The 57671-nt window shown below is 38.5% G+C and carries 48 protein-coding genes (1 of these 48 only partly in view); 5 read left to right on the top strand and 43 right to left on the bottom strand.

Annotation, left to right across the window (positions count from 1 at the left end; translation table 11 throughout):
* From H7U01_RS07040 to H7U01_RS07080, 9 genes are all read right to left on the bottom strand, one after another.
* Window positions 1-754 carry the start of a pullulanase gene (locus H7U01_RS07040; protein ID WP_201041343.1) on the bottom strand. It extends 2960 nt beyond the left edge of the window, so 754 of the gene's 3714 nt are visible here — the first part of the coding sequence; its start codon is at window positions 752-754; its stop codon lies off the left edge, out of view.
* Between the two features lie 117 nt (window positions 755-871).
* The gene (locus tag H7U01_RS07045; protein ID WP_201041344.1) at window positions 872-3802 is read right to left on the bottom strand and encodes a GBS Bsp-like repeat-containing protein; all 2931 of its coding nucleotides are present in this window, start codon (window positions 3800-3802) and stop codon (window positions 872-874) included.
* A 293-nt stretch (window positions 3803-4095) separates the two neighbouring features.
* Complete coding sequence (locus H7U01_RS07050) at window positions 4096-7647, bottom strand: GBS Bsp-like repeat-containing protein (protein ID WP_201041345.1); 3552 nt, start codon at window positions 7645-7647, stop codon at window positions 4096-4098.
* 322 nt (window positions 7648-7969) lie between these two features.
* A complete protein-coding gene (locus tag H7U01_RS07055) occupies window positions 7970-8695 on the bottom strand; it encodes a hypothetical protein (RefSeq protein ID WP_141760042.1) in 726 nt (241 codons plus the stop codon).
* A gap of 1 nt (window position 8696) precedes the next feature.
* The gene (locus H7U01_RS07060) at window positions 8697-9953 is read right to left on the bottom strand and encodes a GmrSD restriction endonuclease domain-containing protein (protein ID WP_070840091.1); all 1257 of its coding nucleotides are present in this window, start codon (window positions 9951-9953) and stop codon (window positions 8697-8699) included.
* 144 nt (window positions 9954-10097) lie between these two features.
* On the bottom strand, window positions 10098-11855 hold the full coding sequence (gene lpdA, locus H7U01_RS07065; RefSeq protein WP_155222348.1) for a dihydrolipoyl dehydrogenase: 1758 nt from the start codon (window positions 11853-11855) through the stop codon (window positions 10098-10100).
* Between the two features lie 171 nt (window positions 11856-12026).
* On the bottom strand, window positions 12027-13415 hold the full coding sequence (locus H7U01_RS07070) for a dihydrolipoamide acetyltransferase (protein WP_201041346.1): 1389 nt from the start codon (window positions 13413-13415) through the stop codon (window positions 12027-12029).
* A 229-nt stretch (window positions 13416-13644) separates the two neighbouring features.
* Complete coding sequence (locus H7U01_RS07075; RefSeq protein WP_013990622.1) at window positions 13645-14643, bottom strand: alpha-ketoacid dehydrogenase subunit beta; 999 nt, start codon at window positions 14641-14643, stop codon at window positions 13645-13647.
* A gap of 24 nt (window positions 14644-14667) precedes the next feature.
* The gene (locus tag H7U01_RS07080; protein ID WP_070840068.1) at window positions 14668-15639 is read right to left on the bottom strand and encodes a thiamine pyrophosphate-dependent dehydrogenase E1 component subunit alpha; all 972 of its coding nucleotides are present in this window, start codon (window positions 15637-15639) and stop codon (window positions 14668-14670) included.
* A 602-nt stretch (window positions 15640-16241) separates the two neighbouring features.
* Between H7U01_RS07080 and H7U01_RS07085 the strand changes: the two genes are divergently transcribed.
* Both H7U01_RS07085 and H7U01_RS07090 read left to right on the top strand, forming a co-directional pair.
* Entirely contained in the window at window positions 16242-17090 is an 849-nt protein-coding gene (locus H7U01_RS07085; RefSeq protein WP_225791435.1) for a hypothetical protein, read from the top strand.
* Complete coding sequence (locus H7U01_RS07090) at window positions 17080-18369, top strand: hypothetical protein (protein ID WP_070840063.1); 1290 nt, start codon at window positions 17080-17082, stop codon at window positions 18367-18369. Before H7U01_RS07085 ends, H7U01_RS07090 begins: the two co-directional genes overlap by 11 nt.
* A gap of 172 nt (window positions 18370-18541) precedes the next feature.
* On the opposite strand, the gene H7U01_RS07095 is transcribed toward H7U01_RS07090, so the two are convergent.
* From H7U01_RS07095 to H7U01_RS07105, 3 genes are all read right to left on the bottom strand, one after another.
* A complete protein-coding gene (locus H7U01_RS07095) occupies window positions 18542-20521 on the bottom strand; it encodes a DUF2207 domain-containing protein (protein WP_070840060.1) in 1980 nt (659 codons plus the stop codon).
* 77 nt (window positions 20522-20598) lie between these two features.
* On the bottom strand, window positions 20599-21867 hold the full coding sequence (locus tag H7U01_RS07100; protein ID WP_064524730.1) for a dihydroorotase: 1269 nt from the start codon (window positions 21865-21867) through the stop codon (window positions 20599-20601).
* Between the two features lie 19 nt (window positions 21868-21886).
* On the bottom strand, window positions 21887-22540 hold the full coding sequence (locus H7U01_RS07105) for a uracil-DNA glycosylase (RefSeq protein ID WP_201041347.1): 654 nt from the start codon (window positions 22538-22540) through the stop codon (window positions 21887-21889).
* Between the two features lie 213 nt (window positions 22541-22753).
* Here H7U01_RS07105 and H7U01_RS07110 point away from each other — a divergent pair, with 213 nt between their 5' ends.
* Window positions 22754-23950, top strand: a complete 1197-nt coding sequence (locus tag H7U01_RS07110; protein WP_064524734.1) for a cation diffusion facilitator family transporter — start codon at window positions 22754-22756, stop codon at window positions 23948-23950.
* Window positions 23951-24180: 230 nt separating this feature from the next.
* Window positions 24181-25527 carry a D-alanyl-D-alanine carboxypeptidase gene (locus tag H7U01_RS07115; protein WP_064524735.1) on the top strand — a complete coding sequence of 449 codons (1347 nt, stop codon included), beginning with the start codon at window positions 24181-24183 and terminating at the stop codon, window positions 25525-25527.
* 26 nt (window positions 25528-25553) lie between these two features.
* Here H7U01_RS07115 and H7U01_RS07120 read toward each other — a convergent pair whose 3' ends face one another.
* The 10 genes from H7U01_RS07120 to H7U01_RS07165 form a co-directional block, all read right to left on the bottom strand.
* Window positions 25554-26405 carry a patatin family protein gene (locus H7U01_RS07120; protein WP_201041348.1) on the bottom strand — a complete coding sequence of 284 codons (852 nt, stop codon included), beginning with the start codon at window positions 26403-26405 and terminating at the stop codon, window positions 25554-25556.
* Window positions 26402-27022 (bottom strand): SGNH/GDSL hydrolase family protein, encoded by a 621-nt coding sequence (locus H7U01_RS07125; protein WP_155123974.1) that lies wholly within the window; start codon window positions 27020-27022, stop codon window positions 26402-26404. Before H7U01_RS07125 ends, H7U01_RS07120 begins: the two co-directional genes overlap by 4 nt.
* Window positions 27023-27025: 3 nt before the next feature.
* A complete protein-coding gene (locus H7U01_RS07130; protein ID WP_201041349.1) occupies window positions 27026-28603 on the bottom strand; it encodes an ABC1 kinase family protein in 1578 nt (525 codons plus the stop codon).
* A 17-nt stretch (window positions 28604-28620) separates the two neighbouring features.
* Window positions 28621-28899, bottom strand: coding sequence for a phasin family protein (locus H7U01_RS07135; protein ID WP_004182567.1), 279 nt, complete (start codon window positions 28897-28899; stop codon window positions 28621-28623).
* 247 nt (window positions 28900-29146) lie between these two features.
* Window positions 29147-30583 (bottom strand): glycoside hydrolase family 1 protein, encoded by a 1437-nt coding sequence (locus H7U01_RS07140; protein WP_201041350.1) that lies wholly within the window; start codon window positions 30581-30583, stop codon window positions 29147-29149.
* A gap of 122 nt (window positions 30584-30705) precedes the next feature.
* Window positions 30706-31842: an AI-2E family transporter gene (locus tag H7U01_RS07145; RefSeq protein ID WP_201041351.1), complete on the bottom strand. Its 1137-nt coding sequence runs from the start codon at window positions 31840-31842 to the stop codon at window positions 30706-30708.
* Between the two features lie 77 nt (window positions 31843-31919).
* Window positions 31920-32516, bottom strand: a complete 597-nt coding sequence (locus H7U01_RS07150; protein WP_201041352.1) for a histidine phosphatase family protein — start codon at window positions 32514-32516, stop codon at window positions 31920-31922.
* Window positions 32513-33121 (bottom strand): histidine phosphatase family protein, encoded by a 609-nt coding sequence (locus tag H7U01_RS07155; RefSeq protein ID WP_201041353.1) that lies wholly within the window; start codon window positions 33119-33121, stop codon window positions 32513-32515. Before H7U01_RS07155 ends, H7U01_RS07150 begins: the two co-directional genes overlap by 4 nt.
* On the bottom strand, window positions 33118-33720 hold the full coding sequence (locus H7U01_RS07160) for a histidine phosphatase family protein (RefSeq protein ID WP_201041354.1): 603 nt from the start codon (window positions 33718-33720) through the stop codon (window positions 33118-33120). Before H7U01_RS07160 ends, H7U01_RS07155 begins: the two co-directional genes overlap by 4 nt.
* A 17-nt stretch (window positions 33721-33737) precedes the next feature.
* Window positions 33738-34559 (bottom strand): Cof-type HAD-IIB family hydrolase, encoded by an 822-nt coding sequence (locus H7U01_RS07165; RefSeq protein ID WP_201041355.1) that lies wholly within the window; start codon window positions 34557-34559, stop codon window positions 33738-33740.
* 145 nt (window positions 34560-34704) lie between these two features.
* Between H7U01_RS07165 and H7U01_RS07170 the strand changes: the two genes are divergently transcribed.
* On the top strand, window positions 34705-35724 hold the full coding sequence (locus tag H7U01_RS07170; protein ID WP_175063693.1) for a phosphodiester glycosidase family protein: 1020 nt from the start codon (window positions 34705-34707) through the stop codon (window positions 35722-35724).
* A 36-nt stretch (window positions 35725-35760) separates the two neighbouring features.
* On the opposite strand, the gene H7U01_RS07175 is transcribed toward H7U01_RS07170, so the two are convergent.
* The 21 genes from H7U01_RS07175 to H7U01_RS07275 form a co-directional block, all read right to left on the bottom strand.
* A complete protein-coding gene (locus tag H7U01_RS07175) occupies window positions 35761-36813 on the bottom strand; it encodes a sugar transferase (protein ID WP_201041356.1) in 1053 nt (350 codons plus the stop codon).
* A 10-nt stretch (window positions 36814-36823) separates the two neighbouring features.
* Window positions 36824-37816, bottom strand: a complete 993-nt coding sequence (locus tag H7U01_RS07180; protein WP_201041357.1) for a stealth family protein — start codon at window positions 37814-37816, stop codon at window positions 36824-36826.
* A complete protein-coding gene (gene glf, locus H7U01_RS07185; RefSeq protein WP_198463922.1) occupies window positions 37813-38913 on the bottom strand; it encodes a UDP-galactopyranose mutase in 1101 nt (366 codons plus the stop codon). Before glf ends, H7U01_RS07180 begins: the two co-directional genes overlap by 4 nt.
* A 10-nt stretch (window positions 38914-38923) precedes the next feature.
* On the bottom strand, window positions 38924-40339 hold the full coding sequence (locus tag H7U01_RS07190; RefSeq protein ID WP_201041358.1) for a flippase: 1416 nt from the start codon (window positions 40337-40339) through the stop codon (window positions 38924-38926).
* Window positions 40336-41484, bottom strand: a complete 1149-nt coding sequence (locus tag H7U01_RS07195) for a polysaccharide polymerase (RefSeq protein WP_080612042.1) — start codon at window positions 41482-41484, stop codon at window positions 40336-40338. The genes H7U01_RS07190 and H7U01_RS07195 overlap by 4 nt, the downstream gene beginning before the upstream one ends.
* Before the next feature lies 1 nt (window position 41485).
* Window positions 41486-42478 carry a glycosyltransferase family 2 protein gene (locus H7U01_RS07200; RefSeq protein ID WP_201041359.1) on the bottom strand — a complete coding sequence of 331 codons (993 nt, stop codon included), beginning with the start codon at window positions 42476-42478 and terminating at the stop codon, window positions 41486-41488.
* Window positions 42479-42497: 19 nt separating this feature from the next.
* Window positions 42498-43472, bottom strand: a complete 975-nt coding sequence (locus H7U01_RS07205; protein WP_201041360.1) for a glycosyltransferase — start codon at window positions 43470-43472, stop codon at window positions 42498-42500.
* 24 nt (window positions 43473-43496) lie between these two features.
* Window positions 43497-44135, bottom strand: coding sequence for a DUF1919 domain-containing protein (locus H7U01_RS07210; protein WP_201041361.1), 639 nt, complete (start codon window positions 44133-44135; stop codon window positions 43497-43499).
* A gap of 11 nt (window positions 44136-44146) precedes the next feature.
* Window positions 44147-45295 carry a glycosyltransferase family 4 protein gene (locus H7U01_RS07215; protein WP_073950425.1) on the bottom strand — a complete coding sequence of 383 codons (1149 nt, stop codon included), beginning with the start codon at window positions 45293-45295 and terminating at the stop codon, window positions 44147-44149.
* Window positions 45296-45297: 2 nt separating this feature from the next.
* The gene (gene cps2T / locus H7U01_RS07220; RefSeq protein ID WP_070577188.1) at window positions 45298-46470 is read right to left on the bottom strand and encodes a beta 1-4 rhamnosyltransferase Cps2T; all 1173 of its coding nucleotides are present in this window, start codon (window positions 46468-46470) and stop codon (window positions 45298-45300) included.
* A 32-nt stretch (window positions 46471-46502) separates the two neighbouring features.
* On the bottom strand, window positions 46503-47870 hold the full coding sequence (locus tag H7U01_RS07225) for a sugar transferase (protein ID WP_070577187.1): 1368 nt from the start codon (window positions 47868-47870) through the stop codon (window positions 46503-46505).
* 56 nt (window positions 47871-47926) lie between these two features.
* Window positions 47927-48667, bottom strand: coding sequence for a tyrosine-protein kinase (locus H7U01_RS07230; RefSeq protein WP_002890888.1), 741 nt, complete (start codon window positions 48665-48667; stop codon window positions 47927-47929).
* Between the two features lie 9 nt (window positions 48668-48676).
* Window positions 48677-49369: a capsular polysaccharide biosynthesis protein gene (locus H7U01_RS07235; protein WP_048790943.1), complete on the bottom strand. Its 693-nt coding sequence runs from the start codon at window positions 49367-49369 to the stop codon at window positions 48677-48679.
* An 8-nt stretch (window positions 49370-49377) separates the two neighbouring features.
* Complete coding sequence (gene cps4B / locus H7U01_RS07240; RefSeq protein WP_048790944.1) at window positions 49378-50109, bottom strand: capsular polysaccharide biosynthesis protein Cps4B; 732 nt, start codon at window positions 50107-50109, stop codon at window positions 49378-49380.
* Window positions 50110-51570 (bottom strand): LCP family protein, encoded by a 1461-nt coding sequence (locus tag H7U01_RS07245; RefSeq protein ID WP_201041362.1) that lies wholly within the window; start codon window positions 51568-51570, stop codon window positions 50110-50112.
* Window positions 51571-51911: 341 nt separating this feature from the next.
* A complete protein-coding gene (gene deoD, locus H7U01_RS07250) occupies window positions 51912-52622 on the bottom strand; it encodes a purine-nucleoside phosphorylase (protein WP_073950431.1) in 711 nt (236 codons plus the stop codon).
* 397 nt (window positions 52623-53019) lie between these two features.
* Entirely contained in the window at window positions 53020-53733 is a 714-nt protein-coding gene (locus tag H7U01_RS07255) for a type 1 glutamine amidotransferase (protein WP_073950450.1), read from the bottom strand.
* Window positions 53730-54977 (bottom strand): chloride channel protein, encoded by a 1248-nt coding sequence (locus H7U01_RS07260; protein WP_183135742.1) that lies wholly within the window; start codon window positions 54975-54977, stop codon window positions 53730-53732. The genes H7U01_RS07255 and H7U01_RS07260 overlap by 4 nt, the downstream gene beginning before the upstream one ends.
* Window positions 54978-54980: 3 nt before the next feature.
* Window positions 54981-55790: a purine-nucleoside phosphorylase gene (locus tag H7U01_RS07265; protein ID WP_080612051.1), complete on the bottom strand. Its 810-nt coding sequence runs from the start codon at window positions 55788-55790 to the stop codon at window positions 54981-54983.
* Between the two features lie 18 nt (window positions 55791-55808).
* Complete coding sequence (locus H7U01_RS07270) at window positions 55809-56354, bottom strand: DUF1697 domain-containing protein (protein ID WP_070656393.1); 546 nt, start codon at window positions 56352-56354, stop codon at window positions 55809-55811.
* Window position 56355: 1 nt separating this feature from the next.
* Window positions 56356-57567, bottom strand: a complete 1212-nt coding sequence (locus H7U01_RS07275; protein ID WP_070476840.1) for a phosphopentomutase — start codon at window positions 57565-57567, stop codon at window positions 56356-56358.
* Window positions 57568-57671: the final 104 nt, after the last annotated feature.

Below are 57671 nucleotides of genomic sequence, written 5' to 3' on the forward strand. Positions count from 1 at the left end.
TGATACGAACGTGATCTTGAGGGATAGGTTGATAACTGTAAACTTGAAAATCCTTGTCAATCCAGGCCTCATTCATTTGAGGACTAAGAATTTCGACTGCTTTATCACCTGAAAGGTTCGTTCCAGCGGCATTATTAATCAAGAAACTAAGCTTTTTAGGTGTCGAAGACAGCTTCACATCCAAGTAAACACCATAATTATCCTGTTTGGCTTCTGCAAATGAGGTTGCTCCTGTTGGCCAAGCACCTTTCTGAGATGATGGCGTCTCCACATCATCCCAAGTCCAAAGCCCAAGTGATGCCTTATCCTGACTTGGCAACTCTTGGAAATGCAAGCGAATAGTCCCCTCAGCAATAGGTTCCTCAGATGCATTAGTGAGAGCTTGACCATTATTAGTACTTACTGTTTTTGGCGTGTTTTCGCTAGTTTCAGTTAGCTTGGTAGGCTCAGTACGGCTAGTGTTTTCTTCTGAAAGAGAAACTGGCTCATTTTCCTTGGACACTGTGGCATTCTCAGCTGTTAGAGGAGCTGTTGGCGTTTCAGTTACTAGACCACTGGTGGTAAGACTAGAATCAGCTGATTCTACCTGTGTACTTGAGGCAGGTGTTGACACTACTTCTTCTGCCTTGACTCCATGAGTAGCAGCAAAGCTCAAAAAAACAGCTCCAATGGTTACAGAAGCCAACCCTAACTTGTACTTGCGAAGACTATAACGAAGGACTTTTTCGTCATTAGTTTGAGTATTCCTTTTCATACTAACTCCTTTTTGTTAACGTTTTCATGTTTTTTAATATACCATTTAGATTAGATTTATGCAAGCGTTTTCGCTCTTTAAAAATAAAAAAGAGAACCATAAGATTCTCTCAATCTATTAATTATAAATAGAATAGTAACGCTTAATCCCTGCCACAATTGCGTTAGCTAAAGTCTCTTGATAAGCAGCGGTATTCAAGCGAGCAGCTTCTTGTGGATTTGACAAGAAACCAAGTTCAAGGAGAACTGCTGGCGCTGTCGTTTCACGCAAGACTGCAAAGGTTTGACGTTTCACGCCCTGATTCTGAGCGCCAGTCGCATTAATAAGGCTGGACTGGATGGCATTGGCCAAAGTGTCACTCATGCTCAATCGCGTCGGATTAGCATGGTAGGTCGCATTAATGCGTGATGGGTATTCTGCATAAGGTTGGTAATAATAAGTTTCGATTCCCTGTGCTGCTGAACTTCCTGAAGCATTGATGTGGATACTTACGAAGATATCCGATTCAGAGGCGTTGGCTGCACGAGAGCGATCTGTCAAATCGACATAGGTATCGCTGGTACGTGTGGTCACGACTTGATAGCCTTCTGCTTCTAATTTGGCCTTAACTCGGCTTTGGATAGCCAAGGTCAAGCTCTTTTCAGAAATACCAAAGTACGAAGCTCCTGGATCATAGCCACCATGGCCAGCATCTAGATAGACAACCTTATTTAAAACATCGTAGTTTCCTTTTGATGCCGAACCGATTTTCTTAGGGGCTACCACATCAGCTGAAGTTGCTCCAAAGCCAATATTCTTACCAGAAGCATCAACAATATAGCCATGAACGATATACTTGCCTGAATTCCATTTGTGCTGACTGGCTGAAATAGTCACCTTGTAGGAACCATCATCCTGTTTTGTGGCATTATGCCAAACAAGATCATCCTGACCATTTTGCTCAGACCAGACAGGGATAAGGACACCTGAAATACCACTTGGATTCGTCAGATTAGTGATAAGAACGTCAAAAGTTCCACGATTTTTATCATTATTGGTAATAGTCAATGTTCCTTGAGTCTTAGTGATATCAAGTGTCACTTGTTTGCCACCTAGACCAATGTATTTACCGTCATTGTCAACCAAATAGACATGAGAGTTATAGAGACCGCTATCTCCCTTATGGTTGCTTGAACGAACAGTTACCTTATAGTCTCCATTAGCTTGCTTGGCTGCCTTGTACCAGATGATATCATCTTGACCGTTCTTTTCTGACCAGGTTGGAACTAGAACTTCTTTGAAACCACGTGGCGCAATTAAGTTTGAGATAACAAGATCATAGCTACCAGTAGCATTGTTGAGACCAGTGATAGCAAGGTCAGCTTTGGGATCTGACAAAGTAACTTTTGTTTGTGTTCCCCCTACACTGATTCGTGAGCCATCATTTTGGATAAAGTAAAGATGAACATTGTAAATACCAGTTACGTTTTTGTGGTTGGCTACCTGAACAGTAACCTTGTAATTGCCATCTGTTTGACGTGTAGCTTCATACCAACGAATATCATCTTGACCATCAGTCTCAGACCAGATAGGTACCTGAACCGTACGCACACCTTTCGGGCTATAGACATCGCTGATGACCACATCAAAAGTTCCAGCACCATTGTTATTTAAGATAGAAATACTACCACTTGGCTTAGTTTCATTGACCTCAACCACAGTCTCAGTCAAATACTGGCGGTTACCAGTATTATCTATGAGATAAGCATCCGCTCTGTATTTTCCAGTTGAATGTTTGTGTTCTGAAGCCTTAATCGTCACACGATAGCTGCCATCTGCTTGCTTACTTGCCTTATGCCAAACCAAATCATCCTGACCATTAATAAGACTCCATGACGGTACCAGGATTTCTTTAAGACCATTAGGTGCAACTATATTGCGAACCACCGCGTCAAAAGTTCCTGTCGTAGCATTGTTATTTTCAATCGTTAGGCTGGCACTTGGACGCGATTGGCTAATTTCCACCACTTTTTCAGTCAAGTAGAAACGCTTGTTAAAATTATCTACAATATAAGCATCGGCACGGTATTTACCGGTTGAATTTTTGTGGTCACTTGCCTTAATGGTAGCTCGGTAAGAACCATCTGCTTGCTTCGTCGCCTTATGCCAAATCAAATCGTCTTGACCACCAACGAGACTCCATGACGGTACTAAGATTTCTTTCACACCTGTAGAGGCAATAATATTTTTCACCACAGCGTCAAACGTGCCTGTAGCTGCATTATTATTTTCAATCGTTAGGCTTGCACTTGGACGAGCGTAATTAACAGATACTACTTTCTCAGAAATATAATGTCTCTTATTTGTTCGATCAACAACATAGGCATCTGCACGGTAATTACCAGCCTCCCCCTTGTGATCAACCGCCTTAATGGTTACACGATAAGAGCCGTCCATTTGCTTGGCTGCCTTATGCCAAATCAAGTCATCTTGACCATTGGCTAGACTCCAAGATGGGACAAGAACCTCTTTAACACCCAAGGGTGCCACAATATCTCGAACCACAGCATCAAAGGTACCAGTGACCTTGTTGTTGTTCTCAATTGAGAAGCTTGCCTTAGGTTTTAGAACATCAGTATCATGAGAATGAGTCAACTTAGCAGGTTCAGCCACGGTATTGCTTGAAACCTCAGAAGCAGTAGGTACCGTCGCATTTTCTGAACTCGCTACTGTGTTATCCTGAACTACAGATTCAGAGGCAACGACTCTTGATTCAGATGCTGCAATCTTTGTTGAGCTTGCTTGACTAACTTGTGGAGCACTTGAATTTGCTACTTCACTTGTGGCTGTAGGTGTTTCCGCAACAGTTGAACTTGGTCTTGCTGATGGTGACTCTTGTGCAAGAACTACCCCACCACCAAAAATTTCTGCTGCTGTCGCAGGTTGATACTGGTTCCCTTCAGTAACCGTAGGCATTTGCGTAGCTACCTCATCCGCACTGGCCACCTGAGTGGTCACCGCCATGAGAACAGCCGCACTGGCATAGTAGATAAAATCTTTTGTTCGCATTTAACTTTCCTTTGACACTTTTTAATACGTCACCCATTTTACCATAGAAAATGTCTTACGAATAGAGGAAAAGTGATAATTCTCTAAAAAAACTATAAAAATGATAAAAAAATAAGTAATTTTCATACTTAAAGTATCAATGTAATCCAAATAAAGAACCTAAAAACCTATAAACAAGAGATTCCAAATGTATATATAATATTCTGAAAATAGAAAAATACAAAATATTACTATCAAAACTGAACACAAAAAAGCCCTTAGAAGTTTCCTTCTAAAGACCTTTCATTAATAGATTAAGCAAAGATTGAGAAGAATGGTGCACCAAGCTTAGTATCCATTGCGTCTCGACTCTGAACACCATGAATGTAATCCAATGAATACCAGCCATTGTTATTGGCGTTAAATGGATCACGAACATAAGTTTTACCATTATCATAGCCATGAAGCACGATTTCATGCGTGTAAGGATAATTGATAAATTGGCTTGCTCCTACTGCCGCCAGAACATGTTGACCTGACATCAAAGCTGAAGCAATGTTAGCAATGCTTGAAAGCACGTTGCTATTGAGACCCCAATTTTTACTTGCTAATACAATACCATCCGCGTCTGTACCAGCAACTGATGTTTTATTGAATGAATTTGTATTGTAGTACAAATAATCCGCAACTGTCGTTGGTGCAATTACAGTTCCCAAGATATCTGTAAAGGTCATGGCAAGTGATGTTGGAACACAGCCTGACTGATCCATATTGCTGACACCATACCACTTAGAAGCCCAACGAGGATCACGTTGAGAATAATAAGTCGTCTGAGGCTCAACACGACGATTACGTGGAGCAAGAGCTGTCTCACCAAGGTTAAATCCGTCTTCAGTATTGTCTACATAGTCTACATAAACATGAGTCGTATAGTTACCGATGAGATTCTTATGATTAACAGTCGAAACATTGATTTCAGTATGTGTTCCAGTAGGTGCCGTATTGTACCAAGAAAGGTTTCCTTGGTTGCTTTCTGACCATACAGCTACACGGATATTCTTAATCTGACGTCCTTGTGGCGCTTGATCAACTACAACTGTATAACTACCAGCTTCTGAATTAACATTAGTGATATAGGTTTGCGTTTTAGTCTTAGCATTACGGAATTCAAGAGTTGTCGTTGTGCCACCAACACCAACTTGTGACCCATCATTCAAAATGTAGTACAAATGAATATTGTACAAGCCTGTTGAGTTTTTATGGTTAGTAGCTTGAACATTTACTGTATAAGTGCCATTAGCTTGACGTGTTGCTTCATACCAACGAATATCATCTTGTCCGTCTTTTTCAGACCAAATAGGTACTTGAACAGTACGAACACCTTTAGGACTATAAACATCACTGATAATAACATCAAAGGTTCCAGTATCTTTATTGTTATTAACTACTGAAATAGTACCGACTGGTTTATTATGTTTCACATCCACAATTGTTTCAGTGACATAATGACGTTGGTTGGCATTATCTACGATATAAAGGTCAGCACGGTAATTTCCTAAAGAATTCTTATGCTCACTTGCCTTAATAGTAACACGGTAGCTACCATCAGATTGGCGACTAGCTTTGTGCCAAACCAGATCATCTTGTCCGTTAACTAGACTCCATGATGGAACTAAGACTTCCTTAACCCCATTTGGTGCTACGATATTGCGAATAACAGCGTCAAAAGTACCTAAATCAGCATTATTATTTTCAATAAATAGGCTTGCACTAGGGCGAGTTTGAGTAACTTCTACCACTTTTTCAGTGAGATAGAAACGTTTGTTAGAGTCATCTACAATATAGGCATCAGCACGGTATTTACCTGTTGAATTCTTATGATCCGTTGCCTTGATAGTCACTCGGTAAGAACCATCAGCTTGACGAGTGGCCTTGTGCCAGATGAGATCATCCTGACCACCAGCCAAACTCCATGATGGAACAAGAACCTCTTTCAAACCTGTAGGTGCAACAATATTACGAACAACGGCATCAAAAGTACCTGCTGCAGTATTGTTGTTTTCAATTGTAAGGACACCACTTGGTCGAGCATAATCTACAGACACTACTTTTTCGGCAATATAATGACGATTGTTAGCGTTGTCCACGATGTAGGCATCAGCACGGTAATTTCCTTTATTGCCCTTATGCTCACTTGCCTTAATGGTTACACGATAGCTACCATCATTTTGCTTAGTAGCCTTATGCCAAATAAGGTCGTCTTGACCATTTTCAAGACTCCATGATGGGACTAAAACCTCTTTAACACCTAGTGGTGCTGAGATATTAGTGATAACGGCGTCAAAAGTTCCTGCCTTAGCATTATTATTTTCAATAGCAAAACTTGCTTTAGGTTTCAACTGCTCTGGTGTCTTACCAATGAAGACCTGCGTAGTTGTTCCACCAACACCCGTCATTTGACCATCTTTTTGAATATAATAAAGATGAACATTGTAAAGGCCTGTTGAGTTTTTATGAGCTGAAGCCTTAACGTTTACTGTATAAGTTCCATTATTTTGACGGTTAGCCGTATACCAGATAATGTCATCTTGGCCATTAATTTCTGACCAAATTGGAACAGAGACAGTTTCAACACCGTTTGGTGCCTTAACATTAGAGATGACAACATCGAAGCTACCAAGAGTTGGATTGTTATTGACAATAGAAATGGTTCCACTCAAATCGCCTTGAGTGGCATCAACCTCAGCACTGGCATTAGCTGTGAAACGTCCTGTATAGTCCACGCTATGGTCAAAGACATGTTTACCTGGCAAGAGATTAGCCGTAGCTGAAAACTGCCATGCACCAGTTTTGGCATTATAGCGCATTTTCTTAGCACTTGTTGCTGTAAGAGTTGTTGATGGGTACTGGGCAACCCAGAAATTTTCAATCCCAAATTGAGAGGTTGAGACAGGTCCACGGTAGCCTAAATTATTCTCATCCAACCAGCTAGCACTTGTATAGAACATCAAGTTGTTGTATCCATGCTTACGCATTTCGTTAACCCAAGCTTGAGTGTTACGGTTGATATTTGGAAGCATCTTAGAGTCTTCGAAATCATTAACCATAACAGTACTCTTTGGAAGGTTGAGTTTTTGTGCAGCTTGGATGTAGAAACGAGCTTCTGCACGTGCTTCTTCCTCAGTTGTGTATCGAGAAAAATGATAGGTTGATACTTGAAGACCAGCAATTTGAGCATTGCGAACTTGTGAGGGTGCTTTAGGGTTGTTGTACCAAGTGTCCTCAGTCAACTTGACAACGACACCACCCACACCCTGGCGTGCAAGAGCACGATAGTCATCTACACTGATATCACCATTATGGCTGCTGACATCGATAAAAGTCTTTGGTTGTACCTTTTGCGTTGGCGAAGGAACATCCGTTGAATTCGTCAATTTAGCAGGTGTTACTACAGCGCTGTTTGACGTTTCAGAATTTGTCGCACTTGTAGAAGCTGTTGCACTTTCTGAACTAACAACTGAAGATGTTACTGAAGTTGACGCTACAGCAACAGTAGAGTTAGCTACTGAAGTTGATGCCGCAGTTGTTACAGCCTCTGAACTTTGTGATGCAAGTGACGTAGATACCGCAGGAGCACTAGGTTTTGCCACCTCACTCGTAGCTACGGGTGCTGAAATAGTTGAACTAGGAGTTGCAGGCAAGGCTGCTTCTCCACCAAAAATCTCAGCCGCTGTCGCAGGTTGATACTGATTTCCTTCAGTAACAGAAGGCGTTTGTGTCGCCACTTCATCAGCTTGAGCAACCTGAGTTGTCACAGCTAAAAGAACAGCCGCACTGGCATAGTAGATAAAATCTTTCGTTCGCATTTAACTTTCCTTTTGCATTTTTAATACGTCAACCATTTTACCATAGAAAAACTCTCATGGAAAGGTCATTACTTAAAGTTTTCTAAACAAAATAGAAAGATTATAAAACTCTAAAAACTTATAAACTTACTATTCGTTCAATATGAAAACCCTTTAACTACCTATTCGTATTTAACACTAAAAATGCAAAGATATTTACAAGATATAGATAAAGATGAAAATGTGTGACAAAAGAAAAAATCCCCGAACTTCCGTCCGAGAATTTTATCAACTTTATTTACGTTTTGGTGGGTTATGGATAATAATAAATTCTTAAGCTATATCAAATATTTTCAACAGACCACAATAAATCCATTCTTTCTTCATAAAACTTTTTAAATAAGCTAATCATTATTTTATCAATCAAAATCAAAACATAAAACCAAACAATGTAGTTATTTGATCCGAATTCATTTTTTTCCAAATCGAGTAATGTTGGAATATTATATTGATATGATATTGTATTATGTGCCATTCTATTTCTATTCTTATAAAGATTTTCATACAGATTTTTAGCGGTACTTTCAAAAAGATTTCCATTATTATCATCTATTTGACTAACACCAGCTTTTTTCTTTATATTTTCTTTAAATTCAATAAAATCTCTTTGGTTCCATTTTTCTATGCACGTATCCTTGAATAAATCAACTATTGTATTTTTTGAATTATCAACTATCGATTTTTTATCTTTTTCACTTAAGGAATTAATGCTTAACTTATTTTTTAACGCCTTATATAAGTCATTCTTAGAATCATAAGTAGAAAAATACTCATTTGACATACTACTTAAAAATCTTCGTCTGAATTCAAAATCTTCCGTAGCTAACTCCCAAGCAATACATTTAAATTTTTGCTCTTGAAAACCAGTCATCTTTAAAAATGTTGATTTCAATAAATAATCATTCAAAGGATAAGTATTTATTGATTTATCAAGATTAGAGGTTACATTTACCAATTCTTTTAAAATATCTTCTATAGGTTCATTAATAAATTCATAGTGCTTGCTCATCTTATATATCCACCATAATTTCTTTATAAATTTCAATTGAAGATTTAACACGTTTAGTCAAGTATTTTAAAGCAGAAGGATTCCTTGGATGATAATTTGTAATTTCCACAAATCCCTCTTCCCCACTATCAAATTCTACTGGCTTATACGTAAAAGGATCCTTAAATTCTTCTATCTTATTCTTCAATTTTTCAAAAAGCAGCTCTAAATTCTCAGTTTTCAACTTTTTCTGCATAAATAATACAAAGTAAATCAAACCGAAGTAGTATAAATCCTGATCAATGATGGAATCAAAATTTTCATTATACAAACCAAATTCCTTTATATAATAATCTAATTCTTCGAAAAACTGATTATAGTTATCCCCTTTTAAAAGATACTCTAAACTAACAAATTTTTGTTCATCTTTTTTAGTATCAGCTATAATAAAATTGATATACTCCATATAATAGGATTCTAATTTATCTTTACTGCCACCAAAACCAACGCATAACATTTCAATGTTTGGATTCTGATGATATTCAGATAGTACTGCCATATATCTTACAAAATCTATTGTTTTCAGAGTGTACTTTTCTAAAAAATAAGGTTTAAAAAAACTTACCTTTGACTGATCAAGATAATATAAAGCCTCCCTACTCTCTTGCGGAGTTAAACTTTGTCCTTGAACATTAATATTCCTAAATACAGAAGTATAATATTGTTGCTGGTAGGAAGGTTTAGAAGAGTCTGGAATAAGAAAAGAGAAACCTAAAAATGTATTTTTTAAGAATTCCTTATCAGGTATGTTATCTCGAAATTCAATTTTTTTAAAAAACTTATTTTTATTTAGTTCTTCTTTTAATTCTTCGAGAGACTTAGGTCCATCTTTAAGTAAATCATTAAATGTCCAGTTAATTACATCAGTTTTTTCATCAAAATAGTCATCATTCTCATCTAAAACTTTAGCAACTTTTCTTTTTGAAAACTTCTCAAATGTTTTTCGGTCTGGAAAATATCCAATTACCGATAATAAGATACTTGTTAATCTCTGCTGTCCATCAATAAGTAGATTTAAACTCTCACCGTCTTGCTTGAAAGAGCCTATGATAACAGGTGGAACAAACTTTTTTTCAGATAAAGATTCAATCAATTTTTCACGCTTTTCTTCATCCCAAACAAAATTCCTTTGATAATCTGGTAAAATGATATTCTTACTTAGTATCAATTCAATCCAATAGTCTAATGAGTACTCACCATAATATACTTTATTTTCCATTGTATTACCTCCATTTATGTGTTTACTCTATCTTATTAAAAATATATTGTCAATCATTTATTTAAGATGGAACGATTATTATTTATAGTAGATTTAAAAACAAAAGAAAAATCCCCGAACTTCCGTCCGAGAATTTTATCAGCTTTATTTACGTTTTGGTGGGTTATGGATAGCTTCTCCAAGTACGTCAGCAAAGGCTTCATACATGTTTTCAGAGAAGGTTGGGTGACCGTGGATAGATTGCAAGAGTTCATCTACAGTCAATTCATTTTCCATAATTGTTGATGCTTCGTTAATCAATTCAGCTGCGGCTGGACCGATAATATGAACACCAAGGATTTCATGGTACTTCGCATCTGCAACGACTTTAACAAAACCTTGAGCTTCATTTGAAGCGATGGCACGTCCGTTACCAGCAAAGCTTGATTTACCAATGAGAACATCACCGTATTTAGCGCGTGCATCTTCTTCAGTAAGACCACACATTGCTACTTCTGGGTGAGTGTAGACAGCTGCTGGTGTGTAGTCAAGGTGAGCCTTACGGACATTGCCACGCATAGCATTTTCAGCTGCAACTTCACCCATACGGTAAGCAGCGTGAGCAAGCATCTTAGTTCCGTTAACATCACCCGGTGCGTAGATTCCTGGGATTGATGTTTCTTGATAAGCATTAACTTTGATACGACCACGGTCAAGTTCAAGGTTAAGATTTTCAAGACCATCCAATTGAGGGACACGACCGATTGAAAGAAGGGCACGATCCGCAACAATTTCTTCACCATTATTAAGTTTAAGGGTCAATTGGTTGTTAGCTTCTACAATCTCAGAAACCCCAACAGATGTCATGATCTTCATACCCTTCTTAGCAAGGATTTTTTGAAGTTCAAGAGATACTTCTTTATCCATAGCAGGAATAATGCGGTCAGCCATCTCAACAACAGTCACTTCTACACCATATGAGGCATAAACAAGACCAAGCTCGATACCAACGACACCACCACCCATAACAGCAAGTGATTTAGGCATTTCACGCAAATCAAGGATATCATCTGATGTCATCACAAGTTGTGACTCAATACCAGGAATATTGATACGAGATACTTTTGATCCAGTCGCAAGGATGATATTACGTCCCTTGATTGTTTCTGAACCAATAGTAACTGTCTTATCTGGATTAACTTGACCAAGACCGTTAAAAATAGTGACCTTGTTAGCCTTCAAAAGACCTTGAACACCACCAGTAAGAGTCTTAACAACAGAGTTCTTAAAGTCAACTGTCTTATCCATATCGATAGTGTAGTTTGTTGACGCTAGGTTAATACCACGACCTGCAGCAATCTTAAGTCCATCAAGGATTTCTGCATTTTTAAGATAGGTCTTAGTTGGGATACATCCTTTATTCAAACATGTTCCACCAAATTCAGATTTTTCAACGATGGCAACCTTACCACCAAGTTGTGCACCACGAATGGCAGAATAGTAACCAGCAGGACCACCACCAACAACGATAATATCGTACTCATTGTCAGCAAGCGGTGCTTTTTCTGCAGCAGCTGCTGGAGCAGCTTGGGCAGGAGCTTTAGGAACTTCAAGACCAGCTGATTCCAACTGAGCAGTTGCTTCTGCAACAGGTACGCTAGCTGCGTTATCAGCCACAACTTCACCTTCTGCTCCAATATAACCAATAACCTCAGTAACTGGCACTGTTTCACCAGCCTGACGAGTAATTTTCAAAAGAACACCAGAATCCTCTGCTTCAAGTTCCATGTTCGTTTTATCTGACATGATTTCAAGAAGAATATCTCCCTCATTAACCACATCACCCTCTTGTTTTTTCCACTCGATGATTTCGCCTTCCTGCATGTCCACACCAAGCTTAGGCATAATAATCTCAAAAGCCATTTATAAGATACCAAGAGCGACCAGAAAGCGACTGAAAATTAGGCGTCTGACATGTCAGCCTGCTGACGTAGACAGACGGTCTATTTTCCAAGCTTTCCGCTCGGGTTCAGTTATACCCTCTGGTTCGCCCTCTCCTTTCTATTAAAACTTCAGTTTTCAGATATTTTTTTCTTAAATCAACAATTCCATAGGATTTTCAATCAAATGTTTCAAATCAACCATGAATTTGGCACCATTCATACCATCTACGATACGGTGGTCAATTGTCAAGCATAGACCCATGATTGGTCGTACGACAACTTCTCCATCAACAACAACTGGAGTTTGAATAGTTGCTGAAACACCAAGGATAGCTGAGTTTGGTTGGTTGATGATTGGGTTAAATGACTTAGTTCCAAACATTCCCAAGTTAGTAATAGAGAAAGTTGAACCTGACATTTCTGCAGCCTTCAATTTACCAGCTTGAGCCTTCTTGATGACATCCTTAGAAGCCACAACGAACTCAGACAAACTCATCTTATCTGCACCGTGAACGACAGGTACAATCAAGCCGTCATCGAGACCAACGGCAATACCGAGATTAACAAATTTATGTAATTCGATATTTTGTGCATCATCAATCAATGACGCATTGAGGTAACGGTGTTCCTCTTTCATAAGAGTACGCACAACTGCCAAACCAATCAAATCCGTGAAGGTTACCTTCATACCAGTCTTATTCATGATTGGATCAAGGACTTGCTTACGAAGAGCCATAAGGTTAGTCATGTCAACATCATAGTTAAGGGTGAAGGTTGGCGCAGTCAAGTATGAGTGCGTCATCCCCTTAGAAATCGCCTTACGCATAGCAGACATTGGGATAACTTCCACGCCTTCTGGCAAGACTTTTTCAGGTTTAGCTTCAACTACAGGTGCAGCCGCCGCTTCTTTAACTTGCGCTGGAGCACTGATTGCAAGGATATCTTCCTTAGTAATCTTGCCACCAAAGCCTGTTCCAGATACGCTAGCTAAGTCAATACCAAGGTCCGCTGCAATCTTACGTGCCAATGGAGTCGCCTTAGGTTGAGCACCCTTAAAGTTTTCAACGTCATCAGCATGAACACGACCTTTTGCTCCAGTTCCTGGTACTTGAGTGAGGTCAATACCCAACTCACGCGCCACCTTACGAGCCTTAGGTGTTGCACGTACTTTGCCGCCTTCGTGAACGATAGGGGCCTGGGTTTGTGCTACCACTACAGGCTCTGCTACAGTAGCAACTTCTTCAACTTTTGGCGCAGGTTCAGCAGCTGGTGCGCTAGCTGCGTTATCAGCCAAAACTTCACCTTCTGCTCCAATATAACCAATAACCTCAGTAACTGGCACTGTTTCACCAGCCTGACGGGTAATCTTCAAAAGAACACCTGAATCCTCTGCTTCAAGTTCCATGTTCGTCTTATCTGACATGATTTCAAGAAGGATATCTCCCTCATTAACCACATCACCCTCTTGTTTCTTCCACTCGATGATTTCGCCTTCCTGCATGTCCACACCAAGCTTAGGCATAATAATCTCAAAAGCCATTTATAAGATACCAAGAGCGACCAGAAAGCGACTGAAAATTAGGCGTCCGACACGTCAGCCTGCTGACGTAGACGGACGGTCTATTTTCCAAGCTTTCCGCTCGGGTTCAGTTACACCCTCTGGTTCGCCCTCTCCTTTCTACTTTAAATTATAATTTCCGATACTCCCACAGTTAAAACAAGAAACACATTTTACTAGCGAGAAATATCACTTAACCGTCGCTAGAAAGTTAGTTTCCTTTATTGGCCATCTTGATAATAGCAGCCTTAATCTTTTCAACATCTGGAAGAACCGCTTGTTCCAAGACACGCGCATAAGGTACAGGCACATCTTCACTTGCCAAACGTACAATTGGGTGGTCAAGGTAATCAAATGCTTCACTTTCAGTAACCATAGCAGCAATCTCACCGATGAATCCACCAGTCTTATATGCATCATTGACCAACATCAGTTTACCAGTCTTCTTAACTGACTCGAAAATCAATTCCTTATCAAGTGGGATAAGCGTACGTGGGTCAACGACCTCAACGTTAATACCTTGTTCAGCCACTTCTTCAGCAGCCTTAAGAACACGTTCCAACATACGACCATATGTGACAATAGTAAGGTCAGTCCCTTCACGCTTGATTTCACCTTTTCCAAGTGGAATGTAGAAATCAGGATCTTGAGTAACTTCCTCTTTCTTACCGTAAAGTGCTTTTGGTTCCATGAAGATAACAATGTTATTGTCCTGAATAGCAGATTTCAAAAGACCTTTAGCGTCGTTAGCATTACCTGGAGCAACGACTTTAATCCCTGGAATGTGAGTCAACCATGACTCAAGAGATTGTGAGTGCTGTGCCGCAGAACCAATCCCTGAACCAGAAGCTACACGGAAGGTTACAGGAGTCTTTAAACCACCACCAAACATGTAGTTGTTTTTTGCACCATTATTAACGATAGCATCAAGGGCAATCGTGATGAAGTCCATGAAAGTCAAGTCAACGATTGGACGAAGACCTGTGATGGCAGATCCAACAGCTGCACCAGCGATAGCTGCCTCTGAAATTGGTGTATCTTTAACACGTTTTTCACCAAATTCTGCCAACATCCCAACTGATGTACCGAAGTCACCACCATAGATACCAACATCTTCACCCATAAGGAAGATGTTTTCGTCTTTACGCATCTCCTCGCTCATAGCAAGGTTTACTGCCTCACGCAAGGCCATCAATTTTGTTTCACTCATACTTGTATTTCTCAACCTTTCTCTTTAGTCTACCCATACATCTTCAAAGGCAACTGAAAGTTCTGGATCTGGGCTATTTTGGGCGAACTCATAAGCTGCATCAACCTCTGCCTTGACTTGGCTTTGGATAGCATCTAACTCTTCAGCGCTTGCGATATTTTCAGAAACGAGATAGTCACGGTATTTAATAATTGGGTCGTTATTGTTCTTCCACTCGTCAACTTCTTCCTTAGTACGGTAAACACCTGCATCAGCAGTTGAGTGACCAAACCAACGATAAGATTCTACCTCAACGATAGCGGGACCGTTGCCACCACGGACATGCTCGACAGCCTTGCCCATTGTTTCGTATACAGCCAAAACATCGTTACCATCTTCACAGTAGAAACCAGGAATACCATAAGCTTCCGCACGTGTATAAAGGTGAGGTGTGTTTGTTGCTTTATGGATATCCATTGAGATACCATAACGGTTATTGATGATAAAGAAGATAACCGGCAATTTCCAAGTAGCTGCCATATTGACTGACTCATGGAATGAGCCTTCATTAGTTGCACCATCTCCTGAAAAGGCCACAACAATGTTTCCTGTTACTTTGTATTGCTGAGTGAGAGCTGCACCTACGGCAAGAGCATAACCACCACCAACAATACCGTTAGTTCCGTAGTTACCTTTTTCAAAGTCAGCCAAATGCATAGAACCACCACGGCCCTTAGAAACACCTGTCGCCTTACCTGCAAGCTCCGCCATCATTTTATTCAAATCCATGTCTTGGGCAATAGATTGTCCGTGACCACGGTGATTTGAAAAGAAGATATCGTCATAGCTCAAGTGTTGAACAGCCCCAACGTTGGCTGCTTCCTCACCAACTGAAAAGTGAGTCATTCCTTGAACAAAACCACGACGAACCAATTTATTAATACGTGAATCAAATTCACGAATACGTTCCATTTTAGTGAACATCTCAAGATGTGTCTCTTTAGAAAGTTTTACCATATCGATCTCCTCTATCGAAATTTTTCTATACATCTAGGATAGGTTAAAAAAACTTAATGAGCAAGAAATATGCTTGAAAAATGAAAAGCCTTACATCCTTATCACTTATAGACAATTCGTATGCTCTTTTTGTTTGCGATATGGTATAATGATATGATTATATAGATTTTACCCGAATAGGAGAATATTTGATATTGAATGATGTCATAATTCACGGGCTTACGGCATGTATAGCTTTTATTTTACAAATTATTATCTTCAAGGTGACCACGCAAAGGCCGCTTAGGTACTGGATTATTATTTTAGCTGGTATAGCAATTTTTGCCTCTAGTTATTTTGGCATTTTGTATCCAAAATCCGGTTTTATTGCAGTTGTACTCTTTCTAGCTGCCAAATCCTACAAAAATCTAAGACATACCATTTTGGAGACTCTCTTCATACCTTTCACCTTTGCCTTAATGGTAAGATTGGTCATTTTCCTGATTATTCCAATTTTTTTCCCTGCAGTCTTGGATTACTATTTTGCTGGTCCCTTTATTCTCTTTCTTGCTTTTTTACTTTGGTTTGCACAAAGTGCTCTTCTTCAGGTGGACTACTCTCGAATGATGCAAATTGATAAAGCAAGACCATGGTACATGTCAACGTCTGTCGCTCTTTGTAGCTTAGCCTTTATTTACTTTGCTTCTGAACTCGTTTCAACAGACATTCACTTTACCATTGCCTTTCTTATCATTACGGCTCTGATTCTATCTAAGCAGGTTAATCTCTATAGAAAAGACCTCAATGCTCAAACACAAGCAGCCCAAGAGGAACATTCTCACCTTCTTCAAAAATCAAGTCAGAACATCAATACCTGGTACCAGAAAAAGACTAGACAAGAGCTCTTCATCAAAGACGAAGCTGAAAATCTCTACGATATCATTCGTTTTCAACAAAATGAGGAAGCTCAGGAGTTAATTGACTACTTGCTGACACCGAATCCGCTAGATAAGAAGATTGATCATTTTTATCGAGACAAACTAGGAAATATTAAACTGCCAGATTTACAGGTACTCTTTGAAGCTAAATTCCTAAAGGCAAAAGAACTGGATGTTTGGGTTAGTATGGAGGTCCCAGAATCTATTACCGTCTATCCTATTTATCCTTTAGACTGGGTATATGTCCTATCAACTATCTTGGATCATGTCATTGACCAAGCACAAGATAGTGAACAGAAATACCTTAGCTATGCTTATTTTAAGGATGAGGATAGTCAACACTTTGTCGTTGAAAGTTCAAGCACTAAAGAAGATTCAGCTATTACATCTGATTTCTCTGATCCTGAACTAAAACGCGTCAATACTATTCTATCTACTTATCCAAACGTTAACATTGTTTCAAATACACGTACTGGGATTTATCGCTTACAAATTGAAATTGACATGACTAAAGGAGGTTACAATGATTACTAATATTATCAATCCTCTCTTACAGGCCGTTAGTTTCATTTCTATTTGGTACCTCTACCAGACTATGTCTAAGGTAAAGCCACTACGAGGACACCTTTTACTTCTATTTTTATCCTATGTAGTTGCAGCGTCCTACTTTAGTCTCGTAAAAATCGTTGTGGACCCACTTTTCTTCCTTGTTGCTGATTTGGCCCTTGTCAAAGAGCGTTCTTTCTATCATCGATTGCTTTACGCTTTTTATCCAACTATCCTTTTTGATATGGCAACACGACTACTTTCAATTGTCATTATCCCTCACGTCTTACATATCAAAGGTGATATTACCCTCAACACTAACTTACATATCTTGACCTACATCTTAGCACCATTAATCATTTACCTAATGCTTAAAATCTTCGCTGTAGACCTAAATCAGATGAGTAGTCTTGACGAAGCTTGGGCTAGACGTAACTGGTTGCGAAGCACTGCCTTCCTAGCTGTCTATTATGTCTTCTTTACTGTTATCCATGGTCTTAACAGTATTCTTCCAACAGCAAATGACCCTAAAAATTTATTTGAAATAGTTTTCAAGGTCAGTCCTAATAGTTCTGTTATCTTAGTTCTCTATATTGCCCTACTACTATGGGATTTTTACAATTGGAACCAGGCTGTCCACCAACAATCTATCGATAGACTGAACAAAGAACGTCATAAATTGTTGGGTACTATGACTAACTATAGCAAAGCCTTTATCCAGATTATTATGCAAAAGCAAACGTCCTTCGACTTATTCAAGAAAAATCTCAAGGAGGTTTCTCTTGCCTTGGAAAATGAAGATACTGCCAAAGCTACTAGTCTACTTGAGATTTATAAAACAGACAATACTAGCATTGGTAATCCAGAGACTCAAGAAAACTTGGATAGGCTTAGCAATCCAATAATAGCTAGTTTTCTTTCAAATCGTATTTTGGAAATGAGAGCGTCACATGTCGATATTTCCATTAATATTAGTCCTCAGTTTGGTGAGATTCCTTTATCTGACCTCGATTTATATCAACTGCTCCAAGCTTCGGATAGAGCGATATTTAAACTACTTCGTCCTGATGTCAAGGTCAATAGTAGTTACCTTCAACTAGATCACTCACAACTCCTTGTTGTTGAATTACCAGTTTTGGCTGATAAGGTTAGCAAAGATAAAGAACTGAATGATATAGTAAAGAGTTTGCCAAATGTTGACTATCGTATCGGCTTACATGCAGGTTATCTGACTCAAATTATTGAAATCTTTGAACCTGGTTATTAAACGATAAGAAAAAGAGCCAATGGCTCTTTTTTTGCAACCTCATATATCTTCTTACTAAAATATCTTGAAATGAGAGGAGGTAAACCAGATAATCCTCGTGCTAAACAAGGACACCCAGTTTACAAACCTGAGTGACGTTTTCTGCTAATATTCTACGATGGATAGGTGGGGTTTAGAAGGCACCGCCGCCACCGCCTCCTCCGCCCCCAGAGAAGCCACCGCCACTAAAGCCTCCACTACCACTACTTGAGTTAATAGAGAAGTTACTTACGGTATCTGAAGCAGAAACATAGTTTTGCAATACAGTTGAATTGTATAGCATTGCAAAAGATACAGGTGAATAAGTAAAAGCGTCTAAAGATGGATTGCTAAGGTGAATGTTGTAACGTTTCAGAACATCACTGACTTTCTTGGCCTCTCCATAAAGTGTCGCATAAACTAGAATACGATTCCATAAAACAATGGATTGTAATTCCGCTTGATTAAACTGCCCAATACTCTTAATCATGTTGTTAAAACTATGCCATTGATAATAAATATCTGAGTTTTCTGGAACAAGGCATCCGTTTGCCCGCCCATTGATTTGAAAACGATAAATAAGATGCATGGTAATAACTGGGAAGAAAAAGAGTAAATATAACAAGGATAAATTAGAGGAGAAACCAATTGAGAGAAGGAAGAAACCAATCGCAATAAGTATGTAGAGGAATACAAATATGTTGTTCGCCACTGAAGATAAATGAGTTTCTGAAGAAGTAAGTTGCCTATATAGGCTTGGTAGTCCGAGTTGCTTTTCTTGCCTTTCGACACCTTGGGTAACCCTTGTAGCATCATCCAAAAACAGACTTCTAATATTTCTACCTATAGAGCGAAGCTTATCTCTTTCCGTACTATTTTTAGCTTTTTTATACTGACTCTCAATTTCATCTTCGTTAATATAGTATCGTGAGAACATATCTTTCTCTTTGACTTGAGTTTGACCATCAAAAAGCATCTCAATAAAAGCTAATTCAAAATCAGCTAAACCATCCCTTTTAACAAATTCAAGAATTGGCTCTTCCGTTGATTGACTAAAGGATAAGTTTCCTCTATCTATAAGATCCAGTATCGTCGCTTGAACCATATGGTTAAAGGATATTGGGTAAGTCACACTATTCAGACCACTAATGTCAAATCGTTGGTTGTAGACGTTCTGAGCAAGAACAAGAGGAGCTAGATTTTGAGGAATGTCATAAAGTCTACTATCCTTTGGGAAACGTGGTGGTCTCGTGCTTCTCAAGACTGAACTATATAAAACGATTGCTATAACAAACAAGACGAGGAGAAGTCCTGGAAAAAGACCATAGAAAATTATGTGATAAATCTTTCTATTTCTCACAATATCATTTTCCTGTTTTAGGAATTTATCTTTAGCTGAACTATCGATGATATTAGTGGAATTTTTAGATTTTAGACTTGCTGTCATAGGCCAATAAGCATGAAGTTCAAGTTTTCCCTTTGCAGGAAAATTATCAAACTGAATATTATAGCCTTCATCCGTCCTTTGAACCTGAGGATTTTTTTGAAAGAATCCTGCATGAGCATAAAGCTCACCCTTATTGGAATCTAAACCATCAACAGTAAAATCAACATGACCAATTGACTTATCCCAATCGGAAATCGGAAACCAATTGAGGACAGCCACATCAGAATAGAGGTCTAACATGTGTTTGATTTGCCAAGTCACCTTAAGAACCACTTTATCATAAGCCCCAGGATTATAGACCTTTAGTTTGATACCGTCTTTGAGTTTTTCTGATTCCACACGTATCTGTCTTTTCGTAAAGACAGTTTCCACACCATTTTCTGTGGTTATTTTTTCAGCTTTATCAGAGACTGTGACAGTTGGATTTTCTTCAATATTAAAACCTTTTGGAAGTGGTTTTACACTGCCTAATGTCACGTACTGACCATTATAAGAACTTGAAAAATCATAAGTCACTTCTTGGGTAAAGGTCGCTCCGCCATCCTCGTGAATAGCCAAGTGTCCCTTATAACTTGGAATGCTATACGACACCTCATTATCGCTATCACTGGCTTTAGCGATGTCACAAGCTCCAATCGTTAGTATCATAGCTAAGACTAGTCCTAACCAAAGCAGTCCTTTTTTCATCAGTCACTCCTTACATATCAGTCAATCTTTAAATATCGAGATTGAAACATAAGCGTTTTACCTCTCTTCTCTTATGACTAGGCTTGATAGACAATTTCACCATCACAGATAGTGTATTTAACACTTCCAGTAAGCTCTTCGCCTACAAATGGTGAATTGGCTGCTTTAGACTTAAAGTCTGCTGTAACTTGACGTTTTTCCTTATCTGCAAAGATAACAAGGTCTGCTGGTCCATTTTCAACCAAATAACCGGCATCGAAACCATAAAGATCAGATGGGTTGCTAGTCATCACTTTCAAAAGTTCAGTCAAGCTTAAGTGTCCTGCTTCAACCAAGTAGGTCAATCCAAGAGATAGAGATGTTTCAAGACCAGTCATTCCTGATGGTGCTTTAGTCACATCATCGACATTCTTTTCATCGGCATGGTGTGGCGCATGGTCTGTGGCAATAACTGAGATGACTCCAGATTTCAACCCTTCGATGACGGCCCGACGGTCAGATTCCAAACGAAGTGGTGGGTTCATCTTGGCATTAGCACCTTTTGAGAGCAAGAGGTCTTCTGTCTTAGAGAAATGTTGTGGTGCCACTTCGGCTGTAACTTGTGCTCCAAGTTTTTGAGCAAATTCAACCACTTTTACAGATTCAGCTTTTGACAAGTGTTGAATATGAACATGGGCTTGTGTATCATAAGCAATCATGGCATCACGCGCAATCATACTGTACTCAGCTACGCCAGTTGCCCCACAAATATGAAATTCTTTTTTAGCAATATTTTCATTGAAACCGAGAATACCATTTAGATCAGGATCCTCCTCGTGAAGGCTGATGAAGGTATTATTCTCCTTAGCTAGCTCCATGGCTTTTTTGACAATACCAGCATTGGTCAATGGAATACCATCATCTGAGAATCCGACAGCACCGGCTTCAAGCAAACCCTTGAAATCAGTGAGGTTTTCACCATCAAAATTCTTAGTAATAGTCGCAACAGACTTAACATGGATATTTTCCTTAGATGCCGAAGTCAAGACCTCCTCCAAGGTTTCCTTATCTGAAATCGTTGGATTAGTGTTAGCCATCATTACAACTGTTGTAAAACCACCAGCAGCTGCTGCCAAGGCTCCAGTATGAATGTCTTCCTTATGAGTTTGACCTGGCTCACGGAAGTGAACATGGATATCCACCAAGCCAGGAGCAACCACAAGACCAGTCGCATCGATGACTTGAGCATCTCCAGCTTCGATATTTTCAGCAATTTTAACGACTTTTTTACCATCAACAAGAACATCAGCTTGCGTATCCAAACCAGACTTAGGGTCTACAACACGACCATTTTTAATCAGTAACATAATCTTCCAACTTTCTATTTTACTTCAACCAATCAATTGGGGATTGGCCTTGAGATACAAGGTAGGCATTGGCTTTTGAAAATGGCTTGCTGCCAAAAAAACCACGATAGGCCGACAAGGGACTCGGATGGGCACTCTCAATAATGGCATGTTTAGGATTAGTCACTAGTGACTTCTTCTTACGAGCATAGCCACCCCAAAGTATAAAGACAACAGGAGTATCCTTTTGATTGAGGACCTTAATCACAGCATCTGTAAAAGGTTCCCAAACCTGACCAGCATGCCCATTTGCTTGACCTGCTGGAACTGTTAGACAGGCATTAAGCAAAAGCACCCCCTGCTCGGCCCATGACGTTAAATCATGAAAGGATCTAGGACCTAAATCTTCCTCTAATTCCTTGAGAACATTTTTCAAAGACGGGGGAGCTGGAAGGCTATCAGGTACCGAGAAGGAAAGTCCCTGTGCTTGATGAGGCCCATGATAAGGGTCCTGACCAAGGATCACCACCCGCACTTCTTCAAACGGAGTCTCTAACAAGGCATTAAAAACCTTGTCACGTGGGGGATAAATTGTTCCCTCTTCATAAACCTTGTCCATAAACTGATTTATCTTTGAAAAATAATGGTCAGGCAGTTCCTCTTTCAGAAGCTTGTGCCATGTCGAATGTTCCATAAAAACCTCTTTTTAGATTGTTTTACACCCTAAATTATACCATAATTTGTAGGGAATATTCGGAAAATACTGAAAAAACACCATGATTACGAAGCATTTCCTATCAAGTTTTAAAAATACATTACTCCACAAGTTTAAAGGGCTTACAACCTTTAACTCGTTATAGTTTTATGCTATAATTTAAACTTGTATTTTAACAGAAAAGGTAACCCTATGACTACGTATGAAAATTTAAGAGCAGCCAGACGAGGTCCCATTGTCAGCATCGCTGCCTACCTTCTTCTTACCATTGCAAAACTTCTAGCTGGACACTTTTTAAATTCTAGCTCTTTGATTGCCGATGGTTTCAATAACTTGTCAGATATTTTAGGGAACGTGGCCCTACTCATTGGATTGCACCTAGCTAGTCAACCTGCTGATGCAGATCATAGGTTTGGTCATTGGAAGATTGAAGACTTATCAAGCCTAGTCACTTCCTTTATCATGTTCGTGGTGGGCTTCCAAGTCCTAATTCAAACAGTCCGAAAGATTTTTCTAAGAGAGGAAACTGTAGTCAATCCCCTTGGTGCAACCGTCGGAGTTCTTTCTGCTATCGTCATGTGTGGCGTTTACTTATACAATAAAGGACTTGCCAAAAAGCTGAAATCTAGCGCTTTGATTGCGGCTGCTAAGGATAATCTCTCCGATGCCGTAACTTCTATTGGAACGTCAATCGCCATTGTTGCAGCATCCTTCAACCTCACGATTATTGACTATATTACAGCCATTATCATTACCTCCTTCATTCTAAAGACAGCCTATGATATCTTCATGGAAGCAACCTTTAGTTTGTCAGACGGTTTCGATGAGAGAAACCTCAAAGCCTATGAGAAAGCGATTCTTGAGATTCCAAAAGTCACTAAGGTTAAGAAGCAGCGTGGCCGTTCTTATGGTAGCAACGTCTATCTTGATATTGTGGTTGAAATGAATCCTGACCTCTCTGTTTACGAGAGTCATGCCATTACTGAACAAATTGAAGAGGTTCTCAGCAAGCGTTTCTCTGTCTATGACACTGATGTCCATGTAGAACCAGCTGCTATTCCCGAAGATGAAATTTATGGCAATGTCCTTCACAAACTCTCTCGCAATGAAAAGATTATTCTGTCAAAAATTCCTGACTATGAAAATCTCTTAGCACCAGACTTCTACTTAATCGATGAAAATGGTCACCACCACAATCGTGAAGAAGTCATTGCCAATCACCAACCACTTCTCAATAATTTTGACAGCTTCAAGATGACATCTGTTAGTCAAAAAACGAAATTAATTAGTTATGAGTTGGGAGGAAATTTCCACACTAGTATCTGGCGTCGAAATGAAACCTGGTTCATGATTTACCACCAAGTCACAAGGATAAAAGATGAAAAGTAACGAGCAAGCAAGCTCGTTTTTTTCTGCTTTCAAATAGATTTTGTGTAACATTCAATCGATTCTAAAAAATACATTAAAATACTAAATGTTAGGAAAACTCTAACTTTTATATGTTATAATGAAAGTGTTTGTCACTACCGAATTTAGGGTTTTGACAGGCAAATGATATTAATAGATAAAAATAGGTTCTGGCAGCTACAGAACCCCATAGATATTAAAGGAGACACATTGTGAAAAAGAAAATTGTTGCCGTCCTTTTAGCAGCTTGTCTAGCCCTAGCACCGAGTTTGTCTAGTGCAGACGAATTGATGGATATCACACGCGCTGCTGGTTATACTGAAGCCACTGAGGCCTATCGCCCCAAATCAACCCTCTTAATCGATGGAAATACCGGAGATGTCCTCTGGGAAGAAAATGCTGATGAGGTGCGTGACCCAGCTTCTATGTCTAAGGCCATGACACTTTATTTGGTCTTTGAAGCCATGTCTAAAGGAGAGATTTCTGAAGATACTGTTATCACAGCTACTCCAACCGACCAAGCTATTGCCGATATTTACGAAATTTCAAACAACAAGATTGTTGCGGGTGTTGATTATACCGTTTCAGAACTCATCACTATGACAGCGGTGCCTTCCTCTAACGTTACAACCGTGATGCTAGCCAACTACTTGACCAATAATGATCCTGATAAATGGCTAGACATGATGAATGAGAAATCTAAAGAGCTAGGGATGACCAATACCAAATGGTTCAACGCTTCTGGTGCCGTTGCTGTTGCCTTCAAAGGTTACTACAGTCCTCAACGTTATGATAACAACCAAACCAACCAAACAACTGCGCGTGATTTGGCTATCATGACCTATAACTTCATCAAGAAATACCCTGACATTCTCAAGTACACTAGCAAACCTGTTGTCACAGTTAAAAAGGGAACACCTTACGAGGAAACTTTTGAAACCTACAACTACTCTATTCCAGGTGCTAAATACGGAATTGATGGGGTTGATGGGTTGAAGACAGGCTCTAGTCCAGAAGGTGCTTTCAACTATATTGATACCATCAAGCGTGGTGATCAACGTATGATTGCTGTCATCATGGGTTCTGGTGATTGGTCTGACCAAACAGGTGAAGAGATTCGTCATACCTTTGGTAATGCTCTCGTTGAGAAGATGTACAAAGACTTCTCTTACAAGAAAGTTCTTAGCAAGGGTGAACAAGAAATCGACGGTAAAAAATACAATGTCGAAAAAGACGTCTATGCCACCGTTAAAAAAGGTAAAGACCCTAAAATCTCTGTTAAAGATGATCACATTGTCATTGATAATGGTCTGAAGACAGTGTCACCTAATATCAAAGCTACTTCTGTTAAGGCAACTAAAGTTAAGGGATGGTTCGATTTTGGAAGTAACCAGAAAGATAAAAAGGCTACTAAAACAACAGATAAGAGCCAACTCCCAGTTTATTTCTGGTTGCTATGTCTTGTCCCAGTTGGACTCCTCTACTTCATTTACCTTAATGAAAAAGGACGTCGTCAAAAAGTTAAAGAGCGCCGTCAAGCTCGACAAATGAATAACTAAAAGAACGTGCTCAACCGAGCACGTTTTTAGTTATTTCCAAGAAATGTTTTGAGATTAGACATATCATTACGCATTTGATCCAATCCTTCTTGGTAAATGGCTTCAAACTTTTCAGGATTTTTCTCCAAACGACTAACTTCAAGTGCATGTTCTGGACGGATAGCATAAAGATTTCCAGTTTTTTCCAAAGCCTCTATCTTTTCAATACTCTTATTGTAGTGGATGTGGCGATTTGAAGCCACTTGGACAAATTCAGGATACTTACGATAAAAGAGCTTGTAGATTCGCTTACTCGTTTTAGATGGCTGTTTACGGTAGCCTTTAGGACGTGTCAGAACTACAATGAGTTTATCAAAGCCCAAATTTTCCATAAAATCAATAGGGAGACTATCAGACAGACCACCATCCATGTAGCGTTTACCCTTGTACTCGACAATTTCAGAAACCAGAGGTAGGGCGGAACTTGCACGAAGGGCTTCCATTTGCTCAAAGACATGATAAATCATGATATAGTCTGGTTTTCCGGTCTCAATATCTGTAGTGACCACATAGAAGGGAACACCTGAATCAGCAAAGGCCTCCTGATCAAAAACGTCCAACTCCATGGGAACCTTATAATAGGAGAATTCCTTATTAACAAAGTTACCTGTTGTCAGCCATGACCAGAAACTCATATAGCGACGGTCTCCCATAAAACGCTTGTTGTAGCGAAGGGCTCTTTGGGGCTGGTTAGAAAGGTAATTAACACCAAAAAGTGCTCCAGCCGATACCGAAACAACGCCATCCACCTTAATTCCAGCTTCTAATAAAGCATCTAATACACCAGCCGTATATAAGCCACGCATCCCCCCGCCTTCGAGGACTAAGCCAACTTTCATTCTAAAATCTCCTTTATGATTGGTTCCGCAAGGACTTGATAACCTTGTGGACTCAAGTGCAAACCATCCGTTGTATAGTTGTCATTTAACTGTCCCATGTTATCAGTAAGGTAATCAAAAAGATCGACATAGGTCACACCGGGGAGGACAGCTAATTGTTGATTTAGCTCACGTACAGTCGTATTATTTCGAATCTTAACCTTAGAAGCATACTGTGATTCTTCACTAACTGGAAAGACACTCAGCAAATAGACCTCAGTAAAGAGGGATTCCTGACGAACTGTCATGATAATATCGGAAATACGAGTGACAGTATCTCGAATAGGGCAACCTCTTCCGATGTCGTTAATGCCAATCAAGAGTACCAATTTACTTGGTTCCAAATCTAAGACCTGCTCTTTAAGGTGTTCTAAAAGCCAAACCGAGTCTGTTCCTGCAATCCCACGGTTAACAAGGGGAAACTCTCGACCCAAATATTTTTTCAATGCAAAAAACTCCGTGATGGAGTCCCCTGCAAAAACGATTTGGCCTTTGTCTAACTTTTGATTTTCATTCACAAATTTGGTTAAACGCTCTTCTTGATAGGCCACAAGCTCAGGCCTAGTTGTTTCAATCATACTTTATCCTTTTTTCTTAAATATTATACGCACTACTGTGATTAAAGCTAGAAAAGTTCCAAGTCCAAGAAATAGCCAGGCAAGATTTTCAAAACCTGATTTATTAGCCAAAAGGGCACCGGAAAGTAGAAATCCCAATGTCAATAAGGCTAAAACCAGATTATTTAATACTTTCTCAAAAACTTTAATTCGACCCGAAAAGTTAATAAAATCATGGTTCACCACAATTCGTCCGTTTAAAATTTGCTCCAAGAGCTGATGCAGACGACGTGGAATGTTCTTCCCATTGCGAATCAGATAAAAGAGTTCAATCAAGATACTCTCTTTATTCAGGGCCTGCTTAAGCATGTCAGGTCCCATATTTTCTAGGAAGTAATCCTTGGCCAGGGTCATAAGATCCATATTTGGCGCTAACTCTCGGAAAATCCCCTCAATTTGAAGCGAAGCCTTCTCCAAAATGGTAATTTGAGAGGAGGCTTTAAGATGATTTTTCTGGAAAATAGCCATCAAATCCTGCAGCAAATCTGTTATAGAGAGACTTCCCAAGTCAATACCAGAATAACGACCTAACATTTGCTCTACATCTTGACTTAGGACTGCACGATTAAGACCATTATCAAATTGTGTAACGGACAAGATGGCCTTGGTCATACCATCAACATCTTGTGCGGTAAAACTGTACAGGATGTCATTTAAGGACGCACGCATCCCCACTTCCAACTCACCCATAATCCCAAAGTCAATGAAATAAATCTTACCATCACGTACCAAGAGATTTCCAGGATGAGGATCACCATGAAAATAGCCGTCTTTGAAAACCTGCTTGATAAATGACAACATGAGTTTCTTGCCCACATCTTCCAGGTCATAGCCAGCCTCAATCAGTTGGCTGTAGTCATTAAGTGGAATCCCATCGATGTACTCTTCGACTATGAGGTGTGGCGTCGTAAAGGAATCATAGACCTCCGGGACACCTAGACAAGCAACAGCCCTGTTATTTGCCTTAAAACGCTTCATGGCCTCTGCTTCATTTCTGAAATCAAGTTCCTTAATTAGAGTTTCTCGCAGATTTTCCAAAACCTCCTGAACATCAACCATAGGTATAAAATGCTTTGGAATATGGCGTGCAAGCTTAATGAGAAGCTGAATATCTTCCTTAACGACCTCATCAATACCAGGTCTTTGGATTTTTACAATCACTTCCTGACCAGACAACAATCTAGCCCTATGGGTCTGAGCTACAGAACCAGAAGCCAAGGGCTCTTCCGAGAAATCAAGGAAACTGTCAGAAAGCCCACTGGGTAATTCTCTCTTAATGGCAGTCATGACTTCCTCTTTATTCAAGGGAGGAACTGAGCTCTGAAGTTTTGATAATTCTCTGATATAGGCCTCTGGCAAAAGGTCAGAGCGCGTGGATAGGATTTGACCAATTTTAACAAAACTAGGTCCCAGTTGCTCAAAGGCTTGGCGTAGCTTGACTGGCGTTGTCTGTTGGTCTTGAGGAAGGTGTTTTTCACGATAAGAAAGGAGACCAACTGACGAGAAAACCTTCAACACATGTCTCAATCGTTTACTTGCCATTTTAGTCTCCTTACATTTTATTTATTTTGACTGAGCAAAGCGTCAAGTTTTTCTTCAAGACGTTTCACATCATCCTTAGTCGCATACTCAACTGAAGATTTCTTAGCATCAAGTTTATTCAAAAATTCTTGAGCTTCTTCCTTACTTTGACGTTTGAGCTCTTGTTCTAGTTCCTTACCTTCTTCAACAGTCAGACGCCCCTTTTCAACCAACTCTTTGACAAAACTATCGGCCTTATCAACTGTCATAGCAGTCAAGCCAATACCAGCCAAGAGAACTTTTTTCAAATCATTCATTATCGTTACCTCCATCTAAGTAGGAAAAGCAAAGAAATAGACTAGCTACTTCTTCAGAAAATATAAGAACGTTTTCACACTTTTATTCTACCACTTTTTCAGAAAATGTGTTAATGAGCATAAATTACAATAAATAGTATTTTGATACTTGATAAATAGATATATTCGCTAAAATGCTTATTTATCAACGTTGTACTATAATACTAAATAAGTATCTCAAGCTTATGCTGAGATTCTTAATAAGTTTCTATTTGTAAAGGGCTGCACCATTACTTTCGATAACAGACTTATACCAAGCAAATGATTTTTTCTTATAACGAGCCAAGCTACCACTACCATCATCATTACGATCAACGTAGATGAAGCCATAACGCTTACTGAGTTCAGCCGTTGAAGCTGAGACCAAGTCAATTGGTCCCCAAGTCGTATAACCCCAAAGCTCCACACCATCTTGAAGAGCTTCACCGACTTGAATCAAGTGTTTTTGAAGGTAATCAATACGATAATCATCTTCAACTGTTGGACCATCTGGGCCATCAACGAGAACATCCTTGGCACCTAAACCATTTTCCACGATAAACAATGGCAACTGATATCGATCATAGAAGTCATTCAAAACTAGTCGAAGACCGATTGGATCAATAGCCCAACCCCATTCAGATTTTTCAAGGTAGGGATTTTCGACACCACCTAAGATGTTGCCTTTTCCAACCTTATAGTCTTGCGGATTGTGTGCTGTTGCCACAGACATATAATATGAGAATGAAATAAAATCAACGGTATTCTTTAAGATTTCTTCATCACCTGGAGCAAATTGTATTTCAATACCATTCTCTTTGAAATAGCGTTTAATATAGTTTGGATATTTCCCACGCGCATGGATATCTGAGAAGAGATAGTTTTGATTTTCAAACTCGTGAACAGCCAACTGATCCAAAGGATTAGCTGTCATTCCATAAGCTGGCATGGCAAGAACCATACAACCAATCTTAAAGTCAGGGTTGATTTCATGACCGATCTTGGTTGCTGAAGCCGAAGCGACTAACTCATGGTGAACTGCTTGGTAAAGATCCTGTTTAGAGAGCTCTTCCATCGGAGTTGCAATCCCACCTGACATGAACGGTGCGTGTAAAACAGAGTTCACTTCATTAAAGGTCAACCAATATTTGACCTTATCTTTATAACGTGTGAAGACGCTACGGACATAATTCTCATAAAAACCAATTAATTTACGATTAGTCCATCCATTGTACCGACGCGCCAAGTTGAGTGGTGTTTCATAATGGGACAAGGTTACAAGCGGTTCGATGCCATATTTGGCCAATTCATCAAAAACCTTATCGTAGAAGGCTAGACCTGCTTCATTTGGCTCGGCATCATCACCATTTGGAAAGATACGAGTCCATGCAATTGACATGCGGAAGACCCTAAAGCCCATCTCTGCAAAAAGTGCTATGTCTTCTTTATAACGGTGATAGAAATCTATACCTTCTAGTTTTAGATTATCTGGTGTTGGTTGGTCAGTAATCAAAGGATTCAAGGCCCCGGTTTCAAAGGGAACACCGCCTTTTGGAGTTACATCCTGTACGGACAAGCCTTTGCCATCTAGGTTGTAAGCACCCTCAAACTGGTTGGCAGCTGTTGCACCACCCCAGAGAAAATCTTTTGGAAATATATATGTCATCTTTATCTCCTTGAATTGTTCAATTTACTAATAGTATAACACTTAGAAAACGATTACACTTATACTATCTTATTGAAATCTGATACTATAACACGAAAAAAACAGACCGAAGTCTGTTTGAATTAGTCATTACTTTCAAGAGCATTTGCTGCTTTGGCTTCTTCTCGCCTAACAACATTATCTTTAACAATCTGATATAGGGTTGCGGCTACTGGTACAGAAACCAACATACCCAAGATACCACCCAAGGCAGAACCTATGGTGATTGCGAAGATAACCCAAATACCAGGAAGTCCGGTAGATCCACCGACCACATAAGGGTAGATGAGATTCCCTTCAAACTGCTGCAAAATAACCACGTAGGCAACAAACAAAAGCGCCAAGGTCACAGAGTGCGTCATAATCAAGATGGTACCAATCGTCACACCAATATAAGCCCCCACAACTGGAATCATTGCTGAAAAACCAATCAGGATAGAGATAGTCGCTGCGTAAGGGAAGTTAAAGATACGCATCCCAATATAACACAAGGTTCCCAAAATACAAGCCTCAATCGACTGATAGACGAAGAAATTACGGAATCGATTATTGAGAATAGCAACTACATAGTGGAAAGTCTTACCATAACGTCCTAAATAGACGTCTACCAAACGATTGACCTGATTCCCAAGTTTCTCCTTTCCAGCCAAGACATAGCAAGAAAAGACGATACTGATAAAGAGATTAATCAAGGTTGATGGCAGACTCGTTAAGGAAGTCAAGAAGCTGGTCAAACCATTCATGATTTGTTGAAGCAACTGAGCACTGTAGCTATTGATTAGCTCTCTAACCTGTGTCACACCACCAAAATCTTGAATAATTTTTTGCAAGGATTTGTTTTTAAGCAACCAATTAATCAAGTTATTAATAGCTGAGCGGTCTTGACTAATTAAGGTGTTGATACTGTCAATCAAATCAGGAAGGACAGTGAATACTACCCAAGTAAAGACCAAGCCAATGGTTCCCAATGCCGAGAGCAGAGCAATAGGTCGCTTGATTTTAGCGATAAAACCAAATGGAATAAACTTGACCAGCAGCTTCTCATAAAAAGACATCAGGATATTTACCACAAAGGCAATCCCTGCTCCAACCAGGAAGGGCTGACTGGCAACGTAAATGGTGTTACAAATTGAAACAACTGTTTCCCAGTAAGTATAGATCAAGAAACAGCTGAAAAAAAGGACAGCCAACCAAATGAACTGATTTTTTGAAAATTTCATAGACACTCCATAATTTAAAATACCCTTCCATTATACACTAAGAAAGGGTTTCTTACTATCTTTGATCATGAAAGCCACTAAAATTCCACCAACTCTTGATCCGTTAAAGGATCAATCAGTTTGACAAAGTGAAAGTTCAATCCATCGTAATCAAAGACTAAGATGGCGCAATTGCCTGGACAAGACTGAAAGGCACGCTCCGGCTCCACAGCATGAAGAAAAGTCATCAAGGCTCCTGCGTGACTGACAGCCAAAATAGATTGGTTAGGATGTTTATCCACTATCTCTCTTGCACCATTTACCACTCGTTCTACAAACTGATCTTGACTTTCCCCACCAAACTGAGCATAATGGTCACCGAAATGCCCCTGAATTTGAATTTTAGGATGAAGATACTCCGGTTGCCCCTCAAAGATACCGAAGTGCATCTCTTTAAGTTCCTTAACACGTTTATAATCAGTACGCCCAGTAGCCAATTCAAGCGTATCAGAAGCTCTTTCAGTAGTCGTGCAATAATACTGATCAAAAGTCAAACCATGTTTTTCAAAATAGGCACGCACCTGACGAGCTTGGTCCTGACCTTTTTCAGTCAAAGGGGAATCACACCAACCTTGAATTCGATTGAGTGTGTTAAAAAGTGTTTGTCCATGTCGCATTAAATAGAATCGTGTCACTCTTCACCTCCATAGATATACTCTTCTTCTACTGGATTATAAACTGAGACCAGTCCAAATTGACCTTGGTCATAAGTAAAGTGTAAAATACAACAATTTTTAAGACCACGAATATCTGGAACAGGATCTAAAACACGTCTACAGAATTGCAAAATAGATGGACCATGACTAACCAGCAAGGACTTAGAACCATCGACCACACTCTCCATGATGGCCCTAATCGTCAACTCCATACGATCCTGGACCTGGCTCGTACTCTCGCCACCAAATTGAACAAAGTAATCACCAAAGCCTTGTCCATCAGGTAAGGTTTTAGGAGTAAGATACTCTGGCTGCCCTTCAAAAGCACCAAAATCCTGTCCTTTAAGACCTTTAAGTCTTTCATAATCTGTTCGTCCTGTCACAATTTCTAGAGTATCGCTAGCTCTCTCAGAGGTTGACGTAAAGACATGATCAAAAATTGGCTCTTGCTTGGCTAGATACTGACCAGCCTTTTTAGCCTGTTCAATCCCGACTTCCGTCAAAGGGGCATCGCAGACCCCCTGAAGCCTATGCTGAACATTAAATCGTGTTTCTCCATGCCTCATTAAATAAAATTCTTTCATAATGTTACCTCTAAACCAGAAATCGGATCAATCACCTGAAGAAGCTCCAATTGACCTTGGTTATAATCATAAACACAAATATTACAATTCCCAAAACTCACTCCTTCAGGAAAGGCTAAGTCCATAGTAATGATTAATCCCCATAAAGCCGCCCCATGACTGACAAATAAAAGATTCTCATCACCCACTTTAGTATGTTCTTCTGCTTTCTCTACGACAGTCTTTAAAACCCTCTGCCCAACCTTGCGAATATCTTCGCCACCGTATGGGACCAATAGATCTTCAAAGGATCGTGAACCTGGACGATGTTTGGGTAGGAGATGCTCTGGTTGAGCTTCAAAGGACCCAAAATTCATTTCTTTAATTCCCTTGAGCTGGGTTACAGTGTACTCAGGCGCCACAATCTTTGCCGTGTCAGTTGCTCTCTCTTGCGTAGATGAATAGACAGCATCAAAGGAAATACCTTTCTTCGCAAAGTACTGCTTAGCTTGTTCTGCCTGACAGATTCCATTTTCAGTTAGGGGAGAGTCACACCATCCCTGAACACGCTTTTGTGTATTAAATAATGTCTCACCATGTCGCATTAAATATAATTTCATTACTTTACCACCCTTTTTTAATATAAACCTAAATAATCTTCTAAGATAGTCAAGACACCTTGATCCTTATGATGCGGTGCTACTTGGTCTGCCACTTGCAAAAGAGCAGGGCTGGCATTTTCCATCGCATAAGAATGACTAGCCATACGCAGGAGCTCAATATCATTGTCACCATCACCAAAAGCCATAACATTTGCCTCATTCAAGTCCCAATGGTTAAGAAGCTGCTTAAGCCCCCAAGCCTTGTGCATGCCTTTTTGAATGAAGTCAATAGCACCAAAACCGCTTGGAACAGCGACAAGATTACCATCAAAATCACGATTAAAGGCTTGCGAAACCTGATTAGCCTCTTCAGGACTCAGCAACATGGTGATCTTTATGAAATCATCATCTAAATCCTCCAACCTATTCAAACGGTGAATGGATGCTTCCATAGCGGCTTGCTCTTCTTCTGTTATCATCTCTTTACCAAAATGTAGTTTCGTTCCTGATAGCATGTAAGCAGATTTAGACCCATTAAATATAGTCGGTTTATCTAACAAATCATAATTAAAATAGCTTAGCAAGTTTTCAACATCTTTTGATGCCATAAACTCCTGACACAGAAGCTTGCCATAGCTAATCACCTGACCACCATTTTCGGCTACAAAATGCAGGCGGTCAAAAGTCTCCGCAAACATCGGTTTAAGGCGACTCATACTATTACCTGATGCAACAACAAAGTGCATATCACGCGCAGCCATGGCATCCAAAATCTGACTAAAACGCTCCTTATCATAGCTCCCTTTATCGTCTAAAAATGTTCCATCCATATCTGATGCAATCACCTTAATGGTCATAAAGCACCTCCTTGACTAACTTATCCCTATTATAACCCTTTTGGAAAACGCTTACCAGTACCATACTAGGAAAAACTGATACTATTCTTGGATATTTAATGGTCTTAGGATTGTTTTGTAAGCCTAGATTGTTTATAATTATAGTATGAAATTGAAGAATATTTTAAGAATACTATTTTCTCTTCTAATGATAGGTGCCATAGTTGGTGGACTGCTCTACCTCACCATCTATTTCAACAATCGAGATATTAAGAAGCTTTCCATGCCATCAAATAAGGATGGATTGAACTTTACCATAAAGAATAAAGAGCTCTTAGATCAATCTGTCTTACTTGAAAAAGGCAATATTAAAAATGTAGACATGCAGATTCTCTCCTTCAAGAAGGACGGAAAGTATGTCCTACAAAAAGGAAGAACCGAAGATAATAATCCTGAACTCACAGAGCAAAGTATTAAGTACGAAGCTAAGCGACGAGAAGCTCTTGCTCTTATTAACTCTGGTTTTTGGTCTTACGAAGGGCTAGATCGTCCTTTCGCTCAAAAGGAAATCGAATTGGGCAAAACAGGCCTTCTATATGGAGATGATCAAAATAATATCACTGCCGGAACCTATCCAAATATCGACACAGCTAAAATGTTTACCCACATGGGAAGCAACGGTTGGGATACAGGTGCCTTTGGTATTCTCATTAAAGATAAAAAAGTAGATAAAACCTGGGAAAAAGGTGATCCTGACCAACCAAATGCTCGTTCCATTTACGTAGAGACCTATGATGGTATTATCCGTATTATCCAAACCTATGGCCACAACTCCCTCAATAAGGGCTTGAATCACGAAGACGTCTATAAGCTTTTAAAAAATATAGGCTACTCGAATATTCGTCTTGCCTTCCTACTAGATGGTGGTGGAACGACTCGTATGTACACGCGATCTGATAATGGTAAGGAAAAGGTTGCTGGTGCCTTTGTCGACAATAGAACCTATATTGAGTACCTCTACCTCACCAAGCGTGATACTAATGCTGCTGATCCAAATATATGGCGTGATCCAGAGCTCGTAAAAGCAGGTAAATCCAAGTCAATCACTTATGACGACTATATTGAAGCAATCTATTCAAATGGAAAAGTTCCAGGAACCCAATACCAGTTTGAAGTCTCCAAATAATGCAAAAAATCCTCACTAAAATGAGGATTTTTTATCTTATTTTAAATTGTTCAATGCAGTAAGTAGGTAGTGACCATCACGAATACCTTTACCGACACGCTTGGTATTTTCAACCAAATCTTGGTAATCAGTATCTGAAAGATTGTCAATTGCCGCCTTCAATTCATGAAGTGACTCAACTGCAATTCCACAGCCGTTCTCAAGCACAAAATGAGATAAAGCTGACTGTTTCCAAACGACAAGCGGGAATCCTGAGGCCAAGTAAAGTGACGCCTTGTGAGAGTTATTATAGCGAAGGTACTCGCCGAAAACACCACTACATGTCTCAGCACTGTCGCCATCCCAGACAAGCCCAAAACCACCCTCAAGGGCTGCAGGAAGCTCATCAGGTAGGAAGGAACCAAAGTAGTTCTCATTCTCAAGAGCTCTGCTTTCGTCGAAGCCGACACCATAAAGGTTATAAGCAGGTTCTGCAGGAAGAGAGTAAAGATAACCAGCTTTTTCTTGTGCCAAGTTACCAGCTACAATAATTGGCTGATTCTTTGTAAGACCCGTCTTCTCTTGGAAATTTGGAATCAAATAGTCAAAAATACCAAGACTGACAATCTTATCTTCTGCAACCCCTTTATCCACTAAAACAGATTTCATAATTGAATTGTGGGCGATGATGCCATCAGCTGCACCAAGAAGACCTGATTCTTGAATCTGAATACGAATCTTATGCTTTAAAGGGAAATTTTCAACATTGACATAACGAAGAGCTTCTAAATCGTGGATAATAAAATTAACTTTTACCCCTTTTTTCTGCGCTTTCTTGACATGATGTGTTGTAAAAAAGCTATGGTGAAGCATCGGGAATTGAATAAGCAATTCATCTCCTTGTTGCAATTGATCCAAAGCCTGACCAAAAGCCTTTGATTTATGAAGCTGTGCTTTAACAGTGCTCATCTCGTACCAATTGTCAACTGAAAGAACCAAGGCTTGATAGCCCTCTCTCTTTACAATTTCTTCAACGTCATTACGAGCCTTATTTCCTGCATTTTTAACATTGTTATCGTGTAAAAATTCTTCTTTTAAATAGTATTTCATCTCTTATTTCTCATTTTTCAAAAGCTGATTTTTCAGGATAGCGTTCTTTCAAGATTTCCTTAAAACGAATGATATACTCTTCTTTAAAGTCAACTTCATCATTCACACAAAGCAATTTTTTATGTTTATCTTTAAAGATACTCTCTAACCTATCTATTTGATGTAAATTTATCGTTTCACCAAAATTCTTTGATATAGGATAAAACTGATTACTTTCAATATGCCAATACTGACAGATGTATTGATTAACGTCTACTTCGTAGTTTCTAATTTTATTTCGTGACGTTCTATCTAAGGTTTCACCCTCAATTTTCCATAAATTCGCCAAGGTGCTTTTTTTCATTGGTGTAGCTAAATGGTTGTTCACATAGCCAGTTGGCCCCCATGGCAAAAGTAGCAAGTTTTTCAAAACTAAATATCCATAGCGATAATTAAAAAATTTCCAAGGCGAGGTCTTTAGGGCCTTCTTATTAGGAAAATGACGATAAATTAACTCAACATTTTTGTAATAAGTATTTGTATATGATGACCAAGGAACCAAAGCATCATATACCGCAAATAGCTTAGGTTGCCCATTCTTATAAAAATCCGATGGTTGACTATCTCTAATCAAGTACACATCATCATTGAAATAGAGATAGTTTTCCGACAAGCCTTCAATACGATGGAGATTAAGCTCAATGGCCGCAGAATTATAGGTAGGCAAGTACTCTTTAGGCATAAATTCCTTATGAGTAATCCATCTAAGTTTTGGATGATCCAAGTTCAACCATTCCGGTTTTTGACCATTGGTGACTAAGTAAACATTATTTACCCAAGGAGCATGCTTTTCAATCATTCGAAACCAGTAATTAAAAATTCCAAATTCACGGTATCTTAAATCTCCATCAACTAATTCATTAGAAACTGAGATTTGGCCTGTTACTTCTTGTTTCTCACGGATAAACTCTGGATCGCTACCATCAACCCAGAGAACAACGATATCAATCTTTTCTTGTGTCATCTAGTAAATTCTTTCTCAACGACTTCCAAGGCACGCTCAATAACCACGTGCATGTCGTAGTATTTATAGTCTGCAAGACGTCCACAGAAGATAACCTTGTCATTTTTCTCAGCTTCTTCTTGGTACTTAGCAAACATGGCATTGTTCTTTTCATCATTGATTGGGTAGTATGGTTCATCTCCACGTTTCCAATCAGCTGGGTATTCACGTGTGATAACTGTCTTAGGTTGTGTACCATACTCGAAGTGCTTATGCTCAATGATACGAGTATAAGGAATCTCACGCTCTGTGTAGTTGACCACGGCATTTCCTTGATGATTTTCTTCATCCAAGACTTCGTGTTCAAAACGAAGACTGCGATACTCCAACTCACCATGTTTATAATCAAAGTACTGGTCAATCATTCCTGTAAAGACAACTTTATCAGCTGAGCTTTCCAGCTCTTCACGATTGGCAAAGAAGTCAACCCCAAGTTCTACTTCTACATCACCAAGCATATTTTCAATGATGACATTGTAACCACCGATTGGAATCCCTTGGTAACGGTCATTAAAGTAGTTATTATCAAAAGTCAAACGAACCGGAAGACGTTTGATGATAAATGGTGGAAGGTCTGTTGCAGAACGTCCCCATTGTTTTTCAGTGTATCCTTTGATCAACTTTTCGTAGATATCTGGACCAATCAACTTGATCGCTTGTTCTTCCAAGTTTTTAGGCTCAACATCTTTCATATCAGCCGTTTGCTCAGCAATCTTGTCCTTAACTTCTTGAGGAGTCTTAGTGCCCCACATAGCATAAAATGTATTCATGTTAAATGGAAGGTTGTAAAGACTGCCCTTGTAGTTAGCAATTGGTGAGTTGATATAGTTATTAAACTCACCAAATTGGTTGACATAATCCCAAACTTTTTTATTTGAGGTATGGAAAATGTGAGCACCATACTTGTGAACGTTGATACCTTCAACATCTTCACAGTAGATATTGCCACCGATGTGATCACGCTTGTCAATCACTTTTACTTTTTTGCCACGTTTTGTAGCTTCATGTGCGAAGATTGCTCCAGACAAACCAGCACCAACGATAAGATAATCGTACATATTTTTCTCCTTAGTTTTTCATTAACTGTTGCTTCAAGTCTTTCATATCAACGACACGTAAGACAATAATCAAGACGATATAAATGATAGCACCGACAAGAGCATCTACTGCTACATTTAGCATTGGTTTCAATTGAACAAACATCTTAAAGACAAAGAGTCCAAGGTACATGACAACTGATGCTAAGATAATTTTTGACATGGCTGGAAGGATTGACACATCTTTGATGAATCTCCTTGAAAAATTCAATTGAATAACCCATACCAAAGCCTCTGTTAAAACTGATACAATTGAGGCCCCGACAAAGCCAAATGGAGGAATTAACAAGAGATTAAGTCCAACACTGACAACAGCCGGAATAGTCGTAGAGAGCATAAACTCACGATGTTTATTGTGTGGAATCAAAATCTGGATTCCCATAATATTCGTCCAACCGATAAAGAACATCCTAAAGACCATAATAGCAATGGCAAGATAAGCCTCTTGGAAATCTTTCCCTAGGAAGAAACTCACAAAGTCCTTATTAACAATCAAGAGACCTGCTATTATCGGGAAAATCACAAGATTATAAATCAAGAAAGACAACTCATGCATCTTGTTAACGGCCTTATGATTTCCGCTAGATAAAAGACCAGATACCCTAGGAAGCATTACACTACCTAAAGACGTCACTAGTGTTAAGAGGATATTGATAATCTTCAATGCCTGGTCATAAATACCGACGTCATTGGTAGATGACAAGGCACCCAACATCGTACGATCCAAAGTCACGTATAGTGAAATGGCAACCTGAGGGAGAAATAGCAAAATAACAGGTTTAAGATGTTTCTTAGCATAGGATAAATCAAATTGTGGTTCTCCAATGTAAGGTCTCGCTGGTAACCACATACTTAATTGCCCAAGCAATTCAAAGAAGGTCAATAGGAAAACATAGAGATACAAATCACCAGGTGTTTTCACAAAAAGGAAGATAGAAATAACTCCTAAAACCTTTACCGTTGTATTCCTTGCGGTAATACGACGAAAATCCTCCAAACCTTGGAATAACCAAGAAATATCCATTCCTTTCGATATCAAGCTTAATCCTAAGATATAAGCCACCATATTTTGCATACCAGGAAAGAACAAACATAATGATGTATACAAGACAAGAGACAAAATAGTCGCAATCAATTGGAGGGTATAAATACCCCAGAAATTTTTACGAATATCCTTTCGATGTCCTGAAATCTCCTTAGTACCATAGTTAGCAACACCTAAAGTTGCCAAAAGAATAAAGTAGGTCACAATCGAATTAAAGTAACCATAAGTACCTAAATCCTTTGAACTAAAAATCCTAGTAACATAAGGTGTCGTAATGATTGGTAAAACAATTACCAGTAATTGATAGGAAAGATTGTAGGCGTAATTTTTTAAAACTTTCATTCTACTCTCCCATTTTTACTTGCAATTCCTAGTGTCGTAGATGCAAATAAAATGTAGAAAAAGATGTTGTACGATGGTCTAATCCAAAATGCTTCAATCATACAATTCCATGTAATCAAAGATAGTAAAGTTAAAATCAAGTAATTTCCTTGTCGATAGATAACCCAAGATCTTACTAAATATAATATAACCAGAAGAATTACTGCAACACTTCCATAATAGAACAACATCTGAATATATGAGGAATCTACATAGTTATAACTTAAGACTGATTCCGTCTTACCACCGTAACCGATAAATTTTACCTCTGGGTTACCAAACAAACGTACAGCATAAGTTTTTAAGGCATCGTTTCCTAGTCTCAACCGCATACTAACCAAATTATTAGCGGCAACATAGAATGGACTTGACCATGTAAAGTTTTTCGTTAAGTAATACATAATCCCAGATGACGCTAAAATTGATACTGGAAGTATGCCAAAAATCATACGATGTTTATTTTTATTGAAATAAAAGAAAGCAAATATAAGGATTGAAATTACAATAGACATTGCATTCAAACGAGCATCACAAAACTTAATAATAAATGCTGCAAGACCTAATCCTAAAATTGAACGGGTAATAAGGAAACGATTTCTATTTAGATAACATAAAGCAACATATAAATAAAAACAATGTGATGCAAAATCCGTTGGATAAATGAAGCCAAATGAGTTTCTGGTCACAACACCTGTATTTCTCATTTGTATGAACTGCAAGTTTGGAATAACATGAACTAATGATAATAGTACAGTTCCTAATATAAAGGGAATCACTACTGCACTATAGACTTTTAAAATAAAATCCATGTCCATATCATATAAAGAAACAAGCAAAATCATATAAGCAAGGAAACTATAATTCTTCATTTGTAAAGCAACAAGAAAGCCTACAATTAGAAGTAAAGGTGCAAAAATCAAGTAGTTTATAGAAAATTTCTTAATGTCTTTAAAACGAATTAACAAACATAAAGAAACAAGTACAGATATAGAACTCGGTATAGTTGGAACCAATCTACCTAACATAGTTGTACCTAACATATCTACAGCTACTATAAATGCTAATACAAAACCAACTAATAATTTTTCTGCTTCAATACGAAACATTTTAACTCCTTTTAATTAACGCCTGAACCTTTTTAAGAAACAGAACAGTACGGTACATTTTATGTTTTAGTAAATATTTTATGAAAGGTTTCAAATCGTTTTCTTCTGTATAAATAAATGATTTGATGACTTTATTTTCACAAATATCCTTTACATATTTTAACTTTATACTGACTTGAGTATTTTGTTTGGAGATATTATAAATATTACTCATTAAGATTCGTGACTTAATTGTTTTATCAAAACCTGAACTATTCAAATTCCAGTCAGAAAGTAGATCATCAACCATCTTCAATTCTTGAAGCTGATACTGAAGACGCTTGGGTTTATAGCCCGACATAGCAGAACCTTTTCTACCAATGACATAAACATAGTAGGAATCTTGAGAAAGATAAATCTTGTTGACTTCACGATAAACATCAAGATTAAAGCGGACATCTTCACCTAACTCATACTGCTCAAAAGAGAGGTTATTTTCAAGAAGAAATTCTCTGCGATATATCTTATTCCAAACTGTGTAAAGCATATCCGATAGGAATAGTTCTTTAAATATCTTGATAAAACCATCCTTGTCGTAATTCCCTTTAAATGGAAGTGACTTTTCAGTACGCTGCTTCTCAGTTAAATCTTCCTCAAAAGAATTGTAATAACTAAAAACAGCCAAATCCATATCTAACACTAGCTTATCAGCAAAATCAGCAAAGAGATTACCAACAAGATAATCATCACTATCAACGAAGTAGATAAACTCTCCCCTGGCTTTGGACAAGCCAAAATTACGTGCCGAACCAACACCGTGGTTCTCAATATGATAGACTGAGATATTTGAGTACTCGTTAGCATAAGTATCGCAAATACTGCCACTACTATCCGTAGACCCATTGTCTACCACTATAATTTCCAAGTCATCATAGTTCTGAGAAATAATACTTTTTAAACAACGGTCAATATATTTCTCAACATTATAAACTGGAATAATAACAGAATATTTCAAAATAGACTCCTAAATCATATCAGAAAATGTTTTGAATACTGAAAGCCAGTTTTAATACTTTAAGTCTAAACAGTATATATTTTAACTTATTTGGTTGATTTTTCATTTGAGAAAGAGAAACACTATTCTTAAGTAACTCTTGTTTCACTTGATTAGTAATGTCTATATATTTTTTATCTAATTCAGATTTATATAAACTTGCCAACATATGAGTCAAGCCATTCACATAATATAGCTGTGAAGTTTGTAATTCTTCTTGATTTAATTGTGAACGAACAAAATCAGAATAGAAAATATCTTTATAAAATTCAAACATATCACTAAACTTCTGCTCATTCCAAGACTGTGTAATGGAATCAGGATTATCAATTAAATAGTGATAATACTTTTGATTGGTAGCAAAGACATTCTCAGCTGAAAGAAAAAGCTTGTAATTCGTTCCCAAGTCTTCATAATATTTTCCTTTTGGAAAAGAAATATTATTATCAATAAATAGAGACTTTTTATAAACTTTGTCGTTGGCAAAACCTGTGATATAACTATGCTTGAGCACTTGGACAAAAGCATCTTTACCTTCAAACACTTGAGTTACTAATGGATCTGAAACTATAGGATCTTCTTCACCCTTCACAAACTCACGGTTAAAAGAAACGATATCAAACTCTTGGGATTCCAACACCTCTGCTAATTCTTTAAATGTTTGTGGTTCAAGCCAGTCATCAGAATCAGGGAAATAAACATAATCACCCTTAGCATGTGAAATACCAGTATTGCGAGCTTCAGAAAGCCCTCCATTTTTTTTATGAATCACTGAGATAAAGTCATAAACTTTAGCATAATCATCACAGATTTGAGGAGAGCTATCAGTACTTCCGTCATCTACAAGTAAAATATCATAATTATGCCACCCTTGGACAAGTACGCTTTCTACGCAACGTTTTAAATACTTTTCGACATTATAAACTGGAATGACAACAGTTAAAAGTGGTTTCATGGATTCTTCACCTAAATTTTTATTTTATGTTAAATCTTCCCCACCCTTATTCAACCAGGTAACAGCATTAAAATAGCGGTGGTAAGTTTTCAAATCAATCCCAACATGCCCTTGCTTCTCTGCTGATTTAAAATGAACCAAGGAAGGTAGCTCACTATAATTCTTCGAAGAGAAAATCACCTTACTCTTGTATGGAAGTTCTTCAAACTCTTTCATCAGCTCGTAAGTACAGGCATCATTATCATTGAACTTGAAATACAAATTATCCCAATGTATTCTTTCTAAACGACGATTCCATTTTTGAGTTGCTTCTTCTTCATCAGCATAATGCAGGAAATGAAGTTCAATATCATCAAGAAGTGCTAGAGGATAGGCATTATCAAAGTCTTTGATGTATTTCGATTCCTTAACAAATGTCAAAGGAATATTACCACTCAAATAGTGTTTTAAATTCTTTAGCATCTTGATGTAATCAGGAGAAAAGACAAACATCCCTACAAATGGAGTTTGATAAGGTAAGCCCAATTCCTGATAGACTTTTCCAGCCCAACAATTATCACAAATGATCGTAAAATTTTTATTCTTAAGTCTTCGTCTAGGAATAAAATTAATAATTGGATAAACGATTGGTTTTAATTTATTTTTTAGTGTTTCACTGTTCATATTAGTACTTCTTAGTACTTCTTATATAGTTCTGAGAAATTACGAATATAACTTTGTAATGAAAAGAGTTCTTTTTGGCGTTTGACAGAGGCCTTGCCAAATTGCTCTCTCTTCTCAGTGTTATCAGCCAATTCTTGGATGGCCTTAGACAATTCTGCAGGCTGATTTGGTGTGGCAAGAAGACCGTTTTCACCTTCCTTAACCATTTCACAGACACCACCATGACGGTAGCCAACTACAGGTTTGCCACAAGCCATTGATTCGAGAACTACGGTTGGTAGGGGATCTGGATTGGTACTTGGCAAGACAAAGATATCAAACATATTATAGAGCTCTGTTGTCTTACTATAATAATCGATACGCTTGATTTGTCCAGCTACTGGTGAGTCTGATATTGCCTTTTCCAACTCATCAACACGCCACTCTTCACCTTCAAAAGCACTCCCTGCCAGAAAGGCTACTGCTTTTGGATTAGCCTTTAAGATTGGAGTCACTGCTTCCAAGAAATCGCCTTGACCTTTCCAAGCATTCACTCGACCAACCATTCCGATAACCAAAGCATCCTGTGCGATACCAAACTGGTCTCGAACTGCGCTGGCATCCATTTCATGATAGACGGCATTGTCAACACCATTATAGATGACCTGAACTTGGTCATTTTTTACAAAGCGAGACTGCTTCACGTGGTTGGCCACAGCATTTGAAACTGTCACAATCGTATCAGCATAACGTCCCATCAAAAAGTTGATGAAATCAGAGATTGCTTTTGGTTTGACGATAATCTCGTGAACATGCCAAATTAAAGGAAGTTTCAACTTACGTTTGAGATAAATTCCCTCAAGTACCGCAGTCGTATTATTGTGAATAAGAGTAATGCCATTTTCCTTAGCATATTTAGCAATTTGCTTTGAATAACGATTATAAGAGCCAAAATACTCAAGAATTCCCTTAGGATTAAAATACTTCCGGCGCAAGATTGGATAATCGATAACTTTTACCTTAGCACCAACCTCTTCCAATGCACCCACTAAGACGCCATCGTTGGGCAAGATGACATGAGCCTCAAAGGCTTCTTTATCCAATCCTTTAATAAGCTCCAACAAAACCTTATCAGCACCATACATTTCGGCACCAGCGTGAAGATATAAAATTTTCTGCATTTCTATCCTTTAAATACTTTCTCGTAGTCTGTAACAATTTTTTCCCAAGTAAAGGCTTCTTCGATACGTTTACTTGATTTTTGATTGAGGTCTGCGATAGCTTGTTCATCCAATTGTTCAGCTTGATTAATGACACTTGCCAATTGGTCTTTTTTCCAATAGAGAGCACCATCTTCACCGACTTCACGGTTAAAGCCAACATCCAACAAGAGATTGAGCTTAGTTGACTCAAGCGCCTCAAGAAGTGATGGATTGGTTCCACCTACCTCATGACCATGGAAATAAGCAAAGGCATTCTCACGAATGTACTTGAGCAATTCTTGGTCATAAACAGTTCCGACAAACTTCACACGAGGATCCTTGTCAAAACCAGTTTCCTGGCGCAACTTGTCGTAAAATTTGTTTTCTTCAACATTGGTAATGAGAACAAAATCCTTATCGGAGCTAGATGCCATAAAACCACGAATCATAGCCTCATAGTTATTTTCAGGCACAAAACGTCCTACAACAAGATAATAATTGTTTTCAATAACTCCCTTTTCGAAGTACCATGTGCGTACCTTATCATCAACCTTAGTCAATCGAGATTTAGTTGTATCTGTTCCATAGGCAATATAGGTTGTTTGAGGACGATACTTCGCATAATCATTTTGAATATAAGATTCAATGTTTTTACTATCACAAATCAAGAGATCTGCATGTTTAACCATGAGTTGCTCTGAAATTTTCCAATACTTACGAACAGGAAGACTCCACTTTGCACGAAGCCATTCATGACCATCCGGGTTAACCATAAGGGTACCACCTATAGCCTTGATTTTCTTTTTAATACCTGAGATAAATGGACCAATTCGGCAGGCCAAAACATAGAAGATTGGTGCTTGATCATTATTTTCCTTAGCAATCTCAATGGCCTTATTAAGAGCTGCGATGTCATAAGCGATGGCACGTGCGGGCCCGATATTTGGGACGTCAATATTGTAGCATTTAGCACCGTTATGTTCGAAAGTATCTGCTGTAATTCCTGATTTAGCAGAATTTTCACGCATACAAGCTACATAATATTGGATATCTTTGTCTTGTTGGAACTCTGTCAACTTCTCAACAAAGGTCTCAAATCCACCATATTTTGCTGGAATTCCCTTAGAACCAACGATATAAACTGTTTTTGTCATTTAATCACCATTAAAAGAAATGGAGAAAGCCATCACTTTGCTCCATCCTTCATTACTACTACTTTAATTGTTTTCAATAATATTTTGATATCGCGCCAGATTGTCCATCCGTCCATATAAGCAACGTCTAGTTTTACAACTTCATCAAAATCAGTAATTTCACTTCGACCGCTTACTTGCCAAAGACCAGTAATACCTGGTTTAAAGCTGAGGCGACGTTTTTGTTCAGGTGTATAAGATTCGTACTCATCCAATGTTGGTGGACGTGTTCCTACCAAGCTCATATCACCTTTTAGAACATTCCAAAATTGTGGAAGTTCATCAAGACTCGTTTTACGAATGAAATGTCCAATTTTGGTAATACGTGGATCATTGTCCATCTTAAACATACCACCAGACATTTGATTCTGTGCCATCAAATTCTTCTTAATTTCTTCCGCATCAACACGCATAGAACGGAATTTATAAAACTTGAAGATACGTCCATTTTCTCCAACACGATCTTGAGCAAAAATAGCTGGTCCTCCATCTTTACGAATAAGAGGATAAAGGAAGATTCCAACAATCCCACAGAGCACCAAACCAACTAGGGCTCCACAGATATCGAGGAAACGTTTCGCCATGATATCTCCATAGCTATAAAAATGCGTTGAAAACGTAACAACTTTGAAAGGACCCAATTGTTGGATACGTTTTTCACCCTGACTCATAAATTCAAGGGCATTCAAATTAATAGAAACTGGAATTCCCATGAGCTCAAAAGGTGATGCATAATCCCAAATCTTATACTGCTCACTTGGCAGATTAATCAAAACTTGGTCTACTACTGAGTGTGTCGCATATTCAATCAAATTTTCAGGTTTAACACTCTTGATAAATGGATCCGTGAAATAAGGATTATCCAAGACACAAACTGCTGTAATCCTACCATCCATATTGTCTTTCATACGAGACAAAACATTTTCAAGACGTGCCTGATCAGAAATCAAGAGAATATTCTTGTTACTTTTACGACGGGTATAAATAGATGAGCGGAAATACTTAAGAACTGTATTTGTAAAGTATAAGAGAACACCTGAAATTAGGGTGACGTAAAGAAGTCCGCGACGTGAGATTGAAAAACTTCCATCTGCAAAAAATGAGAGGAAAGTTGCAATTAGAGCAAATATGAAACAATATTTGACAGTTGCAATGAGTTCATCCAAGTAGCCTCTATACTTAAGATTTTCATAATAACTACTAATATAGTAAGACACTACATGTACGACACCTAAAAGGACAATGCTTCCTTGGGTAATCTCTGTATATGGTATTTTACTAGCTACCATGGCTGCGAAAACAACCACAACCAACTGTATAATACCAATTTCAATGCGACGAATTTCTTGTTTTTCTTTCACTCTAAACCCCTTTTTAATCTGTTAAGGTATAAGGAGCCGCATCATCCCCATTAATGCTATCCTTTTCTACGACGATGTGCTCTTGAATGACCTTCTTTTTGGTCTGATTTTTTCCCGTACTCACCATATGATCCGTAAGAACCATATGATCCATATTTATCAACTGTCATGTCAACTTTATTAAGGACGACACCTAAGAACTGAGAACCACTTTGTTCCAATTGTTCAACAGCCTTAGTTACGAAGCGACGTTTGATTTTCCCAGCTGCTGTAACCAAAAGACTAGCGTCAGCCTGATGGGCAATAATAACAGCATCAATGACCAAACCAATTGGTGGCGTATCAATTATGACATAATCATAACGACTACGAGCAACTTCCATCAAATGTCTAAAATTGTCATTTTGCAAAAGACTTGTTGGATTAGGTGGTACAGGACCAGATGCAATGACATCCAAACCTGAAATATCAGTTTGACAAATCGTTTCATTTAAATCAGCATTTCCAGAAAGGAAATTTGAAAGGCCTTTATAAGGCTCATTTGATTTAAATGTACCTGACAAAACAGAGTTACGAGTATCTGCATCAATGAGAAGTGTTCGGAGCCCGACACTAGCAAATGAAATCGCCAAGTTAACAGATGTCGTTGATTTTCCTTCACCAGCTTCAACAGAGCTAACCGCAATCACTTTCATCTGAGCACCAGAAAATTGAATATTTGTGCGAATGGCATTGTAATACTCTTCTGTTTGTTTGGCAAAGTTTTCTTTAGATTTTACTAACTTTAATAGAGGCATTTCTTCTCCTTAAATTTTATCTGTATCAGGGACAATTCCAAGAAGTGTCATTCCAAGGGCATCTTCCACATCTTCTGGACGGCGAATACGATCATCTAGGATTTCACGTACCAATACACCAACCACTGCAAGGAATCCTCCAAGCACTGCTCCAAGAAGCACATTACGTTTGATATTTGGTGAAGATGGTGACTCTGGCAATTTAGCTTCTTCAAGTGTTGTGACATCTTCAACTTTTGTCACGTTCTTGATTTTTTCTGAAGCAACTTCACGAACCTTATTGGCAAGTGTTTGCGCATCTTGACCAGTTTTAGCATTAACAGAAATTGAAATAAGACGAGTATCAGTAGGAATATTAACTGAAATCATTTTAGCAAGTTCTGCTTCTGTCATATTCAATTTTTCATCTTTGATAACTTCTGACAAAACATCGTTTGATGTAATAATTTCTTTGTAGTCTTTTGTCAAAAATGTACCGGCCTGCAAGTCTTGAGCAGAAAGGTTTTTGCCATCATTAGCTTGATTAACCACATAAATACGTGTAGACGATGTATATGTTGGCTGAATGAGGAAGTAAGTTCCCAAGAAGGCAAAGACAGCGACATAAAAGGCTGTAAATAAAATAAATACTTTTTTAGTCCAAAGTTTTTGCAATAGTGCAAGTACATCGATTTCAACACGCTTCGTGTTTTCCTGAGTCATAGTTTCTCCTATATATATTGATTTTCAAGTAGTGTTTGTGGATTTTCGATAAAAAGGTTACGAGCACGTCTCGTTCCGTAAGTCTTTTCGATAATAGCGTAAGCATCTTTCATAAATGGTGGTCTTGGACCAAGATTATGCATGTCACTAGCAACCATATGAACCAAATTTTTCTCCAAGAAATAACGAACACGTTTTTTTCTTACTTTATCTTTATCTCCAAAGAGCTTTGGTTTTAGAACATGAGAGCTATTAACTTGAGTATAGCACCCCATGTTGATGATTTCTCGAACACGGTCAGCATTTTCTTCGAGTGCATCATAGCGCTCAATATGAGCAACAATAGGCGTTACCCCCGCTCGCAAAACATTACTAAGCCCACTATGAATTTCTTTCCAAGATGTGCGAGCACTAAACTCAATCAAAGCAAATTGAGTGTTGTGCATACGCGGAATAAGATTCTTTTCAAGTTTCTCCACAATGTCTGAGGTGTAATAAAGTTCACCACCATAGTAAATAGTTAAGTCTGGATAAAGTGCTTCTGCTTCTGCTTTTACCTTAGAAAAGTTGGCAAAAATTTTATCCTCTGGAGTCTCAAACATCCCCTTACGACGGTGAGATGTTGAAACAATCTTACGTACCCCTTGGGCGTAGCTTTCACCAATAAGGTCTAAACTTTCTTCTAAAGTTTTAGGACCATCATCAACATCAAAAACAATATGTGAGTGAACGTCAATCACTTATTTTTCCTCCATCAGATTTTTGATAGCTTGAGAGGCACTTGCCACACTCGAATCATCTAGTTTCATCATATAAAGACTAGAATTTGGCATAGCATAAGAGGTCAATTGACCAGTAGAACCAGTACCAGTTACTGCTTGAGACGTTACTGTAAATTTAGAGCCTGAATCAAGTTGTGTATTAGCCAAAGCATTAATGGTATCCAAAGACATATTTGTCTGAACAGAGTCTTGGAGATTATTAACGATTGAAGTAAAGTTTGATACAGATTTTAGAGAAGCCAACTTGTTTACAATCGCAGAAATAACTTTCTCCTGGTTTTTACCACGGTCATTATCTCCGCCATCTAAACTATAGCGTTCACGAACAAATCCAAGTGCTTGCTCTGAATTCATTTGTATATCACCAACTGGGAAATCAAACTTCCCATGAAGACTTGTGAAAGCTTGATCATTATGGACTGTCACACCACCAAGTTGGTCAATCAACTTAAGGAAAGATGTGAAGTTAATTCGTGCATAGTAATCAATCTTAATACCATAAAGATTTTCCAGAGTTTGTTCAGATGTTTCAACGCCATAAATACCTGCGTGGGTTAATTTATCATACTGGTCTGCCCCACCACCAGGAATCTTAACGTATGCATCACGTGGAGTAGTCGTCAAGAGAATCTTATGTGTATTCATGTTTACTGTCATAATGATATTGACATCTGAACGTGACACTGTTGAAATCGAACCGTAGGTATCAATACCACTAATATAAATATTGAAGACTTTTGAATCTACTTGTTTTGCAGAGTTGCTATTCTTCTTTTTTATTTTATAAGTATAAATTGTTTTTAGATTTGAAGCATAATTACTATCGACAGACTCTAATAGGCTAGCATAAGAGCCACTCAAGACCATAGCTTTAGATTTGCCAGACTTAAGATTCTCATAAGCTTCTTGATATGAGGCAACATCATCAACTTTAACATCAACTTTTTTATCTTTTTTGAGAGCTGACATCAAGGTCTCGATATTGTTCTTATCAACCTTAGTAGGTGCCTGTACGCTAGTAAGCTGGCTCACATCTTTGATGTCACTTTCCTTAGGAACCACGATGCTCATTTCTACTTCAGAAAATGCTGCCGTCTGATTCATACGGTTAGTGATGTCAATCATTTGTTTAAAACCAAAAATACCAACCAGAGAAACTAGTGAGAAGATAACCAGTACAACCGTTGTCACTAGTGGTGATTTCTTAGACTTCTGAAGGAAGATGCTAATAGCAAGAACTACCAACAAACCAATGGTGATAATGATGTTCAAAAACCTAAAGGATAGGAAATTATAATTGAACATGGTGAATAATAAGACCAATGCTAAAATAGCATACAGAATGGTCAACCCAACGTTGACCATCCCCCACGATCTATTACTCGTACGTTTTTGCTTACGATTCGTACGCGAACTCATATAAATTGCTCCTATAAATTAAAATTAGACATTTCCCATTATCATTATAACATTACTATAACTTCATTTCAATTGTCATTCTTTTTAAAAAAGAAGAAACCGTTTTTCATTATGATATCAAGCATTTAATTTCTATCATTTTTCATTGTTTCGTAAGTTGTTTTTTCACATTTTTAGCGGTTGTTTTTTAAATTGTCGGATATTTACTTATTCCTTAAAAGCATCTTTCTTCCGAATATTTTTATTTTTTTATAGTAGTTTGAAAAATTTTAACCTATTGTCACTTCGAACAGATATTAGCTACAACACAAAAGGACGACCAAATGGCGTCCTTTTACAAACTAGTCTGCAATTAGTGTTTCAAGACCAACTTTCATCATGTCAGTGAAAGTATTTTGACGTTCCTCAGCTGTTGTGTCCTCATCTGGATTAACCAAACTATCAGAAATAGTCATGATGGCAAGAGCATCTACTTGGTGTTGAGCCGCAAGGTAGTAAAGTGCTGCTGCTTCCATTTCTACAGCTTTCACACCCCATTTACCAAGCTCGATGTTCTTTTCACCATAGTTCGAATAGAAGACGTCAGAAGACAAGACATTACCAACATGTGTAGTCATACCAAGCTCTTTAGCAATGTGGTAAGCCTTATCTAAGAGATTGAAACTTGCAATTTGTGGGAAATCGTATTGTGGCCAATCGTTACGAATAATGTTAGAGTTTGTCGCTGCCGCTTGCGCTAGAACTAACTCACGAACGTGAACATCCTCATTCAATGAACCAGCAGTTCCCACACGGATCAATTTTTTAACCCCGTAGTCAACAATAAGCTCACGAGCATAGATAGAGATAGATGGCATCCCCATTCCAGTTCCCATTACTGAGACACGTTCACCTTTGTATGTTCCTGTGTAACCAAACATATTACGAACTTCATTGAAACATACAGCGTCTTCGAGGAAATTCTCGGCAATGAATTTCGCACGTAAAGGATCTCCAGGTAGGAGAATTTTATCAGCAATTTCACCTTGCTTAGCAGAAATATGGATAGACATAATATAAGATACCAAGGGCGTTAAAGAGGCAAAGTAAAAATAGGAAATCCGACAAAGATGCTTCGCATCTAGGAGGATTTATCTTTTTTACACAGCCTCTAGCCCGGGTTCAGTTTCAAACCCGAACTACCCTTCCTTTCATTTTTTATATACAGGATAGGCGACAGAGAACAAAGTAATAATTGGAAACTGACGACGCATTATAAATGCTAGACAGTTTATCTTTTTACTTCGTTCTCCACCCGTATTCAATTTAGTGAATACAGTTAACCCGTCCTTTCTATTTTAGATGGTAAAAGAGCAACCTGAACACACTATCTACCATTCTTATTTTTTATTTTTAAATAATTTTTCTACTATTATATAGTCGATAAATAATTACTTTTTTAAAAGTGGATTAAGCTTGAGTCAATGAATCAAGAAAATCATATAACTTCTTATTCATTTCTGAATAATCTTTGGTACGCAATTGTTCAGGTGTTTGAACAAAAGGTAACTCCTTATTTTGCTTACGCAAGTGTTCCTCGCCATCCGCAGCTATGAGCAAATCAATGGCTTGGGAATCAAACTCTAGGTGTGCTTGGAAGGCATAGTGTTTAGGACTAAAGCGAATAATTTGACGTGGACAACCTTGACTAGTAGCAAGAACAACTGCATTATCAGTCAATCCAGGCATATCACCATGCCAGTGGCCAGTATTGAGAGTTGTGCCAAAACCTTTGACATGCTCATCAGCTAATCCATCATCCGTAAGTGTTATTGGAAACACACCAATTTCGCGTTCTGGACTATGCTCATACTTACCACCATAGGCTACAGACAGAAGCTGAGCTCCCAAACATACACCAACAATATAGATATCAGCAGCAATTGCTTTTTGCATAAATGCAATCTCAGCGTTTGGGTCATAATAAGGAAAGGTCTGACGATCCTCATCAGGTGACTGAGGACCACCCATCACAATTAGAAAATCAATACCTTCAACGGTTTCAGGAAGGACCTCTTCCTCATATACCTTGGTTGATGTGATATTATGCCCACGGTCTTGAGCCCATTTTAAATAGGCTCCTGGAACTTCAAACGTTTCGTGTAAGATAAAATGAATATTCATTGTTTTTTCTTCCATCTATTATTAATTATCCTTGATAGTAGACCCGCTAAGATTAGAGGAACTGCTACCAGCCCTCCTTGACCGGTAAAACCTAGAACTAAGGCTATTCCCGTCAGAGGAGCATCCAAAGTTGTTACTAAAAATATGGTTGCACCAAGTAACATTCCTAGATTAGGATTTAGGGATAAACCAAAAGTCTCAAGACACCTTGTTAATAAGAAACCCGATCCGACACCTAAAGTAAACGAAGGCGTCAGTGTCCCTCCATAAGTACCTGACCATAGCAACAAGCACACAATAAGCCCTTTAATTACTAGCAAAATCGGAAGGTATTCCGAAGTTCCTCCAGAAAACATCCATTGTGCTAGAACCTGACCATTTCCCATGATTATAGGATAGAAAGCTACAATACCACCTAATATTATAAAAGAGACGGGCATGGTCCAGAGAATATGTTTATCTGTTATACGACTTTTACTCGCCTTTTTAGCTAAAACTTTAAATATAAGAGCAAGCGGAGTTACAAACAGCGTCAAAACAAGAATCTGTATCAAACTAGTAGGATGTAAGCTTACTTTATCTACTAAATATATAGCTTTCCCACCAACAATTGGACGAGCACAATAAGCTGACAAATAAGTTGTCACAAGAATGATACCAATGTTTTTCAGTTTCCAAGCAACTCCCAAAGTTTCCAAAACAAACAGTGTACTGGCAAAGGGAACTTGGTAAACCGCAGCTAAACCTGCTCCTGCACCACATGCAATCATGAGTTGTCTTTCAGGAATTTCTAAACCCAGTTTTTTTGATAAACTGCCAGCACATAAGGCACCTAATTCTCGTGGAGCTGCTTCCTTGCCTACCGAAGCACCTGCTCCAACGATTGCTACCTGAACCAAAGCATGAAGACTTTGGCCAAGAAAATTTGGACTCTTCTTACCAACGAGTTGCTTAGCCTTACTAATAGAAAGGAGGGACACTCGTCTCTGAAGGAAATACCAAAATAAACTAGCCAAAACACCTACTACAAGCAATACTGCAAATCGTCGAAAGGGACTTACAGAGTTAAACTGTGACAATAAATTCGATTTATCATTACCAAATACAAGAATTTGTATAAACTCCAAAAGGTAATGACAAAGAATGCCTACCAAACCTGAAGCAATACCGGTTCCAAAAACAGCTAAACTTAACCTAGTCGACTTGGGTAATGACGTTATAGGTTTTATTCCCCGAGCTATCATATTTTAGAGTTCAGCAAGAATCGCTTTTAGCAATCCTTTGAAGTCCCCTTTAACACGCTCTGTCACTTCCACCACTTCTTCGTGGTTCAATTCTTCTTGGAAACCAGCCGCAAAGTTGGTAATACATGAAATACCAAGAACTTTCAAACCAGAGTGAGCTGCGATAATAACCTCAGGAACTGTTGACATCCCAACAGCATCTGCACCAAGTGTCTTATAAGCACGGATTTCAGCTGGAGTTTCATAACTTGGACCAGTCACACCGATATAAACACCATCATCCAATTTGATACCAAGTTTATCAGCCATTTTATGAGCGGTTTCACGGTATTCAGGTGTGTAAGCTTTAGACATATCAGGGAAACGTGGACCAAAATCATCCAAGTTTTCACCGATCAATGGGTTTTGACCAGTCATGTTAATGTGGTCAGTGATGGCCATCAAAGTACCTGGGCCAAAGCCGATACCACCTGCTGCATTGGTTACAACAACTCCTTCACATCCAAGAGCTTTCATAACACGTACAGGGAAAGTAACGACTTCAAGCGGATTTCCTTCATAAAAATGGAAACGCCCTTGAAGAGCCAAAACCTTACGTCCAGACAAAGTTCCGTAAACAAGTTTTCCAGCATGACCGACAACCGTTGATTGTCCCCAGTTTGGAATATCCGCATAGTCAATGACAACTGCGTCTTCAACTTCTTCAGCCAACTCACCAAGTCCAGAACCCAAGATTAAACCAAACTCAGGATTTTCAATTCCTTTGCTTTCCAAAAATGCTTGAGTGACTCTAATTTTTTCAAGTAGCGACATGTTATTTCTCCCTTAATTTTATTTCATTCTTAAAAAGTGACCAATTTTTGAAAAAGTTCTTGCATTTCGAATGGTTATATCAGGATAAAAAGGTGTTTTCAATAACTTCTTATGATAAGCTGTTTGGCTATAAGTTGATTTATCATACTTTACCCAGTAGACACCAAGTTGACCAAAATGAAGTATTTCATCTTTCAACTCTAAAGAGTTAATAATCTTCTTCATTTCGTTCTTATCAAGTCTTTCAGTGAATAAGAGGACGTCTTTTCTATAGAAATCATCTTCCCACCACTTAGGTAATGAGGCCACTTCATTTTGATAATCTTCAAGAGTAAAAAGAGAAAATACCTTAATAAATGGATAAGCCTTATTTAGAAATTCCTCTAAAACTAAGAGGAGTTCCTCTTTCATCAAGGTAGAATCAAAGAAAAGATTTCCACTATTTATATAGGAAGAAACATGTGACATACCGAGTTCTTCCAACTCACGACAAAATTCCTCCATGACTACCTTGTGACGACCACCAACGTTTATTCCACGAACCAAAAATGCATAGCGCTTCATTTTAGATAAGTTTATCCAAGAAGCTTTCACCAATCATGGCTTTATCTACACCAAAGTTTTCAGCGACAGTTGCTGAGATGTCAGAGAAATGACCTACTGGAATAAGTCCATTTCCTTTGAATGATGGGCTATAAGCCAAGAAAGGAATATATTCACGAGTATGGTCTGTACCTGCATAAGTTGGATCATTTCCGTGGTCTGCTGTAATCATCAAGAGATCATCTTCACGCATAGCAGCAATGATTTCAGGCAAACGTTGGTCAAATTCGTGCAAGCAATCACGATATCCATGTGGGTCTCGACGGTGTCCATAAAGGGCATCAAAGTCTACCAAATTTGTGAATGAGAAGCCATGTTTGAAGTCTTCAGAAGTCATAGCTTTAATCAAATTATCAATACCATGGCTATTTGATTTGTTGTGCCCCATATCGTGGTTGATACCAGCTCCATTGAAAATATCATTGATTTTACCAACGGCATAAGTATCGATACCAGCTTCATTCAATTTATCCAAAACAGTTGGTGCAAATGGTGAGACAGCCAAATCACGACGGTTAGACGTACGAGTGAAGTTTCCAGGTTCACCAACGTAAGGACGAGCAATGATACGCCCTAGAAGAGCTGGACGCTCAAGAGTAATTGAACGCGCATATTCACAAATACGATACAACTCATCCAAAGGAATAACGTCTTCGTGTGCAGCAATTTGAAGAACTGGGTCAGCTGAAGTGTAAATAATCAATTCACCAGTTTCCATTTGACGAGGTCCAAAGTCTTCAATAACAGCTGTACCTGAGTATGGTTTATTAGCTTCACGAATGACTTTACGACCTGAGAATTCCTCAATTTTAGTGAGAATTTCTTCTGGGAATCCGTTCCAGAAGGTATCAAAAGGTTCAGTAATATTGAGACCCATGATTTCCCAGTGACCAGTCATCGTATCCTTACCAAGAGAAACTTCCTGCAATTTTGTTGCATAACCAGTTGGGTTACTTTCTGCTGGTACTGTTTTCAAAGGTGTTTCACGAGGAATATTTCCTAGACCAAGCTTAGCCATATTTGGCACATTCAATCCTACTGATTTAGAGATATGACCAAGGGTATCTGAAGCACCATCTGGCACACCTGCATTGACAAAGTCATTGGCATCTGGAGCAGCACCAATTCCTACTGAATCAAGAACGACTAAATGCATTCGGTTAAATTTGGACATAACAACACCACAAAGAGATAAGATCTTTTCGAAATTACCTCTTGCCTTTCTATATTATTTAATAGTTTGACAAAAATTAATTAGTTTTCCTCATTAAAAGTAAG

The sequence above is a fragment of the Streptococcus sp. 21.1 genome (assembly GCF_016648635.1).
GTDB lineage: Bacteria > Bacillota > Bacilli > Lactobacillales > Streptococcaceae > Streptococcus.

What these genes read in the sequence shown, in the direction of transcription:
- H7U01_RS07045 (WP_201041344.1), bottom strand. Translation starts at nt 3,802, where the DNA reads ATGCGAACAAAAGATTTTATCTACTATGCCAGTGCGGCTGTTCTCATG.
- H7U01_RS07050 (WP_201041345.1), bottom strand. Translation starts at nt 7,647, where the DNA reads ATGCGAACGAAAGATTTTATCTACTATGCCAGTGCGGCTGTTCTTTTA.
- H7U01_RS07055 (WP_141760042.1), bottom strand. Translation starts at nt 8,695, where the DNA reads ATGAGCAAGCACTATGAATTTATTAATGAACCTATAGAAGATATTTTA.
- H7U01_RS07060 (WP_070840091.1), bottom strand. Translation starts at nt 9,953, where the DNA reads ATGGAAAATAAAGTATATTATGGTGAGTACTCATTAGACTATTGGATT.
- lpdA (WP_155222348.1), bottom strand. Translation starts at nt 11,855, where the DNA reads ATGGCTTTTGAGATTATTATGCCTAAGCTTGGTGTGGACATGCAGGAA.
- H7U01_RS07070 (WP_201041346.1), bottom strand. Translation starts at nt 13,415, where the DNA reads ATGGCTTTTGAGATTATTATGCCTAAGCTTGGTGTGGACATGCAGGAA.
- H7U01_RS07075 (WP_013990622.1), bottom strand. Translation starts at nt 14,643, where the DNA reads ATGAGTGAAACAAAATTGATGGCCTTGCGTGAGGCAGTAAACCTTGCT.
- H7U01_RS07080 (WP_070840068.1), bottom strand. Translation starts at nt 15,639, where the DNA reads ATGGTAAAACTTTCTAAAGAGACACATCTTGAGATGTTCACTAAAATG.
- H7U01_RS07085 (WP_225791435.1), top strand. Translation starts at nt 16,242, where the DNA reads ATGATGCAAATTGATAAAGCAAGACCATGGTACATGTCAACGTCTGTC.
- H7U01_RS07090 (WP_070840063.1), top strand. Translation starts at nt 17,080, where the DNA reads ATGATTACTAATATTATCAATCCTCTCTTACAGGCCGTTAGTTTCATT.
- H7U01_RS07095 (WP_070840060.1), bottom strand. Translation starts at nt 20,521, where the DNA reads ATGAAAAAAGGACTGCTTTGGTTAGGACTAGTCTTAGCTATGATACTA.
- H7U01_RS07100 (WP_064524730.1), bottom strand. Translation starts at nt 21,867, where the DNA reads ATGTTACTGATTAAAAATGGTCGTGTTGTAGACCCTAAGTCTGGTTTG.
- H7U01_RS07105 (WP_201041347.1), bottom strand. Translation starts at nt 22,540, where the DNA reads ATGGAACATTCGACATGGCACAAGCTTCTGAAAGAGGAACTGCCTGAC.
- H7U01_RS07110 (WP_064524734.1), top strand. Translation starts at nt 22,754, where the DNA reads ATGACTACGTATGAAAATTTAAGAGCAGCCAGACGAGGTCCCATTGTC.
- H7U01_RS07120 (WP_201041348.1), bottom strand. Translation starts at nt 26,405, where the DNA reads ATGAAAGTTGGCTTAGTCCTCGAAGGCGGGGGGATGCGTGGCTTATAT.
- H7U01_RS07125 (WP_155123974.1), bottom strand. Translation starts at nt 27,022, where the DNA reads ATGATTGAAACAACTAGGCCTGAGCTTGTGGCCTATCAAGAAGAGCGT.
- H7U01_RS07130 (WP_201041349.1), bottom strand. Translation starts at nt 28,603, where the DNA reads ATGGCAAGTAAACGATTGAGACATGTGTTGAAGGTTTTCTCGTCAGTT.
- H7U01_RS07135 (WP_004182567.1), bottom strand. Translation starts at nt 28,899, where the DNA reads ATGAATGATTTGAAAAAAGTTCTCTTGGCTGGTATTGGCTTGACTGCT.
- H7U01_RS07140 (WP_201041350.1), bottom strand. Translation starts at nt 30,583, where the DNA reads ATGACATATATATTTCCAAAAGATTTTCTCTGGGGTGGTGCAACAGCT.
- H7U01_RS07145 (WP_201041351.1), bottom strand. Translation starts at nt 31,842, where the DNA reads ATGAAATTTTCAAAAAATCAGTTCATTTGGTTGGCTGTCCTTTTTTTC.
- H7U01_RS07155 (WP_201041353.1), bottom strand. Translation starts at nt 33,121, where the DNA reads ATGAAAGAATTTTATTTAATGAGGCATGGAGAAACACGATTTAATGTT.
- H7U01_RS07160 (WP_201041354.1), bottom strand. Translation starts at nt 33,720, where the DNA reads ATGAAATTATATTTAATGCGACATGGTGAGACATTATTTAATACACAA.
- H7U01_RS07165 (WP_201041355.1), bottom strand. Translation starts at nt 34,559, where the DNA reads ATGACCATTAAGGTGATTGCATCAGATATGGATGGAACATTTTTAGAC.
- H7U01_RS07170 (WP_175063693.1), top strand. Translation starts at nt 34,705, where the DNA reads ATGAAATTGAAGAATATTTTAAGAATACTATTTTCTCTTCTAATGATA.
- H7U01_RS07175 (WP_201041356.1), bottom strand. Translation starts at nt 36,813, where the DNA reads ATGAAATACTATTTAAAAGAAGAATTTTTACACGATAACAATGTTAAA.
- H7U01_RS07180 (WP_201041357.1), bottom strand. Translation starts at nt 37,816, where the DNA reads ATGACACAAGAAAAGATTGATATCGTTGTTCTCTGGGTTGATGGTAGC.
- glf (WP_198463922.1), bottom strand. Translation starts at nt 38,913, where the DNA reads ATGTACGATTATCTTATCGTTGGTGCTGGTTTGTCTGGAGCAATCTTC.
- H7U01_RS07190 (WP_201041358.1), bottom strand. Translation starts at nt 40,339, where the DNA reads ATGAAAGTTTTAAAAAATTACGCCTACAATCTTTCCTATCAATTACTG.
- H7U01_RS07195 (WP_080612042.1), bottom strand. Translation starts at nt 41,484, where the DNA reads ATGTTTCGTATTGAAGCAGAAAAATTATTAGTTGGTTTTGTATTAGCA.
- H7U01_RS07205 (WP_201041360.1), bottom strand. Translation starts at nt 43,472, where the DNA reads ATGAAACCACTTTTAACTGTTGTCATTCCAGTTTATAATGTCGAAAAG.
- H7U01_RS07210 (WP_201041361.1), bottom strand. Translation starts at nt 44,135, where the DNA reads ATGAACAGTGAAACACTAAAAAATAAATTAAAACCAATCGTTTATCCA.
- H7U01_RS07215 (WP_073950425.1), bottom strand. Translation starts at nt 45,295, where the DNA reads ATGCAGAAAATTTTATATCTTCACGCTGGTGCCGAAATGTATGGTGCT.
- cps2T (WP_070577188.1), bottom strand. Translation starts at nt 46,470, where the DNA reads ATGACAAAAACAGTTTATATCGTTGGTTCTAAGGGAATTCCAGCAAAA.
- H7U01_RS07230 (WP_002890888.1), bottom strand. Translation starts at nt 48,667, where the DNA reads ATGCCTCTATTAAAGTTAGTAAAATCTAAAGAAAACTTTGCCAAACAA.
- H7U01_RS07235 (WP_048790943.1), bottom strand. Translation starts at nt 49,369, where the DNA reads ATGACTCAGGAAAACACGAAGCGTGTTGAAATCGATGTACTTGCACTA.
- H7U01_RS07245 (WP_201041362.1), bottom strand. Translation starts at nt 51,570, where the DNA reads ATGAGTTCGCGTACGAATCGTAAGCAAAAACGTACGAGTAATAGATCG.
- deoD (WP_073950431.1), bottom strand. Translation starts at nt 52,622, where the DNA reads ATGTCTATCCATATTTCTGCTAAGCAAGGTGAAATTGCTGATAAAATT.
- H7U01_RS07255 (WP_073950450.1), bottom strand. Translation starts at nt 53,733, where the DNA reads ATGAATATTCATTTTATCTTACACGAAACGTTTGAAGTTCCAGGAGCC.
- H7U01_RS07260 (WP_183135742.1), bottom strand. Translation starts at nt 54,977, where the DNA reads ATGATAGCTCGGGGAATAAAACCTATAACGTCATTACCCAAGTCGACT.
- H7U01_RS07265 (WP_080612051.1), bottom strand. Translation starts at nt 55,790, where the DNA reads ATGTCGCTACTTGAAAAAATTAGAGTCACTCAAGCATTTTTGGAAAGC.
- H7U01_RS07270 (WP_070656393.1), bottom strand. Translation starts at nt 56,354, where the DNA reads ATGAAGCGCTATGCATTTTTGGTTCGTGGAATAAACGTTGGTGGTCGT.
- H7U01_RS07275 (WP_070476840.1), bottom strand. Translation starts at nt 57,567, where the DNA reads ATGTCCAAATTTAACCGAATGCATTTAGTCGTTCTTGATTCAGTAGGA.